This is a genomic window from Herbaspirillum sp. 1130, from assembly GCF_017833835.1.
Classification (GTDB): Bacteria; Pseudomonadota; Gammaproteobacteria; order Burkholderiales; family Burkholderiaceae_D; genus Herbaspirillum; species Herbaspirillum huttiense.
Map to the genome: position 1 here is coordinate 57511 of NZ_JAFICQ010000008.1, position 56825 is coordinate 114335.

The 56825-nt window shown below is 63.9% G+C and carries 49 protein-coding genes, 1 tRNA gene and 1 pseudogene (2 of these 51 only partly in view); 20 read left to right on the top strand and 31 right to left on the bottom strand.

Annotation, left to right across the window (positions count from 1 at the left end; translation table 11 throughout):
* Window positions 1-60 (top strand) — tRNA-Arg (locus JOD78_RS27100); it begins 17 nt to the left of the window's first position.
* 206 nt (window positions 61-266) lie between these two features.
* Window positions 267-572, top strand: coding sequence for a hypothetical protein (locus JOD78_RS27105; RefSeq protein ID WP_134134405.1), 306 nt, complete (start codon window positions 267-269; stop codon window positions 570-572).
* 1 nt (window position 573) lies between these two features.
* Here JOD78_RS27105 and JOD78_RS27110 read toward each other — a convergent pair whose 3' ends face one another.
* The 18 genes and pseudogenes from JOD78_RS27110 to JOD78_RS27195 all read right to left on the bottom strand — a co-directional run bounded on the left by JOD78_RS27110 (window position 574) and on the right by JOD78_RS27195 (window position 21047).
* Window positions 574-1218 carry a cytochrome b gene (locus JOD78_RS27110; RefSeq protein WP_134134406.1) on the bottom strand — a complete coding sequence of 215 codons (645 nt, stop codon included), beginning with the start codon at window positions 1216-1218 and terminating at the stop codon, window positions 574-576.
* A gap of 38 nt (window positions 1219-1256) precedes the next feature.
* Window positions 1257-1865 (bottom strand): NAD(P)H-dependent oxidoreductase, encoded by a 609-nt coding sequence (locus tag JOD78_RS27115; RefSeq protein WP_198516424.1) that lies wholly within the window; start codon window positions 1863-1865, stop codon window positions 1257-1259.
* A gap of 66 nt (window positions 1866-1931) precedes the next feature.
* On the bottom strand, window positions 1932-2948 hold the full coding sequence (locus JOD78_RS27120) for a YCF48-related protein (protein ID WP_209569227.1): 1017 nt from the start codon (window positions 2946-2948) through the stop codon (window positions 1932-1934).
* A 19-nt stretch (window positions 2949-2967) separates the two neighbouring features.
* The gene (locus JOD78_RS27125; RefSeq protein ID WP_121045812.1) at window positions 2968-5337 is read right to left on the bottom strand and encodes an efflux RND transporter permease subunit; all 2370 of its coding nucleotides are present in this window, start codon (window positions 5335-5337) and stop codon (window positions 2968-2970) included.
* 76 nt (window positions 5338-5413) lie between these two features.
* Window positions 5414-7153 carry a DUF1302 domain-containing protein gene (locus JOD78_RS27130; protein WP_209569229.1) on the bottom strand — a complete coding sequence of 580 codons (1740 nt, stop codon included), beginning with the start codon at window positions 7151-7153 and terminating at the stop codon, window positions 5414-5416.
* A 44-nt stretch (window positions 7154-7197) separates the two neighbouring features.
* A pseudogene (locus tag JOD78_RS27135) lies at window positions 7198-8563 on the bottom strand (DUF1329 domain-containing protein).
* A gap of 91 nt (window positions 8564-8654) precedes the next feature.
* Window positions 8655-10025 carry an aspartate aminotransferase family protein gene (locus tag JOD78_RS27140; protein WP_121045809.1) on the bottom strand — a complete coding sequence of 457 codons (1371 nt, stop codon included), beginning with the start codon at window positions 10023-10025 and terminating at the stop codon, window positions 8655-8657.
* A 4-nt stretch (window positions 10026-10029) separates the two neighbouring features.
* Window positions 10030-10299 (bottom strand): hypothetical protein, encoded by a 270-nt coding sequence (locus tag JOD78_RS27145; RefSeq protein WP_134040421.1) that lies wholly within the window; start codon window positions 10297-10299, stop codon window positions 10030-10032.
* Between the two features lie 108 nt (window positions 10300-10407).
* Window positions 10408-12015: a methyl-accepting chemotaxis protein gene (locus JOD78_RS27150; RefSeq protein ID WP_209569231.1), complete on the bottom strand. Its 1608-nt coding sequence runs from the start codon at window positions 12013-12015 to the stop codon at window positions 10408-10410.
* 26 nt (window positions 12016-12041) lie between these two features.
* Window positions 12042-13484 (bottom strand): NAD-dependent succinate-semialdehyde dehydrogenase, encoded by a 1443-nt coding sequence (locus JOD78_RS27155; protein WP_209569233.1) that lies wholly within the window; start codon window positions 13482-13484, stop codon window positions 12042-12044.
* A 75-nt stretch (window positions 13485-13559) separates the two neighbouring features.
* Window positions 13560-15170, bottom strand: a complete 1611-nt coding sequence (locus JOD78_RS27160) for a bifunctional 3-(3-hydroxy-phenyl)propionate/3-hydroxycinnamic acid hydroxylase (RefSeq protein ID WP_204727094.1) — start codon at window positions 15168-15170, stop codon at window positions 13560-13562.
* Window positions 15167-15505 (bottom strand): NIPSNAP family protein, encoded by a 339-nt coding sequence (locus tag JOD78_RS27165; RefSeq protein WP_039784084.1) that lies wholly within the window; start codon window positions 15503-15505, stop codon window positions 15167-15169. The genes JOD78_RS27160 and JOD78_RS27165 overlap by 4 nt, the downstream gene beginning before the upstream one ends.
* Window positions 15502-16371, bottom strand: a complete 870-nt coding sequence (locus JOD78_RS27170) for an alpha/beta hydrolase (protein ID WP_134134417.1) — start codon at window positions 16369-16371, stop codon at window positions 15502-15504. The genes JOD78_RS27165 and JOD78_RS27170 overlap by 4 nt, the downstream gene beginning before the upstream one ends.
* A 32-nt stretch (window positions 16372-16403) precedes the next feature.
* On the bottom strand, window positions 16404-17006 hold the full coding sequence (locus tag JOD78_RS27175; RefSeq protein WP_121045803.1) for an amino acid synthesis family protein: 603 nt from the start codon (window positions 17004-17006) through the stop codon (window positions 16404-16406).
* Between the two features lie 54 nt (window positions 17007-17060).
* Window positions 17061-17546: a VOC family protein gene (locus JOD78_RS27180; protein WP_121045802.1), complete on the bottom strand. Its 486-nt coding sequence runs from the start codon at window positions 17544-17546 to the stop codon at window positions 17061-17063.
* Between the two features lie 24 nt (window positions 17547-17570).
* Complete coding sequence (locus JOD78_RS27185) at window positions 17571-18608, bottom strand: glycosyl hydrolase (RefSeq protein WP_209569235.1); 1038 nt, start codon at window positions 18606-18608, stop codon at window positions 17571-17573.
* Window positions 18609-18638: 30 nt separating this feature from the next.
* On the bottom strand, window positions 18639-19433 hold the full coding sequence (locus tag JOD78_RS27190; RefSeq protein WP_121045800.1) for an SDR family oxidoreductase: 795 nt from the start codon (window positions 19431-19433) through the stop codon (window positions 18639-18641).
* A gap of 57 nt (window positions 19434-19490) precedes the next feature.
* A complete protein-coding gene (locus JOD78_RS27195; protein WP_209569237.1) occupies window positions 19491-21047 on the bottom strand; it encodes an acetolactate synthase large subunit in 1557 nt (518 codons plus the stop codon).
* A gap of 318 nt (window positions 21048-21365) precedes the next feature.
* Between JOD78_RS27195 and JOD78_RS27200 the strand changes: the two genes are divergently transcribed.
* Window positions 21366-22100, top strand: coding sequence for an IclR family transcriptional regulator C-terminal domain-containing protein (locus JOD78_RS27200; protein WP_039784072.1), 735 nt, complete (start codon window positions 21366-21368; stop codon window positions 22098-22100).
* A 62-nt stretch (window positions 22101-22162) separates the two neighbouring features.
* Here JOD78_RS27200 and JOD78_RS27205 read toward each other — a convergent pair whose 3' ends face one another.
* On the bottom strand, window positions 22163-23140 hold the full coding sequence (locus JOD78_RS27205) for a helix-turn-helix domain-containing protein (protein WP_209569239.1): 978 nt from the start codon (window positions 23138-23140) through the stop codon (window positions 22163-22165).
* Window positions 23141-23321: 181 nt separating this feature from the next.
* Complete coding sequence (locus tag JOD78_RS27210) at window positions 23322-23498, bottom strand: hypothetical protein (RefSeq protein WP_166675522.1); 177 nt, start codon at window positions 23496-23498, stop codon at window positions 23322-23324.
* A 125-nt stretch (window positions 23499-23623) separates the two neighbouring features.
* Here JOD78_RS27210 and JOD78_RS27215 point away from each other — a divergent pair, with 125 nt between their 5' ends.
* Window positions 23624-25078: an aldehyde dehydrogenase family protein gene (locus tag JOD78_RS27215; RefSeq protein WP_209569241.1), complete on the top strand. Its 1455-nt coding sequence runs from the start codon at window positions 23624-23626 to the stop codon at window positions 25076-25078.
* 250 nt (window positions 25079-25328) lie between these two features.
* Here JOD78_RS27215 and JOD78_RS27220 read toward each other — a convergent pair whose 3' ends face one another.
* The 3 genes from JOD78_RS27220 to JOD78_RS27230 all read right to left on the bottom strand — a co-directional run bounded on the left by JOD78_RS27220 (window position 25329) and on the right by JOD78_RS27230 (window position 30499).
* A complete protein-coding gene (locus JOD78_RS27220) occupies window positions 25329-26786 on the bottom strand; it encodes an APC family permease (RefSeq protein ID WP_209569243.1) in 1458 nt (485 codons plus the stop codon).
* Window positions 26787-27119: 333 nt separating this feature from the next.
* Complete coding sequence (locus JOD78_RS27225) at window positions 27120-27392, bottom strand: hypothetical protein (protein ID WP_245202321.1); 273 nt, start codon at window positions 27390-27392, stop codon at window positions 27120-27122.
* The gene (locus JOD78_RS27230; protein WP_204727101.1) at window positions 27389-30499 is read right to left on the bottom strand and encodes an efflux RND transporter permease subunit; all 3111 of its coding nucleotides are present in this window, start codon (window positions 30497-30499) and stop codon (window positions 27389-27391) included. The genes JOD78_RS27225 and JOD78_RS27230 overlap by 4 nt, the downstream gene beginning before the upstream one ends.
* Before the next feature lie 170 nt (window positions 30500-30669).
* Between JOD78_RS27230 and JOD78_RS27235 the strand changes: the two genes are divergently transcribed.
* Both JOD78_RS27235 and JOD78_RS27240 read left to right on the top strand, forming a co-directional pair.
* The gene (locus JOD78_RS27235) at window positions 30670-31410 is read left to right on the top strand and encodes a response regulator (protein WP_209569245.1); all 741 of its coding nucleotides are present in this window, start codon (window positions 30670-30672) and stop codon (window positions 31408-31410) included.
* A gap of 23 nt (window positions 31411-31433) precedes the next feature.
* Complete coding sequence (locus JOD78_RS27240; RefSeq protein ID WP_204727102.1) at window positions 31434-32522, top strand: ATP-binding protein; 1089 nt, start codon at window positions 31434-31436, stop codon at window positions 32520-32522.
* Between the two features lie 152 nt (window positions 32523-32674).
* Here JOD78_RS27240 and JOD78_RS27245 read toward each other — a convergent pair whose 3' ends face one another.
* Window positions 32675-34351 (bottom strand): methyl-accepting chemotaxis protein, encoded by a 1677-nt coding sequence (locus tag JOD78_RS27245; protein WP_134134424.1) that lies wholly within the window; start codon window positions 34349-34351, stop codon window positions 32675-32677.
* 351 nt (window positions 34352-34702) lie between these two features.
* On the opposite strand from JOD78_RS27245, the gene JOD78_RS27250 reads away from it, so the two are divergent.
* The gene (locus JOD78_RS27250; RefSeq protein WP_227022552.1) at window positions 34703-35866 is read left to right on the top strand and encodes a branched-chain amino acid ABC transporter substrate-binding protein; all 1164 of its coding nucleotides are present in this window, start codon (window positions 34703-34705) and stop codon (window positions 35864-35866) included.
* Between the two features lie 80 nt (window positions 35867-35946).
* Here the strand turns inward: JOD78_RS27250 and ssb are convergent, their stop codons facing one another.
* Window positions 35947-36477: a single-stranded DNA-binding protein gene (gene ssb, locus JOD78_RS27255; RefSeq protein WP_121045793.1), complete on the bottom strand. Its 531-nt coding sequence runs from the start codon at window positions 36475-36477 to the stop codon at window positions 35947-35949.
* Between the two features lie 18 nt (window positions 36478-36495).
* Window positions 36496-37737 (bottom strand): MFS transporter, encoded by a 1242-nt coding sequence (locus JOD78_RS27260; RefSeq protein ID WP_084319844.1) that lies wholly within the window; start codon window positions 37735-37737, stop codon window positions 36496-36498.
* Between the two features lie 539 nt (window positions 37738-38276).
* Here JOD78_RS27260 and JOD78_RS27265 point away from each other — a divergent pair.
* The 3 genes from JOD78_RS27265 (at window position 38277) to JOD78_RS27275 (ending at window position 44158) form a co-directional block, all read left to right on the top strand.
* Entirely contained in the window at window positions 38277-40031 is a 1755-nt protein-coding gene (locus JOD78_RS27265) for a glycosyl transferase (RefSeq protein ID WP_209569247.1), read from the top strand.
* A 328-nt stretch (window positions 40032-40359) separates the two neighbouring features.
* Window positions 40360-43227, top strand: coding sequence for an excinuclease ABC subunit UvrA (uvrA, locus tag JOD78_RS27270; protein WP_121045791.1), 2868 nt, complete (start codon window positions 40360-40362; stop codon window positions 43225-43227).
* A 163-nt stretch (window positions 43228-43390) separates the two neighbouring features.
* Complete coding sequence (locus JOD78_RS27275; RefSeq protein ID WP_209569249.1) at window positions 43391-44158, top strand: phytanoyl-CoA dioxygenase family protein; 768 nt, start codon at window positions 43391-43393, stop codon at window positions 44156-44158.
* Between the two features lie 86 nt (window positions 44159-44244).
* Here JOD78_RS27275 and JOD78_RS27280 read toward each other — a convergent pair whose 3' ends face one another.
* Window positions 44245-45900: a methyl-accepting chemotaxis protein gene (locus JOD78_RS27280; protein WP_121045789.1), complete on the bottom strand. Its 1656-nt coding sequence runs from the start codon at window positions 45898-45900 to the stop codon at window positions 44245-44247.
* A gap of 252 nt (window positions 45901-46152) precedes the next feature.
* On the bottom strand, window positions 46153-48144 hold the full coding sequence (locus tag JOD78_RS27285) for a cation:proton antiporter (RefSeq protein WP_039784052.1): 1992 nt from the start codon (window positions 48142-48144) through the stop codon (window positions 46153-46155).
* A 50-nt stretch (window positions 48145-48194) separates the two neighbouring features.
* Between JOD78_RS27285 and JOD78_RS27290 the strand changes: the two genes are divergently transcribed.
* From JOD78_RS27290 to raiA, 8 genes are all read left to right on the top strand, one after another.
* Window positions 48195-48521, top strand: a complete 327-nt coding sequence (locus JOD78_RS27290; protein WP_209569251.1) for a hypothetical protein — start codon at window positions 48195-48197, stop codon at window positions 48519-48521.
* Complete coding sequence (locus JOD78_RS27295) at window positions 48518-49546, top strand: KpsF/GutQ family sugar-phosphate isomerase (RefSeq protein ID WP_121045787.1); 1029 nt, start codon at window positions 48518-48520, stop codon at window positions 49544-49546. Before JOD78_RS27290 ends, JOD78_RS27295 begins: the two co-directional genes overlap by 4 nt.
* Window positions 49546-50100: an HAD family hydrolase gene (locus tag JOD78_RS27300; RefSeq protein ID WP_034331440.1), complete on the top strand. Its 555-nt coding sequence runs from the start codon at window positions 49546-49548 to the stop codon at window positions 50098-50100. The genes JOD78_RS27295 and JOD78_RS27300 overlap by 1 nt, the downstream gene beginning before the upstream one ends.
* Window positions 50097-50705, top strand: a complete 609-nt coding sequence (gene lptC, locus JOD78_RS27305) for an LPS export ABC transporter periplasmic protein LptC (RefSeq protein ID WP_034331443.1) — start codon at window positions 50097-50099, stop codon at window positions 50703-50705. Before JOD78_RS27300 ends, lptC begins: the two co-directional genes overlap by 4 nt.
* Window positions 50706-50756: 51 nt before the next feature.
* Window positions 50757-51383: a lipopolysaccharide transport periplasmic protein LptA gene (lptA, locus tag JOD78_RS27310; RefSeq protein ID WP_121045786.1), complete on the top strand. Its 627-nt coding sequence runs from the start codon at window positions 50757-50759 to the stop codon at window positions 51381-51383.
* Window positions 51384-51385: 2 nt separating this feature from the next.
* A complete protein-coding gene (gene lptB, locus JOD78_RS27315) occupies window positions 51386-52129 on the top strand; it encodes an LPS export ABC transporter ATP-binding protein (RefSeq protein WP_209569253.1) in 744 nt (247 codons plus the stop codon).
* A gap of 138 nt (window positions 52130-52267) precedes the next feature.
* Window positions 52268-53758: an RNA polymerase factor sigma-54 gene (locus JOD78_RS27320; RefSeq protein ID WP_121045784.1), complete on the top strand. Its 1491-nt coding sequence runs from the start codon at window positions 52268-52270 to the stop codon at window positions 53756-53758.
* 152 nt (window positions 53759-53910) lie between these two features.
* Window positions 53911-54273, top strand: coding sequence for a ribosome-associated translation inhibitor RaiA (gene raiA, locus JOD78_RS27325; RefSeq protein WP_034331451.1), 363 nt, complete (start codon window positions 53911-53913; stop codon window positions 54271-54273).
* 62 nt (window positions 54274-54335) lie between these two features.
* On the opposite strand, the gene JOD78_RS27330 is transcribed toward raiA, so the two are convergent.
* Window positions 54336-54482, bottom strand: a complete 147-nt coding sequence (locus JOD78_RS27330) for a hypothetical protein (RefSeq protein ID WP_158601291.1) — start codon at window positions 54480-54482, stop codon at window positions 54336-54338.
* A 161-nt stretch (window positions 54483-54643) separates the two neighbouring features.
* On the opposite strand from JOD78_RS27330, the gene grxD reads away from it, so the two are divergent.
* The gene (gene grxD, locus JOD78_RS27335) at window positions 54644-54955 is read left to right on the top strand and encodes a Grx4 family monothiol glutaredoxin (RefSeq protein ID WP_039784040.1); all 312 of its coding nucleotides are present in this window, start codon (window positions 54644-54646) and stop codon (window positions 54953-54955) included.
* Between the two features lie 22 nt (window positions 54956-54977).
* Window positions 54978-55580, top strand: coding sequence for a UbiX family flavin prenyltransferase (locus tag JOD78_RS27340; protein WP_121045783.1), 603 nt, complete (start codon window positions 54978-54980; stop codon window positions 55578-55580).
* A gap of 86 nt (window positions 55581-55666) precedes the next feature.
* On the opposite strand, the gene JOD78_RS27345 is transcribed toward JOD78_RS27340, so the two are convergent.
* Both JOD78_RS27345 and mdeB read right to left on the bottom strand, forming a co-directional pair.
* On the bottom strand, window positions 55667-56425 hold the full coding sequence (locus JOD78_RS27345; protein ID WP_121045782.1) for an SDR family oxidoreductase: 759 nt from the start codon (window positions 56423-56425) through the stop codon (window positions 55667-55669).
* Window positions 56426-56586: 161 nt separating this feature from the next.
* A protein-coding gene (gene mdeB / locus JOD78_RS27350) for an alpha-ketoglutarate dehydrogenase (protein WP_121045781.1) crosses the window boundary here: on the bottom strand, window positions 56587-56825 show its 3' portion. Its footprint extends 2443 nt past the window's final position; only the last 239 of its 2682 coding nucleotides appear in the window; its start codon lies beyond the right edge, outside the window; the stop codon is at window positions 56587-56589.

Sequence of the window (56825 nt, forward strand, 5' to 3'; positions counted from 1 at the left end):
GGATAGAGTACTTGGCTACGAACCAAGGGGTCGTGGGTTCGATTCCTGCCAGCCGCACCATATGTAGTAGAAAAAGGGTCCATCGCAAGATGGGCCCTTTTTTGTTTTCTGCTGCCGCCAGCATGGCGCAGCTCATCCACAGAATCCAAGGCTGGCCGACGCACGGTTGCGCCATCGTCCGACAGGCCCCCGCAGCCCGGCTGGGGATAATCAAGGCTCCCCGAATCTGATTCCATCGATTTCCCTCGATGCCCACAGGAGCCGCAATGAAAAAGATGTCCTTCCTCATGCTGGCCGCCGGTTCGCTGGCCATGCTGGCCGCTGCCAAACCGGTACTGCGCCGCTATAAAGATCTCAACCGCCGCCGTGCCGGCACCGCGCCCGCCGACACCGCCTCAGGCCAACCGTCCATCATCGGTGAAGAAGACATGCAGCCCGTCGCCCAGGAAAGCAGCATGGTGGCTGACGGCACGCAGCACCATGAGCCCGCCGGCGCGCCGCCCGTCCAGGCCGCAGCGGTGGCCGCCCCGCCGCGCAAGGATGGCGACTTCGCGCCGCCGGTCGGCGCCTGACTCAGCGCCGCTCGCCCTCGTCCTTGCCGCCCCATGAGGCCGGCAGCATGCGCAACAGCGTGGCATCCTTGCGCACGCGGTGATGGAAGAGAGCCGCCGCGATGTGCAGGAGCACCACCACCCACACCACCCAGTCCCCCAGGAATTTGTGGATGGCGAAAATGGGCGTCTCCACCTGCTCGGCCGTAAGCTGCCAGGTCGTGGCGATCCAGTGGAACAAGGCCGTCTCGCGGAATGCCGGAATGATGAAGAGACCGAAATTGGTCGGATCATAAGTGTTCAGGTAGCCCGTGAGCGGCATCACGATCATGAACAGGTACAGCGCCCAGTGCGCCAGTTTGGCCAGCAGATGTTCCAGCGCACTGCCCGGCACCGGTGACGGCTCGACATTGATCCAGCGCCAGATCAGGCGCGGGATCACCAGCACCCCGATGCTCACGCCCAGCACCCAGTGGATGTTGAGAATGGGGATGACCAGTTCACCATTCGGTTCGATACCGAACAGCGCAGGCTTGATGCTGGTCTCGGGGTCGATGAACCAGATCACGTAATACACCACGATATAGGCCAGAATGAAGGCCACCGCCATGGTCCAGTGGAAGCATTTGGCGACCGCGCCGAAGCGCTCCGCAGTATTTTTCAGCATGAATTTTCCTGCCAGAAGAAAAAAGGTGCGTCAGTGTATTACACGCGCAAAAAGGCTATGCGTGCTGAAGCATCCGCCAGCGCCTGCGCTTTTTCGCTCTCACCCATGGCCACGCCTTCAGCACGGACCACGGTGACGTCGACGATGCCAAGGAAGCCCAGCAGATCCTGCAGATAGCGCTCCTGGTGATCCAGCGCCGCTTCCGGCGTGCCCTCCGCATACTGGCCGCCGCGTACCGAGGCGATATAGGCGCGGCGTCCCTTGAGCAGCCCTTCCGGACCGGCCTCGCCATAGGCGAAGGTAGTCCCTGCCACTGCCACCCTGTCGATCCAGGCCTTCAGTGATGACGGCAGCGAGAAGTTGTACATCGGCGCGCCGATCACCAGCAGATCCGCCTGCAGCAGTTCATCCAGGCAGGCCTGTCCCAATGCCAGGTCCGCCTGCAGGGCAGGATCGCTGACCTCCGCGCCATTGAAGGCCGCCAGGTGCTGCGGCGACAGATGCGCAGGCGCGACGGCGGCGAGGTCGCGATAGACCACTTCCAGTGCCGGATGCAGCACGCGCAGGCGCGCCACGATTTGCGCCGAGAGCTGGCGGCTTACGGAATGTTCACCCAAGATGCTGGCATCCAGATGCAGGAGTTTCATGGTCATGGATTCCTCATATTCTATAAATCATTTATTCCATTTACGAAAAAAACGGGGCGGTGATGCTCAGGGCTTGGCCGCACCGGGCTCCACCGGCTTGAGGACGCCTTCCTTGGAGAACGGCAGGACCTGCCCCAGCCGGTTCACCAGCAGCGTCGTGATGGCCTGCGGAGCAGTCGCGACGACCTGCCAGCTGAGGCCGTCATCGCGGCTCTGCAGCAGCTTGCCCTCCAGCGAAGAGGCCGTCAGCACACCCGGCGTTGCCTGCAGCGCCGTGATGGATCCGCTGGTGGGCAAGGCCACGGCCTGCCACGTCGCCCCCTCATCGGTACTGCGCAAGAGCTTGCCGCCCAGTCCCGCCACGATCAGCGTGCCCGAGGGCCGGGCCACCGCCCCGCTCCACAGCGAGGCCTTGCTGCCGGTACTCTGCAATTCCCAATGCTGGCCACCATCGCGTGACCGGAACAGCGTGCCCTGCTCCGCCGCCAGGTAAAGCGCATCGCCCTGCCCTGCGAAGAGATGCAGCAAATTCAGGTCGCTGCGCTTGCTGCCCGCAGCCACCGGCAAATGCAGCGGTGTCCAGGTCTTGCCGCCATCCTCGGTCTGCAGCAGCAGCGACCACAATCCGGCGGCCCAGCCATGGAGACGATCACGGAAGTAGACCGTGAACAGCGGCTGGTCGACCTCGGTGGCGCTGCGCTGCACCTGCCAGGTCTCGCCACCGTCGGCGGTGTGGATCACCACGCCGCCATGGCCGGCCGCCCAGCCCTCCTTGTCATCCACGAAGCTGACTGCCGTCAGCGTGAAATCCACCGGCACCTGGCGCGCCTGACGCCAGTGCTGCCCGCCATCATCGGACAGGATCACATTGCCGCGCGCACCCACCGCCACCACGCGCTCACCGGCCAGCGTCGCCGCCAGCATCATGGCGCGTTCGGCATGGGCATCGGCCACGGCGGCACGCAGCGGCACCGGCGCCATGCCCTGCGCGTGACCACTGCCGGCCGCCAGTACAGACCACGCCAGCAGCGTCACGCACAGCCATCCCCTGACTGACTTGCTCACATCCATTCTCCCTTGCATCGCATTCTCTCCTGCGCCCTCAGTGGCTCATCATGCTGTTGACCTTGATCTTGCCCTTGCGCGGGAACAGCCGTTCCAGCACCACCGCAAAGGCCGGCAAAGCGGTCATGGCCATGATCAGATTGACGATGAACATGAAGGCCAGCAGCTTGCCCATGTCGGCCTGGAATTTGAGCTGCGAGAAGGACCAGGTGGCCACGCCGATGGCCAGCGTGATGGCCGTGAAGATGGTGGCCACGCCGATTTCCTGTATCGATTTCTCCAGCGCCACCTCAATCGCCTCGCCCGCCGCCAGGTGCATCTGCAGGCGGCTGTAGATGTAGAAGGCATAGTCCACGCCGATGCCCACGGCCAGCACCATCACCGGCAAGGTCGCCACCGTCAGGCCGATCTGCAGCTGCTTCATGAAGGCATAGCCGATGAAGGTGGCCACCGTCAGCGGCAGGCAGCACGCCACCACGGCACGCAGGTCGCGATACACCGCAAACACCAGCACCACGATGGCGGCATAGACGTAGAGCATCATCGGCAGCTCCGATTTTTCCACCTCCTCATTGACGGCGGCGATCACCCCGGCATTGCCTGCGGCCAGGCGGATGCTCAGCCCCGGCAGCGGATGCGCGCTGCGGTACTGCTTGACGGCCGCGATCACGCCATTGATGGTGGAAGCCTTGTGATCGGTCAGGTAGAGATGCGTGGCCAGCATGCTGCAATCCTTGGAGAGGAAGCCGCGCACCCGCCCGATCTCCACCGCCAGTGCGGCATAGTTGGCCGGATCCAGCGGCACCGAATACATCGCCGGATTGCCCTCGTTGTAACCTTCGTTATAGATCTTCATCTGCTGCGCGAAGGAGCTCACCGACATCACCCCCGGCACCTGCGCCATGGCAGCATCGAACTGGTCCTGGTAGCGTCCGAAGGCGACCTGGTCACAGGAATTTTCGGGAGTGGCCAGGATCACCGAGAGCCAGTCCAGTCCCGTGTCGTAGTTCTCCGCAATCGCCTTGGCATCCAGGTTGTAGCGCGAGTCGGCCCGCAGCTCGGGGGCCCCGGCCTGCAGGGTACCGACCAGGCGGTCGCTGCTGTACCACACCGAGGCCGCAAAGAGCAGCAGCGTGACCAGCACGATTCCCCTGGCATTGCGCGGATGGGCCGCACGCGCAAACACCTGCAGCCAGCGCGCACGCTTCTGCTGTGCCCGCATGGCGGCATCGGCATAGGCCTTGTCGACCTTGAGCAGGGAGGCCGCCAGCGGCAGCATGACCAGGTTGGTGATGATCTTGTAGCCCACGCCGATGGAAGCGGTGATGGCCAGCTCCTTGACCATGGGAATCGGAATGAGCGTGAGCGTGATGAAGGAGACGAAGGCCGTCACCAGCGCCAGCACGCCCGGCACCAGGAGGCCACGGAAGCTGGCGCGCGCCGCCTCGTCGCACCCCATGCCGGCCGCGATGCCGCGCACGATGTAGTTGATCTGCTGCACCCCGTGCGAGACGCCGATGGCAAACACCAGGAACGGCACCAGCACCGCCAGCGGGTCCAGTCCGTAGCCCAGCAGGTGCAAGGTCCCGAACTGCCACACCAGCGATACCAGCGAACAGACGATGGGCAGCAGCGTGAACGGCAGCGAGCGGCAATACCAGTACACCGCCAGTGCAGTCAGCAGCAAAGCCATCACGCAGAACTTGAGCACGCCCTGCGCGCCATCGGCAACATCGCCGATCTGCTTGGCGAAGCCGATGATCTGCACTTCGAAGTCGGCATTCTCGTACTTGGCGCGCAAGTCGTTGAGCAGCTTGTTGTAGGCGAGATAGTCGACCTTCTTGCCATTGGCATCGAACTCGTTGATCTCGGCGATGATCATCGCGCTGTCCTGGCTGCGCGAGACCAGCGTACCCACGAAGCCGCCATTGTTGGCGCTGTCGCGGATACCGGCGATCACCTCCGGCGTCAGGTTGTCAGGGGTGACGGTACCGGCGATGACCGGGTCGGCGCGGAACCCTTCCTCGGTGATTTCATTGACGAAGGTATTGGGCGTCCACAGCGACTGCACCCCCAGCCGGTTGATGTTGGGCAGGAACATGACGGCCTGGGTCATGGCGTTCAGGCGCGTGAGACCGTCCCTGGTCCAGATGCTGCCGTGCCGGGCGCGCAGCACGATGTTGAGGCGATTGGCACCGAACAGTTCATCGCGGTATTGGTGCAGCGTGGCCACGTATTCGTGGTCCGAAGGGATCTGCTTCTCGAAGCCTGCATCCATGCGCAGCTGCAGCGAGAACACGGCCATCAGCGCCGTGAAGCCCAGCAGTGCCAGCAGGATGGGCAGGCGCGCTCGAAAGGCCAGCGCCTCCAGGCGCGCCAGGCTGAGAAAGCCGTTGAGAAAACGCATAGTGATCTGAATCCAGCAGGCAAGACACGGTACGACCGGAACGGACTACGCCCGCCAGGGCGCAGTCCGACCGGGATCAGAAGTTGTAGGTCGCGGTGGCCCCGACGAAATTGCGGCCGCGCAGCGGCTGGTCGAAGATGGTGTCGCCGCCCCAGAACATGGCGTAGTTGAGCGAGAACTGCCACTTGGCCGGATTCTGGATGAAGCTGACGATGAAGTTGGCCGACTTCGCGCCCTGCATGAAGGTGCCCGCAAAGTTGGGCGTGCGTCCATGCAAGGCCTGGAAGTAGAAGATCTCCGGTACCACCTGCCAGCCCGGTATGAGCGAACCGTCATACACCCAGCTGAAGTCCAGGTTGTAGCCATACGAGAGCGCCGTGCCTACGCTGGGCGGCGACCCGGCGCCGGTGGCAATGGCATTGGCGGTGGTGTCGTAACCCCAGCCCCAGTTGCCGGCCGCGACGGGAATGCCCTGGTAGGACTTCTTCATGTTGGGATAGTAGATGCCCACGGCCTCGGCCATCAGGGTGGCGGTATCGGCCCCGCCCAGCATCTTGAGGATGGTGGGATTGTCGCTCGGGGTCATGCTCAACAGGCCCGTGACCGCCAGCTGGTACTTGGCTGTCTCGACGTAGCAGTTGCCGTTGGCCAGGCAGCCGCTGCCATTGGTGGTCGGGCTGTTGCCGGCGGTGGAGGTATTGAGCGTGATCGGATCCTTGGGACGGTAAGACAATTCGGTGCCCACTGCCCAGTTGCCGACCGGGAAGTTCATGCTGGCACCGATCATCTTGCGGTCCTGCAGATAGGAGTAGCCGAAGCCCGAAACCGAACTGGTGGAGGTCGACATCACCGGCGACTTGTCGTGGTAGTTCATCAGGTACAGCCCGAAATTCATCTCGGTGTCCTTGGGGCTGTAGCGCAGCGCCACGCCGTACTGGCCGCTGGAACGCGGCGTACTGGTGGTGGGCACGCCCAGCTCGGTGGCACCGTTGCCGATGGTGCCGATGGACCAGTAGCTGCCCACCGGCGGGAAGTAGTTGCGCTGCCAGCCTTGCTGCACATAAGTCTCGACGCTCAGGCCATGGCCCAGTCCGGTGGCGAAGTTCACCATCGGGGCCGGCAGCACCGCTTCCTTCATCTGCGTGCCCGGTTGCGACAGGCGCATCAGGTCCAGCGCGTTGGTCTGGTTGATGCCTCCGGGGATGAACAGGCTCTCGCCCCAGTTCACCACCTGGTTACCAACACGCAGGCGGCCGCGCTGCTCGCCGATGGAGAATTCCTTGCTCACCCACAGATCCAGCAGGCGCGTCTTTTTGCGCACCTGGCTGGCCGCATTGCCGGGGAAGGAACTGCCGCCGCCCCCGCTGACGTAGCCGGTGGCGCTGTCGGCTGCAAAGTCGCGCAGCCAGCTGACGCGGCCGAGGAATTTCACGTCCGAAGGCAACTTGAGCATCAGCTCATGGGTGCCTTTGATGTAGGTGGTGAAAGCGCTGCCACGGTCGTAGTTCAGGTTGCCCTGGTCGTTGTATTGCGAGAGCGAATCGGCACAGCCATCCGGTGCGCCCGCACCGGTCGGCCCCGAGGGCTGGCCGCCGTTGACCGAACCGATGATGCCGGCACAGACCGGCTTGCTGGCGCGGATCCCGACGCCCACCGTGACGGTGGAGTCAAAGTTGCCCGAGACCGATTCCCCCTCGAAGGTAAAGGCCTGGGCACTGCCCGTGTAGAGACAGGCGCCCATCAGCGGTACGACGATGGGCAACATCCGTGGCAGCGCCGAACCTGCACGCCGCGTCTTGCGCATTGGCTTCTTCATGGTTTTCCCTTCCCCGTCAAAGTCTTGTCAGAGTGGCGTAGCGCTCAGCGGTCGCTGATGGCACGCAGGTTGTCGGCGCTGTAGAAACTGTCGCGCAGACGCGGGTTGTCCTTGACCTCGGTCTCCCAGCGGATGTCCTTGCCGGTGCCGGCCGAGTGCGAATCCATCAGGTAGCGGCCTTCGGCCAGGTTGTACTGGGCGAAGCCGGCGAGATTGCAGGCACCGGTTTCATAGACCGGAATGATGTAACCCTCGCGGTGCTTCCACAGCTTGTTCTGGGCGTCGTAGTCGTCGGAGAGCACCAGATTCCAGCTGTCTTCATCGACATAGAAGGTCCGCTTGGGGGCCAGGTGGCGCACGCCCGGCTTGACGGTGGCTTCCACCACCCAGACCCGGTGCAGCTCGTAGCGGCGCGCATTCTCGGCCACGAAATCAGGCTTGGCGATGTCGTCGAAATTGGCCTTGAAGTTGTTGGCCCCGAAGCTGTTGTAAGCGACGTAGATTTCCTTCTTGCCGACCAGCTTCCAGTCGAAGCGGTCCATGGTGCCGTTGAAGACGGTCGGCTCATCCATGGTGTACTGGTTTTCCATGCCGATCTGCGGCGCATCGTAGGCATAGGACGGCATGCGGCGCACGCGGCGCTGGCCGGGGAAGTAGTAGAAGGTCTCCGCGCCCGGACGATTGAGATAGGTCGCCACCGTCAGCGCCTGCCCGGCCAGTGCGGTCGGCGAGGCATAAGCAACGTAGGTGTAGAACTCGACCCCGCCCAGCGTGGACAGCTTGGTGCTGCCCTTGACGCTGGAGGGATAGAACAGCGTCAGTTGCTGGCTGGCCTTGATCCACTCATTGCTGCCCTTGCGCGGCGAGACGGCGGTGATGGTGTTGGGGAAGTCCACGCCCACGCCGCGATAGCGCATCTTGCTGTTGTACATCACCTCCAGGCCGGTCTTGGGCAGCGGGAAGGGAATGCCGGGCACGTTGGCTTCGGCCAGGCTCCAGCCGTCGGCACCGATCTTGCCGTCGGCCACATTCTTCCTGGTGTTCTCGACCACGAAGTCGGGCGCGGCACAGTAGCGGTGGGTGGGATAGATATCCATCTTGTAGCCCTTGACCTGCTTGATCAGGGCCACCTGTCCCGGCGTAAGGTGATCGGCGTACTTGTCCACGTTGGAGGCGTCGATGACCTCGGTGGGCTTTTCATCCTTGTACTTGAAATAGTCCTTGCGCAGCTTGCCGTAGGACCAGCCGGGCAATTCCACGTTTTTCCGCCTTCCATTCCGGGACGCCCTGGCCGGCGGCCTTGTCGCCGCCCAGCGGGGTCAGGGTGGTGCCCAGATCTTGCACCGAGGCCGCGTGCGCCAGCGTCGCGCCCATTGCCAGCAGGGACAAACCGAGGATCGTTCTCTTCATGACCACTTTCTCCAATTGACTCAAACCTGTTGCGATTGATGAGGAATCAGGCAGGCGGCCGGGATGCGTCCCGGCCACCGGGTTGTCCCGTTCAGAGGGAGGCCAGGCCGGCGCCGAAGATGTCCAGTCCCTTGAACAGCAGCGAACGCGGAATGGTCAACGAAGGCATCACGCGCATGACGTTGGTGTAGCGGCCACACGGAATCATCAGCACGCCATGGCCGACCACGTAGTCCATGAGCTTGCCCAGCTTCTCGCGCGAGAGCGGCTCGCGGGTCTCGCGGTTCTCGACCAGCTCGATGCCGATCATCAGGCCGCGTCCGCGCACCTCGCCGATCCAGGGGCTGTTGAAACTGCGGATACGTTCCTGCGCTTCCAGGCCCAGGGCATGGGCGCGGTTGACCAGGTCCAGGCGCGGGTCTTGCAGGATGCTGATGTTGGTCAGCGCCACCGCTGCCGAGATCGAATTGGCGGCGAAGGTATTGGGCTGCGAACCATCAGGGATCTTGGCCGCGAGATCGGAACGCATCACCAGGCCGGCCATCGGCATGTCGCCGCCGATGCCCTTGCCGAAGGTCAGCATGTCGGGCTTCACGCCCGAATGTTCCACTGCCCACATCTTGCCGGTGCGGCCGGCACCGGCCTGCACTTCATCGACGATCAGCAGCGCGCCGCTGCGGTCGCAGGCCTTGCGCAGGATCTGCAGGAACTCCGGCGACGGCGGCACATAGCCGCCCTCGCCCTGCACCGGTTCGACGATCACGGCCGCCACGTCATCGGCGGCGGTGTAGGGGGTGTTGAGCAGGTAATCGACATATTCACCGGCGATCTGCTCGGCGCTCTTGTTGCTGGTGTCGAAGGGGAAACGGTAGGCGTAGGGATACGGTGCGTGGATCACGCCGCCCATGAAGGGACCGAAGCCCTTGCGGTAGGCGGTGCCGGTGGTGAGCGCATTGGACGCATTCCAGATGCCGTGATAGCCGCCGTGGAAGGCGATGATCTGGTGGCGGCCGGTGACGCGCTTGGCGAACTTCACGGCGGCTTCCAGCGCATCGCTGCCGCCCTGGGTGAAGAAGGTGATGCAGTCGCCGCGCAGGCCCTCGGGCATGATCTCCGAAATCTTGGCGGCCAGCTCGGTACGCTTGGAGCTGTTGACTTCCATCGAGTGCATCAGCGATCCGGATTGCTCACGGATCGCTTCGACCACGCGCGGATTGCAGCGCCCGACGCTGCTCACGCCGACGCCGGCGGAGAGGTCGATGAAGGTATTGCCGTCCGGGTCCTTGAAGGTCACGCCGAAGGCCTGGTCCATGGCGATGGGCATGCGGCCGCCGCCACGTGCCATCGACTCGGTGCGTGCCGACAGTTCCAGCGCCGCTGCCGTCTTGGGGCCGGGATAGGTGGACGACACCATCTTGGGAGCGTCAGCAAAGTTGAGCGACTCCAGTTCTGCTTCAATCATAAACTTACCTTTCAAGACCGTTTTCAAGAGAGTGTTCGCTGCGCAGCGGCAAGCGAAGGACCGGGAACAGCGCCGCCCGCAACGCCTTGCTGGCGAGCTTGCGGCATGACACGATTAAAACCCTTGCACCGGGCAAGCCATTAGCCCAAATGAGCAAGTCATCGCGCAGCGTGATGCGGGGACGGAAATAATTTGCACAGGCGCGCTCCCGCCTTGCGGGAGGCTGACGGACGACTGACGAACGAATGAAAAAAATGGCGGCCGAAGCCGCCATCAAGAGTGCTGCCAGGCACCAGAACACACAACGATGTACAGAAAGACGTACCGGATTACGGGCAGAAAAACGTACGGAAAACACGCCCGAAAAAAGAAGGAGAACCCGTCACCCCAGCGGCAAGGCCAGCGACGGAGGCGACTGCGATGCGTGAAGCAACTGCGCGCCCTCCGCAATCCTGAACACCGACACCGTCCCCAGCAGGTTGCCCGCCTGCTGGCGCAGGCTCTCGCTGGCGGCCGCGCTTTGTTCGACCAGGGCGGCGTTCTGCTGCAGGGCATCGTCCAGTTGCCGGATGGCACCCTCGACTTCGGCGATGTCCGCACTCTGCGTCACGCTGGCCTCGCTGATCTGGGCCACGATGGCCGAGACGCTGCGCACCGCCGCCACGATGTCCTGCATGGTCTGCCCGGCACGGTCCACCAGGCGCGCGCCGGTCTGGATGCGCGCTACCGATTCATGAATCAGGACCTTGGTTTCGCGCGCAGCCAATGAACTGCGCTGGGCCAGTGAGCGCACCTCGGTGGCCACCACCGCAAAGCCGCGCCCCTGCTCCCCGGCGCGCGCCGCTTCCACGGCTGCATTCAAGGCCAGAATATTGGTCTGGAAGGCGATGCCATCGATGGTGCCGACGATCTCCGAGATGCGCTGAGAACTGTCCTCGATGCCGCGCATGGTCTGCACCACTTCCTGCACCACCTCTCCTCCCTGCAGCGCCACGGTACTGGCCTGCCGCGCAGTGCCGCTGGCCTGGCGGGCGTCCTCGGCATTCTTCTGCACCGTGGCACTGAGTTCATTCATGGTGGCTGCCGTCTCTTCCAGCGCGGCGGCCTGGGCTTCGGTGCGGGTGGAGAGATCGGCATTGCCGGCGGCGATCTGCACGCTGGCCGTGGCCACGTGTTCGGCTTCGCGCCGCACCCCGGCCACGATGCCGACCAGCGCCTGCTGCATGCGCTGCATGGCCGTGAGCAACTGGCTGATCTCGTCGCGGCCGCTGACCGTGATCTCCTGGTCCAGCGCACCTTCGGCAATCCGATGCGCAGCCTGTACCGCACGCCGCAGCGGTCCGGCAATTCCACCAATGAGCACGCGTGCCAGTACCAGCGTGCCGAGCAGCGCGGCCACACTGACTGCGATGAGCGCGTGCCGGGCGGAGACGAAGGCCTGCTGGCCATCGGCTACCGAGGCCGCCGACTCCTGCGCCACCGAATCACTGATGAACTTGAGGATGCCGGCCATCTGCTCGTAAGGGGCGGCACTGTCGGCCGCCAGCAGCAGCGCCTCGGCCGACTGCCCGGCGGCCGCCAGCGCCACCGCCTTCTCGGCCAGGGCGCGATAGGCCTGCCAGCTGGCGCTCAGTTGGCGGCTGGTGGCGCGTTCGTCATCATTGCTGGCGAAGTCGACCAGGATCTTGAGATACCTCTCCGCATAGGCCAGGCCCTCGCGCCGCGCCTGGGCGGCCGCCGTGCCGCCACTGCCATCATCGGCCAGCAGGGCCAGCGTCACGCCCATGCGGTATTGCGCCATGCCGATGCGTATGCCCGAGACCGATTCCATGGCCGGCACGTTGATGCTGCCGAGCTGCTCGACCTGCCGGTTGATATGGCTCATGCGGCCATAGGAAAACAGCGCCATGCCGACCAGCATCAGCAACAGCAGCACGAAGGCCAGCCGCAGCCGGGCCGCAATGCTCAATGCAGCGAGCGCCTGCCTCATCGTTGCTCCCCTTGGTGGTGGATGGCTCAGCCGGGTACGTGGCTGATCTGGCTGATCATCTTGGTGACCAGAAAGCTGTCGAAGCTCTCGGTGCCGCCTTCGCTGCCGAAGCCGCTTTCGCCGATGCCGCCGAAGGGCAGCTCGGGATGTGCCATGCCGGAATGGTTGATGTTGACCATGCCGGCCTGCAAGCCGCTGGCCACCTCGTGCGCCGTGGCCAGAGACTGCGTGAAGACGTAGGAGGCCAGGCCCAGGGGCAGCGCATTGGCCATGGCCAGGGCCTGCGCGGTATGGGCGAAGGGCGTGACGGCAGCCACCGGGCCGAAGGGCTCTTCCTGCATCACGCGGGCCGTTGGCGGCACATCGGCCAGCAGCGTGGGCGCGTGGAAGTGGCCACGCTCGCCGATGCGCCGGCCACCCGTCACCAGTTGTGCGCCCTGGCGCACGGCGTCTTCGATCAGGCCATGTACCGCGTCGAAGCGGCGGCCATGGATCAGCGGCCCCATCTGCACACCGGCTTCAAGACCGGAACCGACCTTCACCTGCTGCAGGGCATCGGCCAGGGCCACCACGAAGCGGTCGTAAATGCGCTGGTGAACAAAAAAGCGCGACGGCGATACGCAGACCTGGCCGGCGTTACGAATCTTCAGTCGCGCCAGCAGGCGCGCGGCCGCGTTCACCTCGGCATCGTCAAACACCAGGACCGGCGCGTGCCCGCCCAGCTCCATGCTCATGCGTTTCATATGCAGCGCCGCCTGGGCGGCCAGCTGGCTGCCCACGGGAATGGAACCAGTGAAGGAAATGGACCGCACCAGGGGAGAGGCGATCAGCTGCTGCGAGATCTCCGACGACACGCCCCAGACGATATTGAAGACGCCCGCCGGCACGCCCGCATCATGAAACAGCTGTGCCATCAGCACGATGGCGGCGGGCGATTCCGAAGGGCCCTTCAACACCACCGTGCAGCCTGCCGCCATGGCCGCTGCCACCTTCTTCATGGCCTGGCCGAACGGAAAATTCCATGGGCTGATGGCCGCGCACACACCGACCGGTTCGCGCACCACCAGCTGCCGCACCTCGGGATGGCGCGCGCCGACCACGCGGCCATACAGGCGGCGGCCTTCCTCGGCGTGCCAGTCGAGGTGCTCGGCGGCATTGAGGATCTCGGCGACGGCGTCGGCCAGCGGCTTGCCGTTGTCCATGGTGATGGCCGGGGCCATCGCCTGCGCGCGTTCACGCGTGAGCGCGGCGGCGCGGCGCAGGATGTCGGACCGCTCCAGCGGCGAGACCTTGCGCCACTGCTGGAACGCGGCATGGGCAGCCTGGATGGCCTCCTCGATATCGCCGGCCTCGGCCCAGGGGAGGCGCCCCAGCACCTCGCCCGTGGCAGGATCGCGCACGTCCTGATAGCGGCGGCCGTCGAGGCCATGGAAACGTCCGTTGATGTAGAGCTGCAGGTCGGGATACATGAGTCACCTTGAAGAGGAAAAGACCGGTACGCGCACGGCATACCGGCTGCAATGCAGAGACAGGAGCAGCTTGCGTCAGCAGGCCACACGGTCAAGGAAGAGCTGCATCACCGCAGGCGCATCGTCGGCGCGTCCGGCGGCGGCGATGAAACGGTCGGGACGCAGGAGCACCCAGTCCACGCCCTTTTCCTTGAACCAGGCATTGAGCTTGTTCTCATGGTCCTGGATCACCGTGCCGGAGCCGGTCAGCGGCACGCCGCGCGCACCGCTACGCGAGCGCACGCCCTGCAGGTAATCACAGCCGAAGGCCTGCATGCGGCGGCGCAGATCAGGATCGACGGTCGCTGCAGGCAACACGTCGCAGCGCCAGCTCAGCAGCGTGAAGCGGCTGCCGCACAGGTCATCGAGCCGCATCACCTCGCCCTCGCCGGTTTCCACCAGCGATTGCAGGAACATGCGCCCGACCAGGTCATCGCGATTGCGCGGGTCACCCTGCATCACGGCCTGGCTGTGGAAGCTGGGCATGGGCTTGAATTTCATCTGCAGCACGTAGTCGCGTACGCGCGGGATGTCCTTGATGGCCAGGAAGAACTTGTCGCGGCACCAGGCCAGCAGGCGGTTCTTCTGCGACAGCACCGCACCGAACAGGTCGGCCAGGTCGATCATGGCCTTGACGTGGGCATGGCGCTCGTCGTGATAGCTGGCCAGCAGTGCGGGCTTCATCCGGCCCTGCAGCACCCAGGCCAGTTTCCAGGCCAGGTTGAAGGCGTCGCGCAAGCCGGCATTCAAGCCCTGCCCGATCCACGGCGGCGTGATGTGGGCGGCGTCGCCGGCCAGGCAGATGCGGCCGCACACCAGCGAGCCGGCCACGCGCGAATTGTGGGTGTAGACCCGGGCGCGGATGATGTTGAGCGCATCGACATCGGCCACGTGTTCGCGCAACAGCTCGCGCACCTTGGCCGGGGCCAGCATCTGCTCGCCATCCTCGCCGGGGAACAGCATGAACTCCCAGCGCCGCACGCCATAGGGCAGCGCCAGGCACACATACGGACGCTGCGGTTCGCAATGCAGGGCGGTGTAGGGAGCATCCAGCGGATCGCCATCGCACTCGATCACCACCCACTTGGCAGGATGGGTCTTGCCCTCGTAGGGCAGTTTGAGGATTTTCTCGCGCACGGTACTGCGGCCGCCATCGCAGCCCACGGCATACTGCGCGGCCAGGTAGCTCTGCATGCCATGCGCATCGCTGATGGTGGCCAGCACGCCCTGCTCGTCCTGCACCAGGTCCAGCAGTTCCACGCCCGAGCGCAGCTCCACATGCGGGAAGCGCTGCAGTCCCTGGCGCAGCGTGGCCTCGCCCAGCGGCTGCGAGAACAGGTTGCGGCGATACCAGCCGAATTCGCGCGTGGTCGGCTGGATCTCGGCGAAACAGCGGCGGTCGGCGGTGTACATGCGCATGGGCACGTTCTGGATCACGTCGCGCACGATGGCGTCGGCCATGCCGGCGGACTGAAAGGTGCGCAGCGCTTCGTCATCGATGCCCACGGCGCGGGGATAATCCAGCACGTCCAGGTTGCGCTCGATGATGAGCGTGGAGATGCCATAGGTACCCAGCAGATTGGCCAGCGTCACCCCGACCGGGCCGGCACCGATGATGAGCACCTGGGCCTGGACCGCTGTACTCATGCGGCACTCCCGGCATGCGCCGCCGCTGCGGCCGGTTCGGGCGCGCTGGTGAGCAGGCGGCTTTCCTGTTGCACCAGCAGGCCGCGCACCTGCTTGCGGAATTCGGCGAAATCGGGATCGGCCAGCAGTGCCGTACGGCGGCGTGCGCGGTCTTCCAGGCTGTCAAAGGCCCAGTGGTAGACCAGCTGGTTGAGGTCGCCGCTCTCCGGAATCATCATCGCCACCAGATGACCCAGCAGGCGGACCTGGTGCGCGCGGCCGCACTCGTTGTAGATGCGGACGTACTCGCGCACGCCGCCGGGCACCATGGTGTAGGTGCGCAGTTCATGGATCATGATGTCTTCTCCCCCTTGTCCTGTTGTTCTTGCTGCAGGAATTCCCGCACCGCGCTGGCGAAGGCTTCCGGCTGGTCGTCGTGGATGTAGTGGCCGGCATCGGCGATGGTGCAGGTGAGTACGCGCGCGTTGAGCTGGCGCATTTCCGCCGCGATGGCGGCCGACAGGTAGTCCGAACGTTCACCGCGCACCACCAGCGTCGGGCACGCCAGCGCCATGAGGTGCGGACGCAGGTCGACCACGCGCGTGATGTCGGGCATGAGGCGCGTGGCGCTGATGCCGACGTGGTCATAGCGCCAGGTATAGCCGCCGTCCGCAGTGGGCTTGAGCATGTTGTCCAGGCGCTGCTGGCGCGCCTCTTCGGTCACGGTGGGACGCAGCGCGCGCATGAAGATGCTGGCGTCTTCCCAACTGCCGAAGTGACTCGGTGTAGTGGCCAGTTCGCGGCGGATGCGGCTGGCACCGGGGCTGTTCTCGAAAGCGCCGGGACCGGCATCCTCGATGACGAGGCGACGCACCTGCGACGGATGCCGCGCGGCATACACGATGGCGTTGATGCCGCCCATGGAATGCCCCAGCAGGTCGAACTGGCGCAGGCCCAGGCGTGCCACCAGTGCCTCCATGTCGGCCACGTAGGTATCGGTGTAGTAATTGCAGCCCGGATCCCAATCGCTCTGGCCGCGCCCGCGCTGGTCCAGCGCGATGCAGCGGTAGCCGGACGGCAGGCGCTGCACCAGGTCGGCAAAGGTCTCGCCATAGCCACGGATGCCGTGCAGGAGCAGCAGGGGAAAGTCCTGCGGATCGCCCCATTCGGTGACGTGGAACTGCAAACCCGTGAGGGTCAGCGAATAATCTCGGCGCTGCATGATGGTCTCCCTGATCCTTGCGTGTGGCGACCTCAGACCAGGCCGTCCTGCCCCTTCACCTCGGAGGCTTTGAGGCCACCCAGGCGGGCGTTGAGACGGCCGCGCGTGGCGAAGGCCCAGATCACCACCACTTCATCGCGGTTGGGGCCGTCGTTGAACTGGGCGCTGACGGTGTCGTAGTGGGAGCGCACGTACAAGGCATCCTTGTGCGCCAGCGGGATGTCGATGATGGTGCCGGGACCGCCGCGCTTGCCGGTCGAGGGCACCCAGGACTTGGCACCGCCCACGCCGTCGCGCACCGGATTGGCGGCCGGATTGGTGAGCAGCGCGTTGCCGTGTTCGTACTCGCCATCCACGCCCACCAGGCAAGCCTTGCCATAACTCTCGATGGCCTGGCCCTGCGCGGCCTCGCGGATGCGGCGGGCGAATTCCTGGCCCAGCAGCGGCGAAGGATTGATCCACGAGGACAGGTCCTCGACATACTTGCCGGCGAAGGGATTGTGCAGGCAGGCGGCGATGACGATCTTGCGCAGCGGCGCACCATCGGCGTCCTTGCCGCTCTCGCCGGCCAGGCTGTCTTCGATTTGCAGGTACCACTTGCGGATGTGGAAGTTCTCGAAATTGGGGGTCTTCATCGGATGTCCTTGGAAAGAATCGATACGGTGCAATGGGGTGAAGCAGTGCGGGGCCTACAGCGGATCCAGATGGAAGCTGTCGCTGGGGGCGTTGTACTGGCCCAGCAGGCGCTTGCCTTCTTCGTCGTCGTGGGCGGTCTCGAAGAAGAATTCGAAACGGTGGCCGTCGGGGTCGTGGAAGTAGATGCCGTAGCCGACCTTGTGATCGGTGATCTTGAAGATCTCGATGCCCTTGGCCAGCAACATGCCGTAGAGGCGGCGGAATTCCTCCATGTCGCCCTCCACCTCCAGGCCGTAATGCTGCATGTTGACTTCGCCGCGCACGGCTTGGGCCGGTTCGTCCACGCGGATGAGCGCAATGTCGTGGTGCTTCTTGCCGAAGGACAGGAACACCCAGCGCTCGGCGCGGGCCGTCACCGTCATGCCCAGCACGTCTTCGTACCAGGGAGCCGAACCATGCGGGTCCTTCACGAACAGGGCCAGGTGGGTACGGCGGATGCGTGGCTTGATGGCCATGGCCGGGGTGGCAGTGGCGGACATGAGGCCCTCCTTTGTCTGGTTGGTCTAGTCGATCGATTGCGGATGGGCATGCACCGGAGCCACGAAAGGCGTCCAGGCTACCGAGGTGATTTCGCTGAAGTCGCGCCATTCCTTGTACCAGCTGCGTCCGCCATCGGTGGAGCGCAGCAGGTAGCCGTACTTGGTGCCGGCGAACAGCAGTTGCGGATCGGAGGGATGGCCGCCGAAGGCCCATACCGTGGAATTGGGCGCGATGTGCAGCACGCTGGATTGCCAGCTCTGGCCGCGGTCTTCGGAACGATAGATGCGGGTGCGCGTGCCGGGCGTGCCGTCGCCGATGGCCAGCAGCAGCTGATTGCCCTGCGGGTCCAGCGCCTGGATGGTGCGGGTGTAGTACATGCCGTCGAAGCGTTCCTTGGAGGCCTTGGCCGTGAAGCTGGCGGCATCGTCGGTGCTCTCGCAGACGGAGTTGACGGTCACCACCACATGCTTGACCGGCGCATCGGCGGTCGCGGGCAGCACGGTGATGGCGTGGATGTCGGAATTGTTGATGCCACGGCCCGGGGTATCGATGCGGGTCCAGGTATCGCCTTCATCATTGCTGCGCCAGGCACCGCCTTCTTCGACGCCGAACCAGACTTCCTGCGGCGCATCGGCGCGCACGAAGATGGTCAGGATGCGCGGCTTGTGCACGCCCGAGCAGAATTCCGGCAACTCCACATCCAGCTGTTGCCACGACAGGCCGCCATCGCGCGAGCAATACATGCGGGCGCGTGAGGGTGCGCCGGTGCCGGCGAAGACCAGTTTCGGATTGCTCGGACTGAAGGCAATCGACCAGACGGTCTGGTCATCGGCGGGCGAAGCGATGCGCTTGAAATGGGCACCGCCGTCAGTGCTCAGGCAAATGCCGGCATCGGCCCCCGCCAGTACGCGCGACGGGTCCGAGGGATCGACGGCCAGGCTGCGTACCACGCCGTCGAATTCGATGGCTTCCTTCAGGCCCAGGCGGTGCCAGGTCGCACCATTGTCGACGCTGCGCACGATGCCTTGGCCGGCCGTACCGACCAGGATGGTTCCTTGCATGATGGTGTCCTTTTCAGTAGTTCAGTCTGCTCAGAGATAGATGCCGCGGGTGATGCCGCCATCCACCGCAATCGATTCGCCGGTGATGGCCGCCGCACGGGGCGAGGCCAGGAACAGCACGACGTCGGCGATCTCTTCCACCTGCAGCACGCGGCGGATTGGCGTGGCCTTGGCATAGTTCTGCTCGACCTGCCCGGGGGTCAGCCCTTGCAGCTTGGCTTCCTTCTCGTAGAGTTCGTGGATGTGCGGGGTCTCGACCACGCCGGGGTGGATCACGTTGACGGTGATGCCGTCCGGACCGAGCTGGTCCGACAGGGTCTTGGTGAGATGGCAGATGGCCACGTTGCGCATGCCGGACAACTGCTTGCTGCCGCGGCCGGTGAGCCCGCCGATATTGATGATGCGGCCATAGCCACCGGTGCGCATGTGCGCAGCGGCCGCCTTGGCAAAGCGCATGTAGCCGACCACCTTGATGTTGATGTCTTCGAGCAGGCCTTCGGGGCTGGCGTGCTGGATTTCCGAGCGCACCAGCCCGCCCGGATGGGCTGCGCCATTGACCAGGATGTCGATGCCGCCGAAGTGCTGCGCAGCCTGTGCCACGGCCGCTTCCACCTGTTCGGTATTGCTGACGTCGGCAGCCACGGCGATGACTTCAGTGCCGGTGGTGTGGGTCAGCTCCTTGGCCACTTCTTCCAGCTTGCCCTTGCTGCGCGCGACGATGGCCACGCGCACGCCTTCGCGCGCCAGTGCCTCGGCCACTGCCCGCCCGATGCCCAGGCTGCCGCCGGTGACGATGGCGGTCTTGCCTTGCAGATTCAATTCCATGCTTGCTCCTTGTTTTATGCCGTGGTGTGCGTCGGATGTGATTGATGCGGAAATGATTTACAGCGCCATCTCGATCAGGGCCGGGCCGCTGCCGGCAAAGGCCGCCTGCAACTGCTGCTGCAATTGCTGCGCAGTCTCGGCACGCGAGGCGGGGACGCCATAGGACTGCGCCAGCGCAACCCAGTCGATGCGCGGATGATCGAGTGCCGTCATCTGCGCGGCACGTTCGCCCAGCGGCGCGCCGTCGCGGCGCAGTTCATTGCGCAGGATGGCGTATTGGTGATTGGCGGCGATCAGCACCACGACCCGGGCGTTTTCATGGGCCAGCGACCACAGGGTCTGGATGGTGTATTGCGTGCTGCCATCGGAGAGCAGGCCGACCACCGTGCGGTCCGGGCAGGCCACCGCCGCGCCCAGCGCGACCGGCAGGCCCTGGCCGATGGCGCCGCCGGTATTGGTGAGCACCGTATGCGGGCGCGCCGCATCCGATACCGCATAGAAGGGATAGCCGCACGTACCGCCCTCGACCGAGACGATGGCGTGCTCGGGCAACTCGCGCGCCAGCACGGCGGCGATCTTCTGCGGGTTCAGTTCGCCCTCGGGCAGCGCTGGCAAGGCGTGCTGCGGCACCGCGTAGGGCGGCGCACCGAGCGCATCGGCCAGCTGTTCCACGCGCGCAGAGGCAGGACGGCCCGGCAGGCTGATGGTGAGCAGGCGCTCGGGAGCGACCAGCGCACTGGGATGGCCGACATAGCCGAAGTAGGTAATCGGCGGCAGCGCGCCCACCAGTACAACCAGGTCCGCCTCATCGAGGACCTTGCGCGCCGGCTCGGGGAAATACGGCAGGCGATCGAAGGAAGGCAAGCCCTGGCCGCGCTCGGCGCGGGCCGGGAAAGTTTCTGCATAGACGCTGCAGCCGGTATGGGCGGCGATCCGTGCCACGGCGCGCTGGGCGCGGGCACCGAGACCGCTCTCCTCGCCACCGCCGCCCAGCAGGAAGACCACGCGCTTGGCCTCGCGCAGGCGCGCCAGTGCCTGGGCCGGCTGGTAATCATCTTGGGGTTCCGTGGATTCTTTCACGGCAGCCACGGCATGGGCCTCGGCCATGTCAGCGAACTGGAAATCGGCAGGGAAGATCAGCGTACTGCCCTGCCCGCCGGCAGCCGTGCTCTGGCGCACGGATTCAGCAGCGGCAGAGGCGATGTCGTCAGTGCCGGTGATGCGATGGACCCAGCCCGAGACGGGACGGGCCAGCGATTCGATATCGGAAGTCAGCGGTGCGTCGTAAGGCAGGTGCCAGCTGGTGTGGTCGCCGATGATGTTGACGATGGGGGTGCGGGCACGGCGGGCGTTGTGCAGGTTGGCGATGCCATTGGCAAATCCTGGCCCCAGGTGCAGCAGAGTGCTGGCCGGACGGCCCAGCATGCGGCCATAGCCATCGGCCGCGCCGGTGCAGACGTTTTCCTGCAGGGCGACGACGCAGCGCAGCCTGGGAAAACTCTCCAGGCCACGGACCAGGTCCAGTTCGGTGGTGCCGGGATTGGCGAAACAGGTGTCCACACCTTGGTCCAGCAGACCGGCCCATAAGGCGTGTGCTCCGGTGTATCGGGTCATTTCTCTTCCTTTGCCGCCGGCGGCCAGCGCCGCGCACAGGCGCTTCTACAGGATCGGGCAGACCAGCCGGGCCGCGGCGGCAGGCTGGTTTGCGGTATCGCAATCATCCCCGGACAAAATCATGTATTCTCGTATAGACGAAATCTGTACATAATTCTGCTCACTGGCTGAATGTTTTATTGCTTGATTTTGAATATAAGAGATTTGTGCAATAGCCTTGAGCCCAAATCGGCAATTGGTGACGACCCCGCGTCCCCGGCGCGTGGGTGGTCGTACAATGCCTGCCACCGGGCCCCGTGGCCCTTACTGCCCTAGACCATGAATAGCCTGAGCCGCATGCTGGAAGTGTTGACCTTGTTCAAGCCCAGCCAACCCGTCATCGACATCGACATCATCTGTGCCCAGCTGGGCTACACCCCCGCCAGCGCCTATCGCTACGTGCGCGAACTCGGCCATGCCGGTTTGCTGGTGAAGATGCCGCGCGGCTATGCCGTGGGTCCGAAGGTGATCGAGCTGGATCGCCACATGACGCAGTTCGATCCCTTGCTGGCGGCCAGCCGCGACATCGTCGGCGACCTGGTGGCGCAGACCGGGCTGGAGCTGCTCATCAGCGAGCTGTATGGTTCAACGGTGATCAACATCCTGCAGGAGTCCGGGAACAATGACGCGCGCCTGAACTATGGGCGGGGCACGCCGATGGACCTGTTCCACAGCGCCACGGCGCGGGTGATCCTGGCCTATCTGCTGCCACGGCAATTGCGCAAGCATTTCGATGGGGCCACGGCGGAGGAACTGCGGCTGGTGGGGAGCAACTGGAAGGATTTCTCGAAGGTGATGCTGAAGATCCGCAAGGATGGCTATTGCGTCAGCGAGGGTGAGCTGGATCCGGGCAAGACCGGTATCGCCGCGCCCATCTTCGACGAGAAGCAACGCATCCTGGGCAGCATCACGCTGGCCGGCAATACGGAACGGGTCAATGCGTTCAACCGGGAGTTCCTGTCGGGGCTGATTACGGATGCGGCGCGCAAGATTACGGCGCGCATTGCCGGCTGACGCCAGCAAAAAAAACAAAAACGCCGGTCACCTGACCGGCGTTTTCACTGGTACGCGCTTGCTTATTGGAAGAGCTTCTGCGGCACGCGCCGCGCCGTCTGCGACGGCAACTCCCCGAACAGCTCCTGATAATCCTCGGCAAAGTGGCTCAGATGGAAGAAGCCCCAGCGTGAGGCCACGTCGCCGATGGAGGCCTCCTGATGCGTGGTGGAGAGCAATTCGCGCCGCACGCCATTGAGCCGCACGCAGCGCAGGTAATTCAGGGGCGTGGTCTCGGCCACCGTCTGGAAACTGTTCTGCACCGTGCGCCGGCTCACCTGCAGCCGCTGGCATACCTCGAAAATGCTGGGCACATTGGCCGCGTCCACGATGGCCTGGCGATGCAGCTTCTCGACGATGTAGCTGCGGGTGGTGCTCATCTGGCGCACGGGATCGGAATCCGGCGCTGACAACAAGCCCAGCAACTCACCCAGCAAGGACGACTCCATCGCCTGCTCACGCTGCTCCGCCTGCGCATCGGCCTGCCACTGCCCGCCATCGATCTGCAGCATCGATTGCGAGAAGATGTTGAGCAAGCGTTCGCGGCAAGCACGCAAGCCTTTGGGCGGCACCTTGATGACCGGCTGCCGCAGCAACGCACTGATGCGGTCGGGGTCAGGCATCTGGTGCAGGTGCTCCTCGAACAGGTCGCGATCAAACGTCAGCGACAGCAGGTCGGTATCCATCGGCATGTGGAACATGAATTCCTCGCCGCCCTGCAGGAACAGGATGCTCTTCTCATCAGCCTCGCGCCCCTGCACGTGCGCCGCACCCGGTGCGGCAATCGGGAAGGCGAAGCAGATCTGGTCCTTCGGTGCCTCGCCATGCTGGACCACGCGCTTGTTGATGCGCTCGCGAAAGGCGTGGCAGCGCCGGGTCGACAACTGCATCAGCGAGCTCTCCAGCTTGCCGGCGGAAATCTGTGCATAGGTCTGCTTCCACGCGCCAATGGCGGCGGCGTGCACATGCACATCCTGAAAACGGTGAATGCTTTGCAACATGGTCTCTCTCCAAGTGAGCCGCGATTGCCCCCGCGAGCGTGGCTCTGTCTCCATGCATTTAACGTGCCTGCATTTTCATTGTTTTGATGGGATGTCTGCGTCAGTGCAAGGGACCTGGATGAGATCCGGTCCGGGGGCCGCGCAGCGTATGCCTTTTCGGCTAATTTTATGCAAATTTATCTCAATGCCAAAATTTAGCAAATACTTTTACAATTTTCCAAGCTGTCAGGCTCGATATTTCAAAATAGTGCAACTTTAGTTTTTTATGCACAACATCAATGCAGGCTGGACGAGAACAGGGCAGTCCTTCTTTCCGTGCATCAACAGCTTCACTGCCATCGCCAGCCGAATTGCTCATTTGGGCTAACTGCGCGGCCCTGCCCTCTATACATTCTGGCTCCATGCAGGCCCAGGTGCGCCCGTCCGCAGGACGCTGCGCATGACCCGCATGCAGTCTCCCGACAACCCACCACGAGAATGAGCATGTCTCTCCATCTTCAGCACTTTATTGCAGGCCAGGCCAGCGAGGCCTCCGGTGGCCAGCGCATGAACCTGGTCAATCCCATCAACGAGGAAGTCTACGCCAGCGCCGCGCAGGGCACGGCCGAGGACGTGGCGCGGGCCGTGGCGGCGGCACGCGCGCAGCTGGACGGCGGCGCATGGAGCCGGCTCTCGGGCCTGCAGCGCGGCACCCTGCTGCATGCGCTGGCAGCATTGGTCGAGCGCGATGCCGACCTGCTGGCCGACATGGATGCCAATGCCATCGGCCGCTCGCCCATGGAGCCGCGCATGATGGACGTGCCCAACGCCGTGAGCCACCTGCGCGCCGCCGCCGGCTGGGCCAACCAGATGGAAGGCCGCACCATTCCCACGGCCGGCTACATGGGCAAGCCCACGCTGTCCTACACGATCCGCGAACCGATCGGTGTGGTCGGTGCCATCCTGCCCTGGAATGCGCCGCTCATGATCACCAGCTGGAAGGTCGCCGCGCTGCTGGCTGCCGGCTGCACGGTGGTCATCAAGCCGGCCGAAGAAACCCCGCAATCGGCCCTGCACCTGGCGCGCCTGGCGCAGGAAGCGGGCTTCCCGGATGGCGTGATCAATGTGGTGACCGGCTACGGCAACGAGGTCGGCCGTGCCCTCTGCGAGCATCCGGACGTGGCCAAGATCAGCTTCACCGGCAGCCCCGAAGCGGGCCGCGCGATCCAGCGCATCGCCGGCGAACAGTTCAAGCGCGTGACGCTGGAACTGGGCGGCAAGAGCCCGCAGATCGTGTTCGACGATGCGCCTTTCGAAGACGCCCTGTTCGGCTGCACGCTGGGCCTGTTCGTCAACCAGGGACAGGTATGCGCGGCCGGTTCGCGCATTCTGGTACAGCGCAGCCTGGCGCAACGCTTTGCCAAGGCACTGGCCGAGGCCGCCGCCGGCATCACCGTGGGCGATCCGTGCCAGCCGGGCGTGCGCATGGGGCCGGTGGCCAAGAAGGCGCAGTTCGAGCGCGTCAACCGCTACATCCAGCAAGGCCTGGACGAGGGGGCCACCCTGCTGGCCGGCGGCGTCTCGCGGCCGGACAAGGGCTGGTTCGTGCAGCCGACGATCTTTGCCGATGCCAACAACGGCATGAGCATCGCCCGTGAGGAAATCTTCGGGCCAGTCGGTACCATCATCAGCTTCGATACCGAGGAAGAAGCCATCGCCCTGGCCAACGATTCGCGCTACGGCCTGGCCGCCACGGTCTGGACCGGCAACCTGGCCCGCGCGCATCGGGTGGCCGCTGGCGTGAAGGTCGGTGCCATCGGCGTCAATTGCTGGAGCCCGCTGGATGCCAACCTGCCCTGGGGCGGCATCAAGGACAGCGGCATGGGCCGCGAAGGCGGACTGGCCGGCGCATTGGCCTATACCGAAGAGAAGACCATCACGGTGCTGCTGGCATCCTGAAGTCGGCGCGCCGGATCATCGGCGCACGGAGCAACAACGCGGTGCGGCGCAAGCTGTGCCGCGTTTTTTTGCGCCCGAATACAGGCGTGAATTGACGCGCGAATCCACGCCCGAATTGACGCATGAATTCACGCATGAATTCGCGCATCAAATCACGCCTCTTTGCTGTATCGGAAAACGTGGCCCAAAGAAAACGGGCCTCGCCATGCGAGACCCGTTGAGCAACGGTTCCTGCCCGGCCGGAGCGCGGCTACAGCTTGTGACTCCCCAGCGCAGCGAAACGCATCGGCTCACAGCGGCGCAGGCGGCTGGCAAGCATCACGCCGATGACGATGGCCAGCGGGATCATCGAGCACAGCGCCCAGGACATGGATTTGCTGGCCCCGGTCAAGACATCGAAATGCAGGATGGCCGTACAGAGAATGTAGAGCAAGGCGACCAGCGAGACGGCCGGCAGGATGCGCACCCGCCAGGCGCTGTCACAGGCCTCCGGACGCCGCCGGAAATAGCAGATCACGGCCGCCGAGGTCATGATCATCAGCAGCATCAGACACAGTGCCGCCAGGCTGGAAAACCAGGCGAACAGATGCAGGATGGGATGCGCCCCCGAGACCGCAAAGAGCGTCACCACCACGGCCGCAATGGCGCTCTGCAGAGCCGAACCCATGTGCGGGCTTTGATAGGTCTTGTGGGTGGTGCCCAGCAGGCGGTGCAGCAGGCCGTCCCGCCCGACGGCATAGAAATAGCGCGCGGCCGAACTGTGGAAGGCCAGCAGGCCGGCATAGATGCTGATGACGAAGAGGATGCGGATCACGGCCGTCAGTCCGCCCCCGGCATAGTGGTCCGACATGACGTAGATGAAGGCAGTCGGGTCCTGCATGTGTTCCAGCAGCTTGACCACCTTGTCGCTGCCGGCCCCGATGATGAGCGCCCACAGCGAGATGCCGTAGAAGGCGCCGATCAGCAGCACCGAGGTATAGGTGGCAATCGGTATCGCACGCTTGGGATTCTTGGCCTCTTCGCCATAGATGGTGGTGGCTTCGAAACCGATGAAGGCGGCAAAGGCGAACAGCAGGCCGATGGAGGGCGTACCGCTCATGACATTGGACGGTGCAAAGGAATCGAGGTTGACGCCATGATCGCCGCCGGCGCGCAGGATACAGAAGTCCAGCACCAGCACCGCCAGGTACTCGGCCACCACCACCACCGACAGCAGGCGCGCCGACAGGTCGATGTTGCGGTAACCGAGCACGGCCACGCTCAGCATGGCCAGGGCCGCATAGACCCACCACGCCAGTTGTACTCCGAAGATGTCGAAGATGGTGGCCGACATCACCCCGCCGAACATGCCATAAAGTCCGATCTGCAGGATGTTGTAGGCGAACATGGCCAGCACCCCGGCCACGCCGCCGGCCATGCCGCCCAGGCCGGCGCTGGAGAAGGCATAGAAGCCGCCGGCATTGGTGACGTGGCGCGCCATGGTGGTATAGCCGACCGAGAAGGCCAGCAGCAGCAACAGGATCAGCACCAGCAAGGCCGGTGTGCCGGGACCGTTGCCGAGCATGATGCCGATCGGAAATCCGCCGGCGATCACGCTCAAGGGACTGGCGGCGGAGACCACGAAGAAGATGATGAATCCTACGCCGAGGGCGTTTTTCCTCAGCGCATTTTCTTCCTTGTCATGCTTGCTGCAATCGAGCTGGCTCATCGGACCCTTACCTTTTCTGAAAACACCTGCGTCTCGTCATCGCCGTGGCAGCGGACAGTTTTACGTCCGTGCGCCGGCATCTTGCGCGCCCTGCGGGCAGCGTGAGGGGTGATGGCATTCTAGAGAGGGGCGGCTTTTTTCTTTAACCCAAATTGGCAGTCCGGCAGAGGCCGGACACGGCAGTGCCGCCACGTACTCCTGATGGATTGTAGGCGGCAGCCGTGCGAAAAAGTAAGGAAGGCAAGCCGGAAAGATGGCGGCACGGCCTGCACTGTGGCAAGCCGGCCGCACTGGCTGACGAAGCGCTGACGGTGCGCTCCCGAGGGAAGAGAATCAGGCCGCCACGCGGCGTTCGATGATCTCGTACGCACGCAGCATGCCGGCAATGCGCGCATGCTCGAAATCGAGATACAAAGGGCTGTCCTGCCGGTAACGCAGGATGCGCTTGCCGCCGTGGAAGATGCGCAGGCTCATCTCCCAGCCATGCTGCCCCTGAATCGCGATGACGCGGATATCGTAGTCGCGATACCGGGCGTGGTGGATCTGCCCGCGGTCGTTGAGGAGCCGGCGGCCATACAGCCGCAAATCACTGCGCGGACACATCATGCCTCCTGCACGCGCTGCGCGCTGCGGCGAACTCCCGCCCCCAGCACCAGCACGAAGAACAAGGGCACGAACAGGACCGCCAGCACCGTGGCACTGACCATGCCGCCGAACACGCCCGTGCCGATGGCGCGCTGGGTCTCGGCACTCGCGCCCGAGGCCAGCATCAGCGGCACCACGCCCAGCGCAAAGGCCAGCGAAGTCATGAGGATGGGCCGCAGGCGCAGCACCGCCGCCTTGATCGCCGCCTCCACCAGGCCCGCACCCTCGGCGCGCAACTGGCGCGCGAACTCGACGATGAGGATGGCATTCTTGGCCGAGAGCCCGATGACGGTAATCATGCCGACCTTGAAGAACACGTCATTGGGCATGTCGCGCAGGATCACCGCTGCGACCGCACCGATCAAGCCCAGCGGCACCACCAGCATGACCGACAGCGGAATGCGCCAGCTCTCGTACAAGGCCGCCAGCACCAGGAACACCACCAGCATCGACAAGGCCATCAGCATCGGTGCCTGGGCCGCCGACAGGCGTTCCTGCAGCGACTGGCCGGTCCATGCCACAGCAAAGCCGGGCGGCAGTTGCTTTGCCAAGCTTTCCATCTCCGCCATGGCATCGCCACTGGCCACGCCGGGCGCAGCACTGCCGGAGATGCGCACCGCCGGGAAGCCCTGGTAGCGCTGCAATTGAGTCGGCACCACCTGCCATTGGGCTTGTACCATTTCCGAGAGCGGCACCATGCCGCCGTTCTGGTTGCGCACATACAGCTTCATCAGGTCCTCGATCTGCATGCGCGATTGCGCCTGGGCCTGAATGATGACCTGCTGCATGCGGCCCGCATTGGGGAAATCATTTACATAGAAGGAACCCATGGCCGCCGAGAGCGTATCGCTGATGCTGGCAAAGGAAACGCCCAGCGCGGCCGCCTTGTGGCGATCCACATTGAGCTGCAGGCTCGCACCCGGTGGCAGGCCATCCGCATACACGCCCGCCAGCTTGGGGCTCTGTGCCGCCATTGCCAGCAGTTGCGCTTCGGCCGCCTTGAGCGCGGCGTGGCCCTGGTTGGCACGGTCCTGCAGGCGCATGGCAAAGCCGGAGGAATTGCCCAGCTCCTCGATGGCCGGCGGCAGCAGGCTCATGACCATGCCATCCACTCCGTTCTCCATGGCCGCCTGCGCATGCTGGGCCTCGATGGCGGCGGTGGAACCCTTGCGCTCCTTCCAGTCCTTCAGTTCGGTGAAGGCCATCGCCGCATTGGGGCCGGAACCGGAGAAACCGAATCCCAGCACCGACAGATTGGCACCGATATCCTCGCGCGTTTTCAGGTAGCGTTCGAACTGATCCACGGCACGCGCCGTGCGCTCGGTGGTGGCATCGGCGGGCAGCTGGAAGCTGGTCATGAAATAACCCTGGTCTTCTTCCGGCAGGAAGGCCGAAGGCAGCGCCCGCAAACCCAGCACCAGCAACAGCGACAGCGCGCCATAGAGCAGCATCATGCGCAGCCCGCGCGCGATCAAGCGGCCCAGCAGCGATTCATAGCGGCGCGTGAGGCGTGCGAAGGCACGGTTGAAGGCTCCGAAGAAACCACGCTTCTCGTGATGGCCGGGGGCCACCGGTTTGAGCAAGGTGGCGCACAGGGCCGGCGTCAGGCTCAGCGCCAGGAAGGCCGAGAACAGGATCGATACCGCCATGGCCAGCGAGAACTGGCGATAGATCACGCCCACCGATCCCCCGGCCAGCGCCATGGGAATGAAGACGGCGGTCAGCACCAGGGTGATGCCGATGATGGCACCGGTGATCTCCCCCATCGCCTTGATGGTGGCCTCGCGCGGACCCAGGCCTTCCTCGGCCATGATGCGCTCGACGTTTTCCACCACCACGATGGCGTCATCGACGATGATGCCGATGGCCAGCACCATGCCGAACATGGTCAGCACGTTGACCGAGTAGCCGGCCACCAGCATCACCGCCAGCGTGCCCAGCAGCGCGATGGGCGCGACGATGGCCGGGATGACGGTATAGCGCACGTTTTGCAGGAACAAATACATCACCAGGAACACCAGCACCATGGCCTCGATCAGGGTCTGCACCACTTTCTGGATGGAGATCTTGACGAAGGGCGCGGTGTTGTAGGGCAGCGAGAACTGCATGCCCTGCGGCAGGCTGGGGCGCAGTTCTTCCATGCGCGCCTGGATCGCTGCAGCCGTGCGGACCGCGTTGGCACCGGGTGAGAGCTGTACGGCGGCCACGCCTGCCGGCTTGCCGTCTTCACGGTTGGCGAAGGCATAGGATTGCGCGCCCAGTTCGACCCGGGCCACGTCGCCCAGCAGCACCCGCGAACCATCGGCCTTGGCCTTGAGCACGATGGAAGCGAACTGGTCCGGTGACTGCAACTGTCCTTGTACTGTCAGGGGAACGGCGATCTGCTGGCCCGGTACAGTTGGCGTATCGCCCAGGCGTCCGGGAGCAATCTGTGCGTTCTGCTGGCTGACCGCTGTACTGATATCTGTCACGGACAGTCCGAAGGCATTGAGCTTGAAGGGATCGATCCAGATCCGCATCGCCTGCTCGGCACCGAACAGTTGCACGCGGCCGACGCCGTCGACGCGGCGCAGTTCTTCGACGATGTTGCGAGCCAGGTAATCGTTGAGGCGGATTTCATCATGGCGGCCGTCCACCGAGGTCAGGCTGACCATGAGCAGGAAGCCCGAGGCCGCCGACTCCACGGTCACGCCGTTCTGGCGCACCGTTTGCGGCAGGCGCGCTTCGATGGCCTTGAGCTTGTTCTGCACGTCGACCTGGGCCAACTCCGGATCAGTGCCGGGCTTGAAGGTCACGGTGATCTGGGCGCTGCCCGAGGTATCGGCCGAGGATTCGAAATAGAGCAGGTTCTTCACGCCCGACAGTTCGCGCTCGATCAGGCTGATGACGCCATCGTTCATGGTCTGCGGCGTGGCCCCCGGATAGGTGGCGTTGATCGTCACGCTGGGCGGGGCCACCGAGGGATAGCGGGCAATGGGCAACTGGCTCATGGCGATCACGCCGAAGAGCACGATGAACAGCGCGACCACCCAGGCAAAGATGGGGCGGTCGATAAAGAAGCGAGGCATGCAGGAACTCCATCGGGGGAAACACGCGAAGGACTGCGCCTGCCGGTCAACCCACGGCATTTTTGCCGCACGGGCTGCCCGACAGTACAATCGCGAGCGAAGGCGGAGTCTGGGGCATGCGCGTGAGGTTTGCGCGATACAACGATGGAGTTTTGATGGAGAACGCAAGAATGGCGGCAACCCAAGTGAAAGCCGGCGAGGCCGCACCGGCCACGGGTGCGCTGATCCTCATCGCCGAGGATGCACCCGAGATCGCCGAGATCCTGGCCGCCTACCTGGCCCGCAGCGGCATGCGCAGCGTGCATGCGGCCGATGGCGCGCGGGCACTGGAGCTGCATCTCTCGCTCAAGCCGGACCTGGTGCTGCTCGATATTCAGATGCCGCAGGTCAATGGCTGGCAGGTGCTGGCGCAGATCCGCCAGCGCGACAACACGCCGGTCATCCTGCTCACCGCGCTGGACCAGGACGTGGACAAGCTCACGGGCCTGCGCATCGGTGCTGATGACTACGTGGTCAAGCCTTTCAACCCGGCCGAAGTGGTGGCGCGCGTGGAAGCGGTACTGCGCCGCAGCCTGCCGCGCGAGGAGCGCGAAGACCGCCGCATCCTGCGCGCCCCGCCCTTCGTGATCGATTTCGAACAGCATGAGGTGGTGGCCGAAATCGAGGGCGTGAGCCACACGCTGATGCTGACACTGACCGAATTCAAGCTGCTGGCACAACTGGCACGCGCCCCGCGCCGCGTATTCAGCCGTGCCGAACTGCTGGCCACCTGCCTGCCCGAGGGCGACACCCTGGAACGCACCGTGGACAGCCACGTCAGCAAGCTGCGCAAGAAGCTGGAAGACCTCGGACTGGCCGGTAACCCGGTGAGCATCCGCGGGGTCGGCTACCGCTTCCAGCAGGGCGGCTGATTGCACGCACCCGATACGCATCCATGAAACCCGGCATCGATCTCCTGACCCTCTGGCGCGGCAAGGGACTGGCGCGCCAGATCATCAGTTCCGTCGCCATCCTGGCACTGACCATCATGCTGATGGTGCTGCTGGGGTCTTACGCGTTTTATTCGACGCTGTTCATCTTCCTGCCCACGGCGCTATCTGCACCAGACAGCTGGCTGCCCTCGCCCGCTGAATGGGGCTGGATCTTCGTGACCACGCTCATCGGCGTGGCCATTGCGGTGTGGGTGGCCATCCGGTTATCGCGCCGCATCCTCACGCCTTTGAATTCGGTGGCCACCAGTTTGCGCCGCGTGGCGCAGGGTGACCTGGCCGCGCGCGCCGCCGCAGACCGGCAGCCGCTGGACGAAGCCTCGCAACTGATCAGCGATTTCAACGCCATGGCCGAACGGCTGGAGCGGGTGCAGCAGGAACGCATCTTCTGGAACGCCGCGATTGCGCACGAGCTGCGCACGCCGGTGACGATCCTGCGCGGGCGTCTGCAGGGCCTGGCCGATGGCGTGTTCCAGCCCGATCCGGCGCTCTTTTCCAGCCTGCTGGTGCAGGTGGAAGGACTGGGCCGGCTGATCGAGGACTTGCGCATCGTGGGGCTGGCCGAGAGCGGCCACTTGCGCATCCAGCTGCAGCAGGCCGATCTGCGGCAGGAGATCATGACGGTGCTGAAAGCCTGTGAATCGGCGCTGCACGACAAGGGTTTCACGCTCACCCTGGCGCTGGGCGCGGAGCGCCCGGCATGCGACCCGGTACGCATCCGCCAGGCACTGCTGGCGCTGCTGGAGAATGCCCTGCAACACGCCACGCCGGGCCCCTTGCGCATCAGTACCCTGGTCGTCGATGGCCAGCATTGCCTGCGCGTGGAGGACAGCGGTCCTGGCCTGTCCGCCAGCGACGCGCAGCGCATCTTCGATGCCTTCCAGCGTGGGCCCCGTACCGGCGACACGGCCGCCAAGGGTAGCGGGCTGGGACTGGCCGTAGTGCGGGCCATTGCCAGCGCGCATGGCGGCACGGTGGATTGCCAACCCTCGACCCTGGGCGGTGCCTGCTTCGAGTTGCGCTGGCCGAAATGAAACCGGAGGCCACCACGTCTCCCTGAAAATCGCCCGCCTCTTCACTCCGCTAGCGGCCTGGCCCCCGCCTGGGCCGCATGGACGGCAGCCTGCTGAAGTTCTTTTCATATCGCCCTCCAGCCCCCGCCAGTGGGCGTTCGTGTTCGCCTGCGCTAGGTCTTGAAGGCCCCGACCAGTCCGCTGAGCTTGTGGGCCTGCTCCTGCATCGACTCGGCGGCGGCCGAGGCCTGCTCCACCAGGGCGGCATTCTGCTGGGTCACGTTATCCATCTGGCTGATCGCCTGCTGGATCTGCTCCACGCCGGCGGACTGCTCCTGGCTGGCCGTACTGATGCCGGCAATGATTTCGGTTACGCGTTGTACGCTGGCGACCACTTCATCCATGGTGGAGCCGGCCTGGTTGACCAGCGTGCTGCCGGCATCGACCTTGGAGACCGAGTTGTCGATGAGTTCCTTGATCTCCTTGGCGGCGGCCGCCGAACGTTGCGCCAGGTTGCGCACCTCGCTGGCGACCACCGCAAAACCGCGGCCCTGCTCGCCGGCCCGGGCCGCTTCCACGGCGGCGTTGAGTGCCAGGATATTGGTCTGGAACGCGATGCCGTCAATCACGCCGATGATGTCGACGATCTTCTTCGACGAGGCATTGATGGCCCCCATCGTCTCCACCACCTGCGAGACCACGGCTCCGCCGCGCTGCGCCACCGCCGACGCCGTACTGGCCAGTTCGCTGGCCAGTACGGCGTTGCTGGCATTCTGCTTGACGGTGGAGGTGATCTCTTCCATCGAGGACGCGGTTTCTTCCAGCGAACTGGCTTGCTGCTCGGTGCGGGTGGACAAATCCAGCGTACCGGCCGCGATCTCGGTGGCGGAATTGTCGATGCGATGGGCACCGTCGCGCACATCGGTAACGATGATTTGCAGGCCGGTCTGCATGGTCCGCAGCGCTTCCAGCAATTCACCGGTTTCGCCCCTGACGTGGTGGCTGATCTCGGCCGTCAGGTCGCCCTGCGCCACCCGGCGTGCCACACTGGCGGCATGCGCGAGCGGATCTCGGATAGCCTTGTAGACCAGCATGAGCGTACAGGCCAGCACCACCACCGCCACCCCCATCAGGGCGTAGAAGATCCGCGCCATGGTGGCCGAATGCGCCCTGGCCGCTTCCACCTGGGCCAGGGTGCGGGCGTCCAGCATGGCGAAGAACTGGTCTACCGGGCGCATGATCCTGGCCTTGTTCACGTGGTAGGCATGGTCGTGCATGAGTTCGCGTGCACGGACCAGGTCGGGTTCGCCGCGCCGGGTGAAGTTGCCTTGCGCATCTTCGTAGAGGCCCTTGACCATGTTCATGGCCACCGTTTCAGTCTTGACCAGGGCATCCGAATTGGCCTTGGCTTCGCTGAGCTTGGCCAGTTCGGCGTCGGTGAAGCCGGCCTCGCGCATCAGCGCGATCAGGGCGACGCTGCGCGAACTGTCGGGACGCGGTGGCTTGCCATCGGCGGCGACGAAATCCCAGTAGATGCGGCCATAGTTTTCCGGGCGGGGCTTCTTGCCATCGCGGATGTCGAGGATCGCCTGGTACTGTTTTTCATAGGCGGGGTCAGCCGTGATGACGTAGGTGCGTGCCAGGCGGGTCAGGTCGTCCGAACTCTGGCGCAATTCGGTGGCCAGCTGGAACGAGGCGTAGCGGCTCTCGTTGGCGGCATTGAGCGTGGCGTCGCTGCGTTCCAGCGCCAGCGCTACCAGCGCGATGGCCAGCATGAGCGCACTGATGACGCCGGTAAGCAGGATGAAGATCTGGCGGATGGTAAAACGGCCTATGAATGAGACGTTCATGAAAACCCCGTTGGAAAGAGTGGATGCAATCGGAACGGTCCAGCCGCCTGCGCTCCGAATTGAGCTACTTCAAATCACTTGACCCATTCAAAAATCATTAAATATGATATTTTATGGAGCCAAATTGCGAAATTTAGTTTATTGAGGAAATTCAATATTTCAATGTAATTTGATGAAGAGCTTGGTTTTTTTTTCCGGGATCAAATGAGGCGGTGCGATGCGATCCTTGCACGTGGCGCATGGCCCGATGGCGCCAGGGTGTGTATATTGGACCGCGTACCTGTGCAGAAATAACAACCATCACAAGATCAAGGTCCCGGGCAGGTTCCGCCGGGAATGGGGGGAAGTGAGATGCGCAAAGTCACCATCATGAGGGCGGCCTGGATCGCCCTGCTTGTCTGTCTGCAGCCGTGGACGATGCGGCCGGCCGAGGCCGAGGAAGTCCGCCAGGTGACGCTGGGCCTGAGTGCCTGGATCACGCAGCCGATCGTGCAGAGTGCCTGGCACGGTGCGGAGCTGGCGGTGGAGGATGCCAACGCCATGGCCGCCAGGAAGAAATCTTCATGGCGTTTTCGCCTGCTGGCCCAGGATGACCAGGGGTCGGCCAATTTCGGCGTGAATGTCGCCCGTTATTTCATCAAGGAAAAAGTCGCGGGGGTCATCGGGCCCTGGAGCAGCGACGCGGCCATGGCCACGGCCGAACTGTACGAGGCGGCCCGCATCCCGCAGATCGGCTTTACGGCCGGCACCAGCCAGTGGACCAGCCAGGGCAATCGCATGCCGTTCCGGGTCGTGGGCGGAACCGCCGAGGTCGGCCTGACGATGGCCGAGGTGATCACCACCGACCTGAAGGGCAAGCGGGTCTTCGTCGTCCACAATGACTCGGCCTACAGCAATGCCCTCACCGATGAACTGACCGCGCGCCTGGTCAACCGGCCGGGACTGACCGCCACCCGCTATCTGGTCGGCCGGCGCACGACTGACTTCAATGCCACCATCAAGGCGGCCAATCAGTATCAGGCGGATGTGATCGTGTTCCTCGCGCTGTTTCCGCAGGCGGCAGCGTTCATGGAGGAAGTCCGGCGCTCCGGAACGGAGGCCAAGGTGTTGCTGGTGGGCGGGGCCAGCAGCCTGTCCTTCGGCGAGGCGGCGCTGCCGCAGGCCTACGTGCTGGAATATGAACTGGCACGTGAGCAGTGTCCGCGCTGGAAGGCGTTCACCCAGGCCTATATGCGGCGCTACAACGTCGCCCCCAGTCCTTATTCCTACTATGCCTATGACGCGGCCAGCGTGTTGATCGCCGCCATCCTGCAAAGCGACTCGACCGATGGCGAAAAGATCGCGGCCAGCTTGCGCCAGCTACGCCATGCGGGACTGAGCGGACCGATCAGTTTTGCGGCCGGCGGTGCCAATGCGGCACCGCGCTTCCGGCTGTACCAGTATCGCAGCAGGGGGCAATGGCAGCAGGTGGGCGTGTTTCCGCGCGGCGCGGGGATCAACGAGAAATGCCAGTAAGCGGAACCTGCAAAGCAAAAGGCCCGTTCCCGGGGGGGAACGAGCCTTTGGACTGCCTGGCGTAATGAAACGAGGTCCGATCAGAAGGGGATATCGTCGTCCATGTCCGAGAAGTTCGGCGCCGGGCGCTGGGCCGGCTGCTGGCGCGGGGCACCGCCGCCACCTGCTGCGCCACCGCCGGCGCTCTGGCGCGGAGCACCGCCGCCGTAGCTGCCGCCACCGCCGCCGCCACCGTAGCCGCCTTCGTCCATGCCACCGCCACCGCCGCCCGCACCCTGGCGGCCGCCCAGCATCTGCATGGTGTCAGCGATGATTTCGGTGGTGTAGCGTTCGACGCCTTCCTTGTCCTGCCACTTGCGGGTCTGCAGGCGGCCTTCGACGTAGATCTGCGAGCCCTTCTTCAGGTACTGGCCGGCGATTTCAGCGAGCTTGCGGTAGAAGGTGATGCGGTGCCATTCGGTGAGCTCCTTCTTTTCGCCGGTGTTCTTGTCCTTCCAGCTTTCGGTCGTGGCGACGGCGATGTTGGTGACGGCTTCGCCGTTGGGCATGTAGCGGGTTTCCGGATCGCGCCCGAGATTGCCGACGATGATGACTTTGTTGACCGATGCCATTGTTTCTCCTGAATACGTTTAGGCTGTTGCACCCGCCGCCTGCGCAGCGCGGCGCGGCAGGTTTTTCATGTTAGCCGCGATTATAAGCCAGGTCAGGGTGAGGACGGCTGAGAGAAGAAATACGGCGGAATTCCCCACATTTTGTTTGAGCCAGCCCCCCAAGGCGCCGCCACAGGACAGTCCCAGCGCCTGCAAGGTGTTGTAGACACCGAGCGCCGCGCCCTTGGCGGCCGGCGGCGCAATGCGCGACACCAGCGAAGGCTGCGCCGCCTCCAGGATGTTGAAGGCGACGAAAAACAGGAACAGCAGCGCCACCAGCATCCACACCTGCGCCAGCGGATGCGAGAGCACCGCCCAGAAACCCAGTTGCACCAGCAGCATCAATCCGATGGCGCCGAGGAAGACCGGTTTCATGCGGCCATATTTCTCGGCCACGAAGATCGGCGGCAGCATCAGCACGAAGGACGCCAGTACCACCGGCAGGTAGATCTTCCAGTGCTCGCCCAGCGGGATGCCGGCCAGTTGCACCAGCGCCGCCGGCACCACCATGAACATGGCGACCTGGGTCAGGTGCAGGGTGAACACGCCAAAGTTGAGTCGCAGCAACTCCGCATGGCGCAACACCTCGGACAGCGAGACGCGACGTGCCGCCACCATCGGTGCGGCCGGGACCACCCACACCACCACCGCGATGGCGATCAGCGACAGGATGCCCGTCAGGCCGAAGATGCCGCCCATGCCGATGGACTTGTAGAGCAGCGGCGAGGCCACCATCGACACCGCAAAGGTCACCCCGATGGAGGCACCGACCATGGCCATGGCCTTGGTGCGGTGTTCTTCCCGGGTGGAATCGGCGATGAAGGCCGTGATGGCCGCCGAAATCGCGCCCGAGCCCTGCAGCGCGCGTCCGATCAGCAGCCACAGCACGCTGTGGGCAGCGGCCGCCACGAAGGAACCCAGCGCAAACAGTAGCAGCCCGATGACGATGATGCGCTTGCGCCCGTAGCGGTCGGAAGCGATGCCGTAAGGAATCTGGCCGAACGCCTGCGCCAGGCCGTAGATGCCCAGGGCGATGCCGACCAGGGTGTCGCTGTCACCGCCGGGCAGGCTGTGGGCGTGCACTGCGAACACCGGCAGCACCAGGAACAGGCCCAGCATGCGCAGGGAAAAAATGGAGGCAAGGGAAACGCTGGCGCGCACCTCGGCGCGCGACATGCCGGATTTTTCAGGCTGTGCGGTGGAACGGGAGTGGTGGGACATACGGTTCGTGACTGGCGTTGGCGACTGCCCGGCCCTGCAAGTAAAACCCGGCCGGGGCAAAAGCCGTATGGTAACAGGATAGTCCGGCTGACCGGCAGCACCGCCCAGCCCCTGCACTCCCGGCCCGCAGGATTGAGGCACTTCCATGTGCTGCGTCAACTTCCGCGGCCCCGCCGGATGGTGACAGCGGGACGGGAGTGTCGCGAATCTTCACAACTTTCCTGACAAACCTGTCATGTTAGGTACACCTTATGCCAAAATAGCGCATTGCTCATTTTTTCTGCAGTGCTCATAACAGCCGCCCCTTCCTGAACGGAAGATTTCAGCCCGGCCATAAACTTCGCCAAGAAAAAGAAGGCAATCACGCGTAATGGGGGGGAGAACCCGGACGCAGAGGATGGCGAACAGGTCAAGCGGTGTCCCGCATGCGGCGGCACGCTGGTGTCGTGCGCATCCTCGATGTCCTCCGGTTTTCAGTTTTTTTCCGTTTTTTGTTTGTTGCGCTGGCGGCGCAGGCCGCTCGCATCCGTATATTCAGCATGTTCCTATTTGATTCGCTCAACGAAGGCAAGACGAGCACTTCCCGCTCTGCGCAACCGGTCTCTGCTGCCGGCGAGCAAGCCCTGCCCGCCCGTCTGGCCTGGCTGCTGCTGATCCTGGCCGGTGCCGCCTGGCTGCTGCCGGGCGTGTTCGGCCATGGTCCCTGGAAACAGGATGAGACCTATACCTTCGGCATGATCCATCACATGCTGGTCTCCGGCGAGTACCTGGTTCCCACCAATGCCGGCCAGCCCTTCATGGAAAAGCCGCCGCTGTACTACTGGACCGCCGCGTTGCTGGCCAAGCTGGCCTATCCGCTGCTGCCGTATCACGAGGGCGCGCGCCTGGCCAGCGTGCTCTACAACCTGGTCACGCTGGTGTTCGTGGCCAGGATTGCCAAGATGATGTGGGGCCAGCGCAGCCTGATGAGCCTGCCGGTACTGGCTACCCTGGCCCTGTTCGCCGGTACGCCGGGCATGGTCAAGCACGCCCACGACATGTTCACCGACGTGGCCCTGGTCACCGGCGGCGTCATGGCCACCTACGGCCTGCTGGCCATCGCCCTCAACGAGGAGCGCCGCACGCCCGCGTGGAGCGCGGCCTTCTGGTTCGGCCTGGGGGTGGGCATCACCGAGATGACCAAGGGCCTGTTCGTGCCGCTCACCTTCGCCGCCACGGCGATGGCCGTCGGCGTGATGGTGCCGGCCTGCCGCTCGCGCTCGTACTGGAAGATGGTCGGCACCGCCGTGCTGGTCTCGCTGCCCTTCTTCGTGATCTGGCCGGCACTGCTGGCCCAGCACTCCATGCCCTTGTTCATGGAATGGTTCTGGGACAACAACGTCGGCCGCTTCTTCGGCTTCTCGGTCAAAAAACTGGGCTCGGACAACGACCACACCGTGATCCTGCGCGCCCTGGGCGGCTTTGCCCTGCCCGGCTCGGTACTGGCGCTGGTGGCGCTGGGCAGCGGCGACTGGCGTCAGGTCGGCACCAGCAAGGTGGCGCTGCCGCTGGCCTTTGGTGCCATCAGCCTGGCCGTGCTGCAGAGCTCCGCCACTGCCCGCCAGCTCTATCTGCTGCCGGTACTGCTGCCGCTGGTGATGCTGGGCGCGCGCGCCCTGCCGCGCCTGCCGGCGCTGGCCAACCTGGCGTGGGACTGGTTCTCGCGCCTGGCCTTCGGGGCGCTGGCCGTGGGGATCTGGGCGACCTACATCGTCTCCACCTGGCCGGCCGACCAGCACCAGCCCATCGCGTTCATGGGCAAGTGGCTGCCGCTGAGCTTCGTGACGCCGATCCAGCCGCTGGCCGTGCTGGCCGCGGGCGCCATGAGCATCCTGTGGATCGCCTCGCTGGGCCTGCTGAGCCGTGCCGGCCAGTGGCGTGGCGCGTTCTCGTGGTTTGGCGGGATCACCCTGATGTGGGGCCTGGCTTTCACATTGCTGCTGCCCTGGGCCGATTACGGCAAGAGTTATGAATATGTCTACGCCGATCTCCAGGCCAAGATCGGTCCGGCCTGGCAAGAGGGCGATTGCATGGCCAGCCAGGCACTGGGCGAATCGGAGGCGCCGATGCTGTACTACTACACCGGCATCCTGCACCAGCCCATCGACGGCGGCCGCCACACCGCATGCCGCTGGCTGATCCAGGAGATGCCCGACGCCGGCAAGCGTCCGCATGGTCACTGGACCCTGTTCTGGGAAGGCCGCCGCGACGGCGATGAAGGACAGTTGTTCAAGATCTACGAACGCGCCCACTGAGGGCAAGCGATTGCATGACAAGAAACTGCCGGCCACGCGCCGGCTTTTTCTTGTCTGCTTCATCATTCATCAGCAATCCCTGCACCGGATCCGCCACGCAGACGATTTCCTGCGGCATTTGCGCTGCAAGGCCATGGCTTTTTCCACGGCCGCGCTTTCAATTCGACGATGCATGCCCACATGGGTCATCTGCCGCTGCAGCCCCGCCTGCCGGCCATTCGCAGTCCTGTTATAGTTACATGTTGTCCCCATCGCTGCTCCGCACAATGCGTGATCGCTCATCGGCTGATCGCACGCGGGGGCAGGCAACCCCTAGCTGAAGGCATCCATGGAAGAAATTCGCATTCGCGGCGCACGTACGCACAATCTCAAGAATATCAACCTAGACCTCCCCCGCAACAAGCTCATCGTCATCACTGGCCTGTCCGGTTCGGGCAAGTCGTCGCTGGCCTTCGATACCTTGTATGCCGAGGGGCAGCGCCGCTACGTGGAGTCGCTGTCGGCCTACGCGCGCCAGTTCCTGCAGCTGATGGAAAAGCCCGATGTCGACATGATCGAAGGCCTGTCCCCGGCCATCTCGATCGAACAGAAGGCGACGTCGCACAACCCGCGCTCCACCGTCGGTACCGTCACCGAGATCCACGACTACCTGCGCCTGCTGTACGCCCGCGTCGGCACGCCCTATTGCCCGGACCACCCCGAACATCCGCTGGAGGCGCAATCGGTCTCGCAGATGGTCGACGCAGTCCTGGCGCTGCCGGAAGACACCAAGCTGATGATCATGGCCCCCGTGGTGGCCAACCGCAAGGGCGAGCACGCCGACCTGTTCGAGGAGATGCAGGCCCAGGGCTTCGTGCGCTTCCGCATCCAGAGCGGCACCGGGTCGGCCAAGGTCTACGAGGTCGATGACCTGCCCAAGCTGAAGAAGACCGAGAAGCACACCATCGACGTCGTCATCGACCGCGTCAAGGTCAAGGCGGAGATCAAGCAGCGCCTGGCCGAAAGCTTCGAGACCGCGCTGCGCCTGGCCGATGGCCGCGCCATTGCGCTGGAAATGGACAGCGGCAAGGAACACCTGTATTCCAACAAGTTCGCCTGCCCCATCTGCGGCTATTCGCTGCAGGAGCTGGAGCCGCGCCTGTTCTCCTTCAACAACCCGATGGGTGCCTGCCCGGAATGCGATGGCCTGGGCCACATCGAGTTCTTCGATCCCAAGCGCATCGTGGCTTTCCCCAATTTGTCGCTGGCCTCGGGCGCGATCAAGGGCTGGGATCGCCGCAACCAGTTCTACTTCCAGATGTTGACCAGCATCGCTGCCTACTACGGCTTCGACCTCGATGTGCCTTTCGAGCAGCTCGATGACAAGGCCCAGCAGGCAGTGCTGTACGGTTCGGGCCGCCAGACCATTCCGTTCGCCTACGTCAACGAGCGTGGCCGCACGGTGGTCAAGGAGCATACCTTCGAAGGCGTGGTCAACAACCTGCAGCGCCGCTATCGCGAAACCGATTCGATGGCGGTCAAGGAAGAACTGGCCAAGTTCATCAACGAGAAGCAATGCCCGTCCTGCCACGGTGCCCGCCTGCGGGTGGAAGCGCGCTATGTGAAGGTCGGTGCAGGCAAGCAGCAGCGTGCCATCTACGAAGTCGCTGCCACGCCGCTGCGCGAGACCCTGTCCTTCTTCGAGACCCTGAAACTGACCGGTGCCAAGAAGGAAATCGCCGACCGCATCATCAAGGAAATCGTCTCGCGCCTGACCTTCCTCAACAACGTCGGCCTGGACTATCTCTCGCTGGAACGCAGCGCCGATACGCTCTCCGGCGGCGAAGCCCAGCGCATCCGCCTGGCTTCGCAGATCGGCTCGGGACTGACCGGCGTGATGTACGTGCTGGATGAACCTTCCATCGGCCTGCACCAGCGCGACAACGACCGCCTGATCGATACCCTCAAGCATTTGCGCGACATCGGCAACACCGTGCTGGTGGTGGAGCACGATGAAGACGCCATCCGCACTGCCGACTACGTGGTCGACATGGGCATCGGCGCGGGCGTGCATGGCGGTGACGTGATCGCCCATGGTTCGCTGCCGGACATCCTCAAGAACAAGAAGTCGCTGACCGCCAAGTACCTGAACGGCTCGCTGGAAATCGCCGTGCCCAAGAAGCGCACGCCCTGCGATGAATCGCGCATGCTGACCATCACGGGCGCCACCGGCAACAACCTCAAGAATGTGGACCTGGAACTGCCGGTGGGCCTGCTGACCTGCGTGACCGGGGTCTCCGGTTCGGGCAAGTCGACCCTGGTCAACGACACGCTGTACCTGTCGGCGGCACGCCACCTGTACGGTTCGCAAACCGAACCGGCCGAGCACGAAGCCATCGGCGGACTGGAACACTTCGACAAGGTGATCGCGGTGGACCAGGCACCGATCGGCCGCACGCCACGCTCCAACCCGGCCACCTACACGGGCCTGTTCACGCCGATCCGCGATCTGTTCGCCACCGTGCCCATGGCCAAGGAACGCGGCTACAGCGCCGGACGTTTCTCCTTCAACGTCAAGGGCGGCCGCTGCGAAGCCTGCCAGGGCGATGGCGTCATCAAGGTGGAAATGCACTTCCTGCCGGACGTGTATGTGCCCTGCGATGTCTGCCACGGCAAGCGCTACAACCGCGAAACGCTGGAAGTGCAGTACAAGGGCAAGAACATCACCGAGATCCTGGACATGACGGTGGAAGACGCGCACGAGTTCTTCAAACCCGTGCCGCTGATCGCGCGCAAGCTGCAGACCCTGCTCGATGTGGGCCTGGGCTACATCAAGCTGGGCCAGAGCGCCACCACGCTCTCGGGCGGCGAGGCGCAGCGCGTGAAGCTGTCGCTGGAATTGTCCAAGCGCGATACCGGCCGCACGCTCTACATCCTGGATGAGCCGACCACCGGTCTGCACTTCCACGATATCGACCTGCTGTTGAAAGTGATCCATCGCCTGCGCGACCAGGGCAATACGGTGACCATCATCGAACACAACCTGGACGTCATCAAGACCGCCGACTGGATCATCGATCTCGGTCCCGAAGGCGGTGCCGGCGGTGGCCGCATCGTGGCGGCCGGTACGCCGGAGGACGTGGCGAAGAATCCGGCCAGCGTCACCGGCAAGTACCTGGGTCCGCTGCTGAAGAAGAAGTCGAAGCAAGAAAAATAAGTCCGGACTTGCGCACGCGCAAACGATACAGAATTGCTGCCCATCTGTATCTTGCGCTGCGCCGGCCATGGCATACAGTCATGCACCTGGCCGCCATCCGGCGCACAATGAAGGCTCGCCCGTCCGCCATGGACGGGCTGCCGTGCAACCCCGAAAGTCCATCATGTCGAACCCGCTGTCACCCGCCCAGGTCGCCTTCTTCCGCGAACAGGGCTATCTCCTGCTCAAGGGCATGGTCCCTGACGCCCTGCGCGAACGCCTGCTCGCCGTCACCCAAGATCACCTGCAACGTGCGGTCGCACCGCTGGAATACGAAGCCGAAGTCGGCTACGAAGGCGCTCCCGCCTCGCTGGAGGCCGAAGGCGGCCGCACCGCGCGGCGTCTGCGGGCGGCCTGGCAGCGCGATCCGGTGTACCGCGAATGGGCCGCCGATCCGCAACTGGTCGCCATGCTGCATCAGTTGTTCGAGGAACCGGTCTGCCTCACGCTGGCGCATCACAACTGCATCATGACCAAGCACCCGGCCTTCGGCACCGCCACCGGCTGGCACCGCGACATCCGCTACTGGTCCTTCCCGCGCAATGAATTGATTTCGGTGTGGCTGGCGCTGGGTGCGGAAACGCCGGAGAACGGTGCGCTCAAATTCATCCCCGGCTCGCACAAGCTCAAGCTGCAGCCGGAACAGATGGATGAACTGGATTTCCTGCGCCCCGACGTGGCCGCCAACCAGGCCCTGTTTGCGCAGGGCATTGCGCTGTCACTGGCGCCGGGCGACGTGGTGCTGTTCCACAGCGGCCTGTTCCATGCCGCCGGCCGCAACGACAGTGAACAGGTCAAGTGTTCGGCCGTGTTCGCCTATCACGGCAAAAGCAATCCGCCCCTGCCCGGTACCCGTTCGGCTGCGTCCGAGGATGTGGCCCTGGACACTTGAACGACTGTACTGGCTGGGGGCGGATCACTGTACCGGCAAGGTCGAAGCGACCGTACCGGTACGGAAAGACGCGGTGACTTGCGGTGTCAGTGAAGCAGCAAGCCACCCTTGCCGGGCAGGGCCGCTGATGCCGGTACAGCCACCGTAACAGTTGCGCGCGCGGCCACCGCTTGAGCTGCCGGTACGCCGGCGACGGCAGTACCGCCGAGCCGGAACACGCTGACCGCTTCCGACAGGCGCGCCGCCTGTTCCTGCATGGACTGTGCGGCGGCTGCGGCCTGTTCCACCAACGCGGCGTTCTGCTGCGTGGTTTCATCCATCTGCGTGATGGCGTTGTTGACCTCCTCGATGCCCTGGCTCTGCTCCTGCCCGGCTGCACTGATGTCGGTCACCACTTCGCTCACGCGCTGCACGCTCCTGACCACTTCGTCGATGGTCTGTCCGGCTTGTGCCACCAGGGCACTGCCGGTCCCCACCCGCGTGACCGAATCATCGATCAGGACCTTGATCTCCTTGGCTGCGGCCGCAGAACGCTGTGCCAGTGAACGCACTTCCGACGCCACCACGGCGAAGCCGCGTCCCTGCTCACCCGCGCGCGCCGCTTCCACTGCGGCGTTCAGGGCAAGGATGTTGGTCTGGAAGGCGATGCCATCGATCACGCTGATGATGTCGACGATCTTGCTGGAAGACTGATTGATGGAACTCATGGTATCGACCACCTGGCGCACCACCTCGCCCCCGCGCACCGCCACTTCGGAAGCGGAGTGCGCCAGTTCCTTGGCTTGCTGCGCACTGTCGGCATTGTGGCGCACGGTGGAGGTCAGCTGTTCCATGGCGGACGCCGTTTCTTCGAGCGCCCCGGCTTGCTGCTCGGTGCGCGAGGAGAGATCGAGGTTGCCATGCGCGATTTCGCTGGAAGCGGTGGCAATGGTATCCGTGCTCAGGCGCACCTGGCCGACGATGCCCTGAAGGTTGTCATTCATCTGCCGCAGCGCCTGCATCAGCTGGCCGGTTTCATCCTGGCTGTGGACGTCGATCTGCTGGGTGAGGTCTCCGGCAGCCACGGCCTGGGCCACGGTGACCGCACGCTGCAGCGGACGCGAAATCGCCCGCACCAGCAGCACGCCCATCAGCAGCGCCACGAACAAACCCGCTGCCATGGCCACGCCCATCACCACCAGCAGGGTCTGGTAACGCTGCTGCGCCTGTTCGTGCAGCTCGCGCCCGACCGTACGCTGCAGGTCCATCAGTTGCGCCAGCGTGGTATGTGCATCGGCGTAGAGCTTGAGCATGACGCCGCCATACAGTTCGATCGCACCTTGGAAGTCGCGATTGCGCAAGGCTTCGGCCGCCGGCTTGATGCCATCGGTGACGAACTTCTGGCGCTGGGGAATGAGCTTGTCCAGCAGCACGCGTTCATCGCTGGTGAGCTGGGTGTCCTGGTATTGCTTGACGATGGCGTCGTTGGCCTTGATGGCCTTCTCGATCCGGTCCATGTTGGCATCGATGTCGCCGGAGTCGCCGACGATGGAGGTGGAGATGCCATTGCGCGCCGCATCCAGCGCCGCCGACATGCGCTCCAGCTGGGAGAAGGCGACCAGGCGGTCTTCATAGAGCGAGCGCATCTGCGCATTGGTCGAACGCAATCCGACCAGGCCCAATACGCCTGAGCCGACCAGCATCAGCGCCAGAAAGCCGATGACGAAAATCAGGCGTGCCCTGATGGTTAATTTGCTGAACATGTTCCTCCCGGACTTCACTTTTGTTTTCTCTACAACGGATTCATTGTGTGGACCCGTAGTCCTGATGCGTCCAGCGCGCGCCGATAAGGCCGCGTCGCTGCCACCCGGAAACACTAGCATTTCCCGTACCAGGGGAACAGGTCCGGGATGTGGGAAGTGAACATTTATTTTTGGCAGGCTGGAATGATGAGCAGATGTGCTGAAGTGTGCGGCGCGAGCCGCTGCGCATCGGCTGCCAGCGGCGCTCTCCGGCTATTTGCTGAGCAGGCGTTTTTCGGCGCGCAGGATGGCTTCGGAACTGCCGCGCAGCACCACGATGTCGCCGGCCATCAGTTCGGTGTCTTGCGGCGCTTCCAGCCGTTGCTTGCCGCGTCGCAGCATGGCGACTTCGGCACCACATTGGGCCGGCAGGTCGATGTCGGCCAAGGTGTGGCCGATGGCGCTGGCACCGCCGATGAGGGTGACCGATTGCAGACGCACGTTCATGCCCACGCCATCGGCTTCGGCATCGGACATGCCGTGGAAATAACCGCGCAGAGAAGCGTAACGTTCATCGCGCGCATCCTGCACGCGGTGCACCACGCGGCGCAGCGGCACGCCCAGCATCACCAGCGCATGCGAGGCCAGCATGAGGCTGCCTTCCAGCGCTTCCGGCACGACTTCGGTGGCACCGGCGGCCAGCAGCTTTTCCAGGTCGGCATCATCGTGGCTGCGCACGATCACCGGCAGCTCCGGTTCCAGCTCGTGGGCGTGATGCAAGACTTTCAATGCCGAGGGTGTGCTGGCATAGGTCACCACCAGCGCCGCCGCGCGGTGGATGCCGGCGGCCACCAGGCTCTCGCGCCGGGCGGCATCGCCGTAGGAAACATTGGCGCCCCCATTGCGGGCGTCCTGCACCAGTTCCGGATCCATCTCCAGGGCGTGGTAGGCGATCCCCTCCTCTTCCAGCAGGCGCGCCAGGCTCTGGCCGCTGCGGCCGAAGCCGGCGATGATCACGTGCTTCTGCACACCCATGGTGCGGGTCGCCAGTTGCGTCAGGGCCAGCGATTGCAGCATCCATTCATTGGCCGACAGCTTCATGACGATGGCGTCGGACTGGGCCAGGATGAAGGGCGTGGCCAGCATCGACAGCACCATCGCGGCCAGGATCACCTGGATCAGCATGGGATCGACCAGCTTGAGGCCGCCGGCCTGGCTCAGCAGCACGAAGCCGAACTCGCCGGCCTGCGCCAAGCCCAGGCCCACGCGCAGCGCCACACCGGTGGTGGAGCCGAACAGGCGCGCCAGTCCGGCGATGAGGGCAAACTTGAGCAGGACCGGCCCGGTCAGCAGCAGCAACACCAGGAACCAGTGATCCACCAGCGTGCGCACATTGAGCAGCATGCCGATGGTGATGAAGAACAGGCCCAGCAGCACATCGCGGAAGGATTTGATGTCTTCTTCCACCTGATGCTTGAACTCGGTCTCGGAAATCAGCATGCCGGCGATGAAGGCCCCCAGCGCCAGCGAGAGGCCGGCCTTCTCGGTGATCCAGGCCGCGCCCAGGGTGATCAGCAGCAGGTTCAGCATGAACAGTTCCTGCGAGCGCCGCTTGACCACGATGCGGAACCAGCCGCGCATGAGCTTGCTGCCGAAGAACAGCAGCAGCGCCAGCACCACCAGCGCCTTGCCCACCGCCCAGCCCAGCGTGACCATGATGTTGCCGGAATTGTTGGCCAGCGCCGGCACGACGATCAGCAGCGGCACCAGCGCCAGATCCTGGAACAGCAGCACGCCGAGGATGCGGCGGCCGTGTTCGGTCTCCAGCTCCAGCCGCTCGGTAAGCAGCTTGGAAACGATCGCCGTGGACGACATGGTCAGCGCCCCGCCCAGCGCAAAGGCCGCCTGCCAGCTGACGTTGGCGAACTGCGGCAGCACCATGGCCGCGCCCCAGGCCACCAGCATGGTGGTGGCAATGGTCGCCGCCACCTGTGCCACGCCCAGGCCGAAGACAATATGGCGCATGGCCGAGAGCTTGGAGAGCGAAAACTCCAGACCGATGGAAAACATCAGGAACACCACGCCGAACTCGGCCAGCGCATGGGTGGTTTCATTGTCCTCGGCAAAAGCCAGGCCGTGTGGGCCGATGATGATGCCCACCACCAGGTAGCCCAGCATCGGCGGCAACTGCATCATGCGGAAGGCGACCACGCCAAGGACTGCGGCAGCCAGAAGGAAAAGGGTCAGTTCCAGTCCGGAAAACATTGCTGTTGGGGTTTCTTGTCAAAAGCCGCCGGGCTGCGGCGGGGTTCGATATGAATGAATTTGTAAAATTGGCAACGCACCAGCAAAAGGCAGTTCACCTGACCAGTGTGCAATATGAAGGAAAGCCTTGGGCGGCGAGGCGCGAAATCGCCTTGAAATTCATACGTGTGGCTCCACAACAGCAGAGTAATTCACCGCGACCGGAAGCCCTCCGCGCCTGCTGCGATGCCATGCCCCATCCCGGCGATGGCCGGAAATCCCCCGTGGCAGCGGTGCTGCGGCGCGATGCAACGCTGCATATCACGTCAAATCCGGCAGCATTCCCTTACATCTGGCAAGTTTTTTGCTTTGCTAATTCGTTTATACTTCGGTTATGAGTGTAACCGATGACAAAACCACGCCTGCATCTTTTTCGGCCGGGGCTGCCCGCCGTGCCATCGCACTGGCACGCCAGACCCTGCAGATCGAAGCCGATGCCATCCTGGCCCTGAAAGACCGCCTGCGCGACGACAGCGCCGACCCCCTGGCACTTGCCGTGCAGACCTTGCTGCAATGCGAGGGACGTGCGGTGGTCTCGGGGATCGGCAAGTCCGGCCATGTCGGCCGCAAGATCGCCGCCACCCTGGCCTCTACCGGCACCCCCTCGCTGTTCATGCATCCGGCCGAAGCCGCGCACGGCGACCTGGGCATGGTGACGGCGCGCGATGTCTTCATTGCCATTTCCAATTCCGGTGAAACGGCCGAGCTGCTGGCCATCGTGCCCATCGTCAAGCGCATGGGTGCGGTGATCATCGCCATGACCGGCAATGACCAGTCCACTCTGGCCAAGCTGTCCGCCGTCCACCTCAACGTGGGCGTGGCGCAGGAAGCCTGTACCCTCAACCTGGCCCCGACCGCCAGCACCACGGCCACGCTGGCCATGGGCGACGCGCTGGCGGTGTCGCTGCTGGATGCGCGCGGCTTCGTCGAGGAAGATTTTGCGCGCTCCCATCCCGGTGGTGCACTGGGCCGCCGCCTGCTGACCCACGTGCGCGACGTGATGCGCAGCGGCGAGGCGATTCCCGCCGTGCGCCCGGACGTGTCGCTGTCGGCAGCGCTGATGGAAATCACCCGCAAGGGCATGGCCATGACCGCCGTGGTGGATGAGCAGTTCCGCCCGGTCGGCGTCTTCACCGACGGCGACCTGCGCCGCTTGCTGGAGCGTGGCCAGGACTTTTCCAAGTTTTACATCGCCGACGTCATGCATGCCAATCCGCAGACCGTCAACCAGGACCAGCTGGCCGTGGATGCCGTGCAATTGATGGAACAATTCCGCATCAACCAGCTGCTGGTTACCGATGCGGCCGGCGTGCTCACGGGCGCGCTGCACATCCACGATCTCACTCGCGCCAAGGTGATCTGATGAACGCGCCAGCCTTCGCCAGCACCCTGCCCGCTGCCGCGCTCGCCAAGGCGGCAACGATCCGCCTGATGATCTTCGACGTGGATGGCGTGCTCACCGATGGCGGCCTGTTCTACGGCGAGGACGGCGAGGCCTTCAAGCGCTTCAACGCGCTCGATGGCCACGGCATCAAGATGATGCAGCAATACGGCACCGCTGCCGCCATCATCACCGCGCGCCAGTCGCCCTATGTGCTGCGCCGTGCGCGCGATCTCGGCATCGCCCATGTATTCCAGGGCATCCACGACAAGCGCCAGGCCTTCGAACAGCTGCTGCAGCAGGTGCAGTTGACGCCGCAGGATTGCGGCTACCTGGGCGACGACATCATCGACCTGCCGGTACTGACCCGCGTCGGATTCAAGGCCTGCGTGGCCAACGGCCATCGCGAGGTGAAGTCGCGCAGCGACTACGTGACCCAGGCCAGCGGCGGCCATGGTGCCGTGCGCGAGATCTGCGACCTGGTGCTGGCAGCACAAGGCAACTACGAGGCGGCCCTCGCGCCGTACCTGGCATGAGCGGGCGCAGCGGAGAACGCAACGCCGAGCGCATCCGCCTGGCGGTGATTCTGGTGATCCTGATCGCCGGTGCCCTGGGCAGCTTCTGGGTGATGCAGGCCATGCGGGCCGCGGGTGACCAGCAACCGGCGCAGCGTCCGCGTGGCAAACCCGACTACTACCTGGAAAACTTCAACTACGTGCGCATGGGCCCGACCGGTCTGCCGCGCTATGACGTTGCGGGAACGAAGATGGTGCACTACCCCACGGATGACTCCTTCGAGATCACCAAGCCGGTGGTGCACAACCTGGACCAGAACCAGGCACCGATGGAGCTTTACTCGGATACCGCGCGCGTCACCGACGACCAGACGCAGATCCACATGTACGGCAACGCCAACGCCATCCGCGCGCCCTACAAGGGCCGCGAGCAGATGCACCTGGTGTCGGAATACCTGCTGCTGTTGCCTGACGATGAAATCGTCAAGACCGACAAGCCGGTGGCCATGACCATGGGCACCACGCGCCTGAACGGCGTGGGCATGGTGGCCAACAATGCGACCCAGGTGGTGCAGCTGTTCGGCAATGTCCGCGGCTATTACGAGCCCACTCCGAAGAAACGCTAAGCCGGATGACTCCGGGATAAAAACGCCAAGAACCGATCAGACAGGAACCCAATGAAACGCTCATTCTTACTGCCGATGCTGATGCTGGCTGCCGTGTGCGGCGTGGCCAACGCCGAGAAGGCGGACTCCACCAAGCCGACCAACATCGAGGCAGACCAGATGGTCTACGATGACGTGCGCCAGGTGAAGACCTTTACCGGCAACGTGGTCATGACCCGCGGCACGCTGATCATCAAGGCCGGCCGCGTGGTATTGACGACCGACCAGTACGGTTATGAAAATGCGGTGCTGTATGCGGCCCCGGGCGCGCTGGCCAACTTCCGCCAGAAGCGTGACGGCGGTCCCAACCTGTGGATCGAAGGCCAGGCCGAGCGCATCGAGTATTCGGAGCAGACCGAAATCTCCAAGCTGTTCCAGCGCGCGCACATCCAGCGCATGGACGGCGATCGCATCACCGATGAAGTCAACGGCGAATTCATCTCCTATGACAGCCGCGCCGAATTCTATTCCGTGAACAACACCGCCACCGGCGAGAGCAAGCCGGGCGCAGGCCGCATCACTGCGGTGATCCAGCCCAAGAATCCGCCGCCGGCAGGCAGCACCGCGCCGGCCCAGCCCGCGGGCAAGAACAACGCTGCGCAGCCTGCAACGCGTCGCGACAGCGGAAAGGACCAGTGACAATGATAGCCAGCTCGCTGGTCGTTCGCGGCCTGAAGAAAAGTTATGGCGCGCGCCAGGTGGTGCGCGATGTCTCGATGGAATTGCGCAGCGGCGAGGTGGTCGGCCTGCTCGGCCCGAATGGTGCCGGCAAGACCACTTCGTTCTACATGATCGTGGGGCTGGTGCCCTCCGATGGTGGCGAGATCGACCTCGATGGCGCGTCCATTTCGCGCATGCCGATCCACAAGCGTGCCACCATGGGCTTGTCCTACCTGCCGCAGGAAGCGTCGGTATTCCGCAAGCTGACGGTGGAAGACAATATCCGCGCCGTGCTGGAACTGCGCCAGGAAGAGGGCAAGCCGCTCTCGCGCGATGAAATCGAAGGCCGCCTCAACAACCTGCTGCACGAACTGCAGATCGAGAAGCTGCGCGAAAGCCAGGCGCTGTCGCTCTCGGGCGGTGAACGCCGGCGCGTCGAGATCGCCCGCGCACTGGCCACCGATCCGCGCTTCGTGCTGCTGGATGAACCGTTCGCCGGTATCGACCCGATTGCCGTGATCGAGATCCAGCGCATCGTGCGCTTCCTGAAGGAACGCGGCATCGGCGTGCTGATCACCGACCACAACGTGCGCGAAACGCTGGGCATCTGTGATCGCGCCTACATCATCAACCAGGGCACGGTGCTGGCCAGCGGCAATCCGGAAGAGATCATCGCCAACGAGTCGGTGCGCCGCGTGTATCTGGGCGAGCATTTCCGCATGTAAGCGGTGCAGTCGGCTTGCCCGATACGCTTGAAGAAATACAGAGTGCACATCACGTAATACGCAACAAGCAATACGCAATACGCAATACGCAACGACCGGCAGAGCAACCAGCGGGCCACGCCGCTTTCAGAAAGACAGATGAAACAGTCGCTCCAGTTACGTACCTCGCAGCACCTCGCATTGACGCCGCAACTGCAGCAGTCGATCAGACTGTTGCAACTGTCGACGCTGGAACTGCACCAGGAACTGGAACAGATCCTCTCCGATAATCCCCTGCTGGAACGCCTCGACGACGCGCTCGACAATTCGGTACGTCTGCTGGCCGATGGCGCGGTCTCCAGTTCGCCCTCCAGCGGCGTTGCCGAAACCAGTCACGAAGGCAGCGGCGAAGCGGCCCCGGCCGCCAGCGATGGCGATTCCAGCTTCGACTACCAGGACAACGCGCCGGAAGCCGGTGTCACGGGGGATGCCGACTGGAGCTTCGACGACGTCGCGCGCAGCGGCAAGTCGCCAGACGATGATGATGCCCGCCCGCAACTCGAAGCGCACGAACTGACCCTGCGCGAACACCTGCTGGAACAGATCCGCGTGACCGCACGCACCCTGCGTGATCGTGCGCTGCTGGAACTGCTCACCGATGCGCTGGACGAGAGCGGCTATCTGGAAGAGCCGCTGGAAGACATCCACGCGCGCCTGCCCGAAGAGCTGGGCATCGACATGGAAGAGCTGTCGATTTCGCTCAAGCTGCTGCAGAGCCTGGACCCGGCGGGTGTCGGTGCGCGCAGTGCCGGCGAATGCCTGGCCCTGCAGATCCGCCGCCTGCCCAAGATTCCCTTCGTGACGCGCAAGCTGGCGCTGAGGATCGTGGAGGATTACCTGCCGCTGTTTGCCCAGCGCGATTTCAACAAGATCAAGAAGGCACTGGATTGCGATGACGAAGACCTGCGTGAAGCGCAGGCCGTGATCCGCCAGTGCCGTCCGCATCCGGGTGCGGAATTCGCGCGTGATGCCTCGGACTATGTGGTGCCGGACGTGATTGTCAAGCAGACAAAGAACGGCTGGCAGGTCATGCTCAACCATGAGGTCATGCCCAAGCTGCGCGTCAATGCGATGTATGCCAGTGCATTGAAGCAAGCCAAGGGAGAAGGTTCGCTGTCGTCGCAGTTGCAGGAAGCCAAGTGGCTCATCAAGAACATGCGGCAACGTTTCGATACAATTTTGCGCGTCGCGCAGGCTATTGTGGAACGTCAAAGAAACTTCTTTTCACATGGGGCAGTGGCCATGCGCCCCCTTGTGCTGCGTGAAATTGCTGATACACTGGGTCTACACGAGAGCACCATCTCTCGCGTGACGACTCAGAAATACATGCTCACTCCGCATGGAATGTTTGAGTTGAAATACTTCTTCGGTAGCCATGTCGCGACTGAAACCGGAGGTGAAGCTTCCTCCACCGCGATACGGGCGCTGATCAAACAGTTGATAGGAGCCGAGAACCCGCAGACCCCATTATCCGATAGCAAGATTGCGGATATGCTGGCAGAACAAGGCATGGTGGTCGCGCGACGCACAGTCGCCAAATACCGCGAAGTGTTGAAGATTCCGCCGGTCAATCTCCGCAAGTCCCTCTGAGTTTTTCCTCAGTTTTTCTGCAGTACCGTTGCTGTGTTCAGGCAAGCATCCTACTGATGCCCGCGCCATCCGACACGAAGACCGTGCCCGTGGTACAGCTGCAGCAGGATCGATTGCACGAACCTCCAGTGACTTCACGATAGGAGTCTTGTATGAATCTGACCATCAGTGGACACCACCTCGAACTGACCCCCGCCATCCGGGAATACGTGCAAAGCAAGCTCTCGCGTATCAAGCGCCATTTCGACAACGTGATCGACGTCAGCGTGATCCTGAGCGTAGATAAACTCACAGAAAAGGAAAAGCGCCAAAAAGCGGAAATCAACGTCCACATCAAGGGGAAGGATCTACATGCGGAAAGCATCGCACACGACCTCTACGCTGCCATTGACACGCTGATCGACAAGCTCGATCGCCAGGTCATCAAGCACAAGGACAAGTTGCAGGAGCATCACTCCATGGCCAAGCGCCTGCCGGACGAAACGCCGGAGGATGCGGTGGCCGGAGCGGCATAAGCCAGGACACCCTCGGCAAGCTGCCTCGCAGCCGCAAGGCTGCTGAGAAAGCCAGCCGGATTTCATGAGGAAGGGGCGCGCAAGCGCCCTTTTTCATTTCCGGCCGCCGAACTGGCCAAGCCTGTGGAAAAGATATAAATCATTGCGTAAAGCAACTTTTCCACCGCCGCTGCTGACGATGAGGCAAGGGACGGCTTGAATGTCTTCACGGCACCCTCATCTTCAACACAAGAATTTGCATACGATATAAATAATTTCCTCGATGCAATTTTTTGCCCGTTCAGACAGGCCACCCGCATGCAGGCGATTTCAACGCGCCCGCCGGCTTTTCCCTATAATGTCGGGCAATCCCATTTTTAAAGGCACAGCCATGAGCGACGTCCAATCCTGGATCAAAGAAACCGTGACCCAAAACCCCGTGGTGCTGTTCATGAAGGGCACTGCACAGTTCCCCCAATGCGGCTTTTCCGGCAAGGCCATCCAGCTGCTGAAGGCCAGCGGTGCCGAGAACATCGTCACCGTCAACGTGCTGGAAAGCCCGGACGTGCGCCAGGGCATCAAGGAATACTCGAACTGGCCGACCATTCCCCAGCTGTACGTGAAGGGCGAATTCGTCGGCGGCTCCGACATCATGACCGAGATGTACGAGTCCGGCGAACTGCAGACCCTGATCAAGGGCTGAGTTTTACTTGCCTGACTGACTCATGAGCAGTTCTTCCAGCCAGCCGCGCCAGCGCCTGATCGTTGCGATCACCGGTGCCACCGGTGCCATCTATGGCGTGCGGCTGCTGGAGCATCTGCGCAAGCATGGCCAGGTGGAAACGCACCTGATGGTGTCCGAAGCTGGCGTGCTCAATCTGCACCAGGAACTGGACATGCGGCGCAAGGATGTGGAAGCGCTGGCCGATGTGGTGCACAACGTGCGCGATGTCGGCGCCTGCATCGCCAGCGGCTCGTTCGCCTCCACCGGCATGGTGGTGGCGCCCTGTTCGATGAAGACCCTGGCCGCCGTAGCGCATGGACTGTCCGACAACCTCATCACCCGCGCTGCGGATGTGGTCCTGAAAGAACGCCGCCGGCTGGTGCTGATGGTGCGCGAGACCCCGTTCAATCTGGCCCATCTGCGCAACATGACATCCGTCACCGAAATGGGCGGCGTGATCTTCCCGCCCCTGCCCGGCTTCTACCAGCGCCCTGCTTCCATGGAAGAGATGGTGGACCACACGCTGGGACGCGTACTGGACATGTTCGGGATTTCCATGCAGTTGACGCCGGAGTGGCAGGGCATGAAGGGCGGCACAGAGTGATGCGCTAGCCTTTATTACGTTCGTGCAAAAAAATGGCCGCAGCTCATCACTGCGGCCATTTCTTCATCTGGCGAATATAAACCGGCTCACCCCCGCCCGATATACGGCATCTTGGTCGCCATCACCGTCATGAACTGCACATTGGCCTCCAGCGGCAGGCTGTCCATGTAGAGGATGGCACGGGCCACGTGTTCGGCATCCATGGTCGGCTCGACCTTGGTCGAGCCATCAGCCTGCAGCGTGCCCTTCTTCATGAGCGTAGTCATGTCGGTGGACGCATTGCCGATATCGATCTGCCCGCAGGCGATGTCATAGGCGCGGCCATCGAGCGAGGTGGCCTTGGTCAGCCCCGTGATGGCGTGCTTGGTGGCGGTATAGGAGGCCGAGAACGGGCGCGGTGCATGCGCCGAGATCGAGCCGTTGTTGATGATGCGCCCGCCGCGCGGCGACTGATCCTTCATGATGCGGAAGGCTTCTTGCGTGCAGAGGAAAACGCCGGTCAGGTTGATGTCCACCGCCGCCTTCCACTGCTCCACGCTCAGTTCTTCCAGCGACACCGGCGGCGCAAAGATGCCGGCATTGTTGAAGAGCAGGTCCAGCCGTCCGAAACGCTCGCGGGTCCTGGCGAAGAGCTGCTTCACCGAGGCCGGATCGGTCACGTCGGCCGCCACCACCAGCGCGTTGGCACCATGTTCGCCGGCCAGCTTGACGGTCTCTTCCAGCGCATCCTGGCGGCGTCCGGCCAGGGCGACGCCATAGCCTTCGCGCAGCAGCGCGAGGGTGATCTGCCGGCCGATGCCGGAACCTGCGCCGGTCACCAGCGCGATACGTTTGGGTGCAGCCATCGTGTGTACTCCTCACTCACTGTAGGTCATGGACGATGCGCATCACGGAGCCATAAAAAAACCGCCCGTGATGCACGGGCGGTTTCACTATAGCAAACACGGCGGCGGGCCAGATGAGAGATTTTCAATCCGGCTGGCCACCGTTCATCTATCGCTCCACTTCATACCGAGGACGACAAGGGCTTGTTCGTATCGATACCCAATGTACGCGCTGCTTCTTCAAGCCGCGCACGTTCATCGCCCCATACTTCACACAAGGCCGTATAGGCAATCCAGCGCGCATCGATCTCGAAGAAGTCCCGCAAATTCACCCGCGTATCACTGCGGCCAAACCCGTCCGTCCCCAGCGTCACATAGGGTGCCGGCACGAAGGCGCGAATGCTCTCGGGCAAGGTACGGA

What these genes read in the sequence shown, in the direction of transcription:
- JOD78_RS27160 (WP_204727094.1), bottom strand. Translation starts at nt 15,170, where the DNA reads ATGAGTACAGCGGTCCAGGCCCAGGTGCTCATCATCGGTGCCGGCCCG.
- JOD78_RS27265 (WP_209569247.1), top strand. Translation starts at nt 38,277, where the DNA reads ATGTTCCTATTTGATTCGCTCAACGAAGGCAAGACGAGCACTTCCCGC.
- JOD78_RS27250 (WP_227022552.1), top strand. Translation starts at nt 34,703, where the DNA reads ATGCGCAAAGTCACCATCATGAGGGCGGCCTGGATCGCCCTGCTTGTC.
- JOD78_RS27115 (WP_198516424.1), bottom strand. Translation starts at nt 1,865, where the DNA reads ATGAAACTCCTGCATCTGGATGCCAGCATCTTGGGTGAACATTCCGTA.
- JOD78_RS27245 (WP_134134424.1), bottom strand. Translation starts at nt 34,351, where the DNA reads ATGAACGTCTCATTCATAGGCCGTTTTACCATCCGCCAGATCTTCATC.
- JOD78_RS27230 (WP_204727101.1), bottom strand. Translation starts at nt 30,499, where the DNA reads ATGCCTCGCTTCTTTATCGACCGCCCCATCTTTGCCTGGGTGGTCGCG.
- JOD78_RS27280 (WP_121045789.1), bottom strand. Translation starts at nt 45,900, where the DNA reads ATGTTCAGCAAATTAACCATCAGGGCACGCCTGATTTTCGTCATCGGC.
- JOD78_RS27185 (WP_209569235.1), bottom strand. Translation starts at nt 18,608, where the DNA reads ATGCAAGGAACCATCCTGGTCGGTACGGCCGGCCAAGGCATCGTGCGC.
- JOD78_RS27105 (WP_134134405.1), top strand. Translation starts at nt 267, where the DNA reads ATGAAAAAGATGTCCTTCCTCATGCTGGCCGCCGGTTCGCTGGCCATG.
- JOD78_RS27215 (WP_209569241.1), top strand. Translation starts at nt 23,624, where the DNA reads ATGTCTCTCCATCTTCAGCACTTTATTGCAGGCCAGGCCAGCGAGGCC.
- lptB (WP_209569253.1), top strand. Translation starts at nt 51,386, where the DNA reads ATGATAGCCAGCTCGCTGGTCGTTCGCGGCCTGAAGAAAAGTTATGGC.
- JOD78_RS27345 (WP_121045782.1), bottom strand. Translation starts at nt 56,425, where the DNA reads ATGGCTGCACCCAAACGTATCGCGCTGGTGACCGGCGCAGGTTCCGGC.
- JOD78_RS27275 (WP_209569249.1), top strand. Translation starts at nt 43,391, where the DNA reads ATGTCGAACCCGCTGTCACCCGCCCAGGTCGCCTTCTTCCGCGAACAG.
- JOD78_RS27295 (WP_121045787.1), top strand. Translation starts at nt 48,518, where the DNA reads ATGAGTGTAACCGATGACAAAACCACGCCTGCATCTTTTTCGGCCGGG.
- JOD78_RS27175 (WP_121045803.1), bottom strand. Translation starts at nt 17,006, where the DNA reads ATGAAGACCCCCAATTTCGAGAACTTCCACATCCGCAAGTGGTACCTG.
- JOD78_RS27165 (WP_039784084.1), bottom strand. Translation starts at nt 15,505, where the DNA reads ATGATCCATGAACTGCGCACCTACACCATGGTGCCCGGCGGCGTGCGC.
- lptA (WP_121045786.1), top strand. Translation starts at nt 50,757, where the DNA reads ATGAAACGCTCATTCTTACTGCCGATGCTGATGCTGGCTGCCGTGTGC.
- ssb (WP_121045793.1), bottom strand. Translation starts at nt 36,477, where the DNA reads ATGGCATCGGTCAACAAAGTCATCATCGTCGGCAATCTCGGGCGCGAT.
- JOD78_RS27240 (WP_204727102.1), top strand. Translation starts at nt 31,434, where the DNA reads ATGAAACCCGGCATCGATCTCCTGACCCTCTGGCGCGGCAAGGGACTG.
- JOD78_RS27110 (WP_134134406.1), bottom strand. Translation starts at nt 1,218, where the DNA reads ATGCTGAAAAATACTGCGGAGCGCTTCGGCGCGGTCGCCAAATGCTTC.
- JOD78_RS27220 (WP_209569243.1), bottom strand. Translation starts at nt 26,786, where the DNA reads ATGAGCCAGCTCGATTGCAGCAAGCATGACAAGGAAGAAAATGCGCTG.
- JOD78_RS27205 (WP_209569239.1), bottom strand. Translation starts at nt 23,140, where the DNA reads ATGTTGCAAAGCATTCACCGTTTTCAGGATGTGCATGTGCACGCCGCC.
- JOD78_RS27235 (WP_209569245.1), top strand. Translation starts at nt 30,670, where the DNA reads ATGGCGGCAACCCAAGTGAAAGCCGGCGAGGCCGCACCGGCCACGGGT.
- JOD78_RS27320 (WP_121045784.1), top strand. Translation starts at nt 52,268, where the DNA reads ATGAAACAGTCGCTCCAGTTACGTACCTCGCAGCACCTCGCATTGACG.
- JOD78_RS27140 (WP_121045809.1), bottom strand. Translation starts at nt 10,025, where the DNA reads ATGATTGAAGCAGAACTGGAGTCGCTCAACTTTGCTGACGCTCCCAAG.
- JOD78_RS27300 (WP_034331440.1), top strand. Translation starts at nt 49,546, where the DNA reads ATGAACGCGCCAGCCTTCGCCAGCACCCTGCCCGCTGCCGCGCTCGCC.
- JOD78_RS27125 (WP_121045812.1), bottom strand. Translation starts at nt 5,337, where the DNA reads ATGCGTTTTCTCAACGGCTTTCTCAGCCTGGCGCGCCTGGAGGCGCTG.
- JOD78_RS27290 (WP_209569251.1), top strand. Translation starts at nt 48,195, where the DNA reads ATGAATGAATTTGTAAAATTGGCAACGCACCAGCAAAAGGCAGTTCAC.
- JOD78_RS27200 (WP_039784072.1), top strand. Translation starts at nt 21,366, where the DNA reads ATGAATAGCCTGAGCCGCATGCTGGAAGTGTTGACCTTGTTCAAGCCC.
- JOD78_RS27340 (WP_121045783.1), top strand. Translation starts at nt 54,978, where the DNA reads ATGAGCAGTTCTTCCAGCCAGCCGCGCCAGCGCCTGATCGTTGCGATC.
- JOD78_RS27285 (WP_039784052.1), bottom strand. Translation starts at nt 48,144, where the DNA reads ATGTTTTCCGGACTGGAACTGACCCTTTTCCTTCTGGCTGCCGCAGTC.
- JOD78_RS27145 (WP_134040421.1), bottom strand. Translation starts at nt 10,299, where the DNA reads ATGGCGGCTTCGGCCGCCATTTTTTTCATTCGTTCGTCAGTCGTCCGT.
- lptC (WP_034331443.1), top strand. Translation starts at nt 50,097, where the DNA reads ATGAGCGGGCGCAGCGGAGAACGCAACGCCGAGCGCATCCGCCTGGCG.
- raiA (WP_034331451.1), top strand. Translation starts at nt 53,911, where the DNA reads ATGAATCTGACCATCAGTGGACACCACCTCGAACTGACCCCCGCCATC.
- JOD78_RS27180 (WP_121045802.1), bottom strand. Translation starts at nt 17,546, where the DNA reads ATGTCCGCCACTGCCACCCCGGCCATGGCCATCAAGCCACGCATCCGC.
- JOD78_RS27260 (WP_084319844.1), bottom strand. Translation starts at nt 37,737, where the DNA reads ATGTCCCACCACTCCCGTTCCACCGCACAGCCTGAAAAATCCGGCATG.
- JOD78_RS27170 (WP_134134417.1), bottom strand. Translation starts at nt 16,371, where the DNA reads ATGCAGCGCCGAGATTATTCGCTGACCCTCACGGGTTTGCAGTTCCAC.
- JOD78_RS27120 (WP_209569227.1), bottom strand. Translation starts at nt 2,948, where the DNA reads ATGCAAGGGAGAATGGATGTGAGCAAGTCAGTCAGGGGATGGCTGTGC.
- JOD78_RS27190 (WP_121045800.1), bottom strand. Translation starts at nt 19,433, where the DNA reads ATGGAATTGAATCTGCAAGGCAAGACCGCCATCGTCACCGGCGGCAGC.
- JOD78_RS27155 (WP_209569233.1), bottom strand. Translation starts at nt 13,484, where the DNA reads ATGTATCCCGACCTGCAGCTCTACATCAACGGACGTTTCCATGGCCTC.
- JOD78_RS27210 (WP_166675522.1), bottom strand. Translation starts at nt 23,498, where the DNA reads ATGAGCAATTCGGCTGGCGATGGCAGTGAAGCTGTTGATGCACGGAAA.
- JOD78_RS27225 (WP_245202321.1), bottom strand. Translation starts at nt 27,392, where the DNA reads ATGATGTGTCCGCGCAGTGATTTGCGGCTGTATGGCCGCCGGCTCCTC.
- JOD78_RS27150 (WP_209569231.1), bottom strand. Translation starts at nt 12,015, where the DNA reads ATGAGGCAGGCGCTCGCTGCATTGAGCATTGCGGCCCGGCTGCGGCTG.
- grxD (WP_039784040.1), top strand. Translation starts at nt 54,644, where the DNA reads ATGAGCGACGTCCAATCCTGGATCAAAGAAACCGTGACCCAAAACCCC.
- uvrA (WP_121045791.1), top strand. Translation starts at nt 40,360, where the DNA reads ATGGAAGAAATTCGCATTCGCGGCGCACGTACGCACAATCTCAAGAAT.
- JOD78_RS27195 (WP_209569237.1), bottom strand. Translation starts at nt 21,047, where the DNA reads ATGACCCGATACACCGGAGCACACGCCTTATGGGCCGGTCTGCTGGAC.
- JOD78_RS27130 (WP_209569229.1), bottom strand. Translation starts at nt 7,153, where the DNA reads ATGAAGAAGCCAATGCGCAAGACGCGGCGTGCAGGTTCGGCGCTGCCA.